Origin of the sequence: Marinobacter oulmenensis, from assembly GCF_014201735.1 — a bacterium.
GTDB classification, from domain to species: domain Bacteria; phylum Pseudomonadota; class Gammaproteobacteria; order Pseudomonadales; family Oleiphilaceae; genus Marinobacter; species Marinobacter oulmenensis.
This window is the reverse complement of the sequence record NZ_JACHFE010000004.1, coordinates 348,044-404,845: the sequence shown is the minus strand read 5'-3', so window position 1 is coordinate 404,845 and position 56,802 is coordinate 348,044. Positions and strand designations below refer to the sequence as shown.

Annotated in this window: 56 protein-coding genes (2 of these 56 only partly in view); 36 read left to right on the top strand and 20 right to left on the bottom strand. The window is 60.3% G+C overall.

Features of this window, described 5'->3' with window-relative positions; genetic code table 11:
- The 4 genes from HNR38_RS10165 to HNR38_RS10150 all read left to right on the top strand — a co-directional run.
- Positions 1-437 carry the final stretch of a TRAP transporter permease gene (locus HNR38_RS10165; RefSeq protein WP_183703301.1) on the top strand. 1,744 nt of this gene lie to the left of the window's left edge, so only the last 437 of its 2,181 coding nucleotides appear in the window; the start codon falls outside the window, past its left edge; its stop codon occupies positions 435-437.
- 133 nt (positions 438-570) lie between these two features.
- Positions 571-2,382 (top strand): sensor histidine kinase, encoded by a 1,812-nt coding sequence (locus HNR38_RS10160; protein ID WP_183703298.1) that lies wholly within the window; start codon positions 571-573, stop codon positions 2,380-2,382.
- A complete protein-coding gene (locus HNR38_RS10155) occupies positions 2,379-3,731 on the top strand; it encodes a sigma-54-dependent transcriptional regulator (protein ID WP_183703295.1) in 1,353 nt (450 codons plus the stop codon). Before HNR38_RS10160 ends, HNR38_RS10155 begins: the two co-directional genes overlap by 4 nt.
- 109 nt (positions 3,732-3,840) lie before the next feature.
- Complete coding sequence (locus HNR38_RS10150; protein WP_183703291.1) at positions 3,841-5,535, top strand: methyl-accepting chemotaxis protein; 1,695 nt, start codon at positions 3,841-3,843, stop codon at positions 5,533-5,535.
- Positions 5,536-5,598: 63 nt separating this feature from the next.
- Here HNR38_RS10150 and HNR38_RS10145 read toward each other — a convergent pair whose 3' ends face one another.
- The 5 genes from HNR38_RS10145 to HNR38_RS10125 form a co-directional block, all read right to left on the bottom strand.
- The gene (locus HNR38_RS10145; RefSeq protein ID WP_379919152.1) at positions 5,599-6,990 is read right to left on the bottom strand and encodes a PhoH family protein; all 1,392 of its coding nucleotides are present in this window, start codon (positions 6,988-6,990) and stop codon (positions 5,599-5,601) included.
- Between the two features lie 91 nt (positions 6,991-7,081).
- On the bottom strand, positions 7,082-7,333 hold the full coding sequence (gene minE, locus HNR38_RS10140; RefSeq protein WP_183703287.1) for a cell division topological specificity factor MinE: 252 nt from the start codon (positions 7,331-7,333) through the stop codon (positions 7,082-7,084).
- 3 nt (positions 7,334-7,336) lie between these two features.
- Positions 7,337-8,149 (bottom strand): septum site-determining protein MinD, encoded by an 813-nt coding sequence (gene minD, locus HNR38_RS10135; protein ID WP_183703284.1) that lies wholly within the window; start codon positions 8,147-8,149, stop codon positions 7,337-7,339.
- 62 nt (positions 8,150-8,211) lie between these two features.
- Complete coding sequence (gene minC / locus HNR38_RS10130) at positions 8,212-8,955, bottom strand: septum site-determining protein MinC (protein WP_183703281.1); 744 nt, start codon at positions 8,953-8,955, stop codon at positions 8,212-8,214.
- 23 nt (positions 8,956-8,978) lie between these two features.
- On the bottom strand, positions 8,979-9,341 hold the full coding sequence (locus tag HNR38_RS10125; RefSeq protein WP_183703278.1) for a HopJ type III effector protein: 363 nt from the start codon (positions 9,339-9,341) through the stop codon (positions 8,979-8,981).
- 131 nt (positions 9,342-9,472) lie between these two features.
- On the opposite strand from HNR38_RS10125, the gene dinB reads away from it, so the two are divergent.
- On the top strand, positions 9,473-10,537 hold the full coding sequence (gene dinB, locus HNR38_RS10120) for a DNA polymerase IV (protein WP_183703275.1): 1,065 nt from the start codon (positions 9,473-9,475) through the stop codon (positions 10,535-10,537).
- A 7-nt stretch (positions 10,538-10,544) separates the two neighbouring features.
- Here the strand turns inward: dinB and HNR38_RS10115 are convergent, their stop codons facing one another.
- Entirely contained in the window at positions 10,545-11,102 is a 558-nt protein-coding gene (locus HNR38_RS10115) for a phosphatase PAP2 family protein (protein WP_183703259.1), read from the bottom strand.
- Positions 11,068-12,276 (bottom strand): glycosyltransferase family 4 protein, encoded by a 1,209-nt coding sequence (locus HNR38_RS10110; RefSeq protein WP_343068280.1) that lies wholly within the window; start codon positions 12,274-12,276, stop codon positions 11,068-11,070. Before HNR38_RS10110 ends, HNR38_RS10115 begins: the two co-directional genes overlap by 35 nt.
- A gap of 123 nt (positions 12,277-12,399) precedes the next feature.
- On the opposite strand from HNR38_RS10110, the gene HNR38_RS10105 reads away from it, so the two are divergent.
- Genes HNR38_RS10105 through HNR38_RS10095 form a run of 3 tightly spaced genes read left to right on the top strand, consistent with a single transcriptional unit; the run spans position 12,400 to position 16,172 of the window.
- Positions 12,400-13,437 carry an NADP(H)-dependent aldo-keto reductase gene (locus HNR38_RS10105; protein ID WP_183703253.1) on the top strand — a complete coding sequence of 346 codons (1,038 nt, stop codon included), beginning with the start codon at positions 12,400-12,402 and terminating at the stop codon, positions 13,435-13,437.
- Between the two features lie 45 nt (positions 13,438-13,482).
- Positions 13,483-15,696, top strand: coding sequence for an acetyl-CoA hydrolase/transferase C-terminal domain-containing protein (locus HNR38_RS10100; RefSeq protein ID WP_183703250.1), 2,214 nt, complete (start codon positions 13,483-13,485; stop codon positions 15,694-15,696).
- On the top strand, positions 15,696-16,172 hold the full coding sequence (locus HNR38_RS10095; protein ID WP_183703248.1) for an FKBP-type peptidyl-prolyl cis-trans isomerase: 477 nt from the start codon (positions 15,696-15,698) through the stop codon (positions 16,170-16,172). Before HNR38_RS10100 ends, HNR38_RS10095 begins: the two co-directional genes overlap by 1 nt.
- Here HNR38_RS10095 and HNR38_RS10090 read toward each other — a convergent pair.
- Both HNR38_RS10090 and HNR38_RS10085 read right to left on the bottom strand, forming a co-directional pair.
- Positions 16,090-16,974 (bottom strand): lysophospholipid acyltransferase family protein, encoded by an 885-nt coding sequence (locus HNR38_RS10090; protein WP_183703245.1) that lies wholly within the window; start codon positions 16,972-16,974, stop codon positions 16,090-16,092. The genes HNR38_RS10095 and HNR38_RS10090 overlap by 83 nt on opposite strands.
- The gene (locus tag HNR38_RS10085) at positions 16,971-17,726 is read right to left on the bottom strand and encodes a GNAT family N-acetyltransferase (RefSeq protein ID WP_183703242.1); all 756 of its coding nucleotides are present in this window, start codon (positions 17,724-17,726) and stop codon (positions 16,971-16,973) included. The genes HNR38_RS10090 and HNR38_RS10085 overlap by 4 nt, the downstream gene beginning before the upstream one ends.
- 226 nt (positions 17,727-17,952) lie before the next feature.
- Here HNR38_RS10085 and HNR38_RS10080 point away from each other — a divergent pair, with 226 nt between their 5' ends.
- Together HNR38_RS10080 and HNR38_RS10075 are read left to right on the top strand one after the other, a co-directional pair.
- Positions 17,953-18,687, top strand: coding sequence for a response regulator (locus HNR38_RS10080; protein ID WP_183703238.1), 735 nt, complete (start codon positions 17,953-17,955; stop codon positions 18,685-18,687).
- 53 nt (positions 18,688-18,740) lie between these two features.
- On the top strand, positions 18,741-20,306 hold the full coding sequence (locus tag HNR38_RS10075) for an ATP-binding protein (protein WP_183703236.1): 1,566 nt from the start codon (positions 18,741-18,743) through the stop codon (positions 20,304-20,306).
- Positions 20,307-20,338: 32 nt separating this feature from the next.
- On the opposite strand, the gene HNR38_RS10070 is transcribed toward HNR38_RS10075, so the two are convergent.
- Positions 20,339-21,409, bottom strand: coding sequence for an ABC transporter ATP-binding protein (locus tag HNR38_RS10070; RefSeq protein ID WP_183703233.1), 1,071 nt, complete (start codon positions 21,407-21,409; stop codon positions 20,339-20,341).
- 3 nt (positions 21,410-21,412) lie between these two features.
- On the bottom strand, positions 21,413-22,327 hold the full coding sequence (argF, locus tag HNR38_RS10065; RefSeq protein ID WP_183703229.1) for an ornithine carbamoyltransferase: 915 nt from the start codon (positions 22,325-22,327) through the stop codon (positions 21,413-21,415).
- A 203-nt stretch (positions 22,328-22,530) separates the two neighbouring features.
- Between argF and grxD the strand changes: the two genes are divergently transcribed.
- Positions 22,531-22,857, top strand: a complete 327-nt coding sequence (gene grxD, locus HNR38_RS10060; protein ID WP_183703226.1) for a Grx4 family monothiol glutaredoxin — start codon at positions 22,531-22,533, stop codon at positions 22,855-22,857.
- Between the two features lie 56 nt (positions 22,858-22,913).
- Here grxD and HNR38_RS10055 read toward each other — a convergent pair whose 3' ends face one another.
- From HNR38_RS10055 to HNR38_RS10045, 3 genes are all read right to left on the bottom strand, one after another.
- On the bottom strand, positions 22,914-25,124 hold the full coding sequence (locus HNR38_RS10055) for a DUF1631 domain-containing protein (RefSeq protein ID WP_183703223.1): 2,211 nt from the start codon (positions 25,122-25,124) through the stop codon (positions 22,914-22,916).
- A 149-nt stretch (positions 25,125-25,273) separates the two neighbouring features.
- Positions 25,274-26,587, bottom strand: coding sequence for an HlyC/CorC family transporter (locus tag HNR38_RS10050; protein WP_183703220.1), 1,314 nt, complete (start codon positions 26,585-26,587; stop codon positions 25,274-25,276).
- A 79-nt stretch (positions 26,588-26,666) separates the two neighbouring features.
- Positions 26,667-27,473: a cytochrome C assembly family protein gene (locus HNR38_RS10045; RefSeq protein WP_183703216.1), complete on the bottom strand. Its 807-nt coding sequence runs from the start codon at positions 27,471-27,473 to the stop codon at positions 26,667-26,669.
- Between the two features lie 182 nt (positions 27,474-27,655).
- Between HNR38_RS10045 and ffh the strand changes: the two genes are divergently transcribed.
- The 13 genes from ffh to ung all read left to right on the top strand — a co-directional run bounded on the left by ffh (position 27,656) and on the right by ung (position 41,311).
- Positions 27,656-29,053: a signal recognition particle protein gene (gene ffh / locus HNR38_RS10040; protein WP_183703202.1), complete on the top strand. Its 1,398-nt coding sequence runs from the start codon at positions 27,656-27,658 to the stop codon at positions 29,051-29,053.
- A 164-nt stretch (positions 29,054-29,217) separates the two neighbouring features.
- Complete coding sequence (gene rpsP, locus HNR38_RS10035; protein ID WP_183703200.1) at positions 29,218-29,457, top strand: 30S ribosomal protein S16; 240 nt, start codon at positions 29,218-29,220, stop codon at positions 29,455-29,457.
- A 28-nt stretch (positions 29,458-29,485) separates the two neighbouring features.
- Positions 29,486-30,013, top strand: coding sequence for a ribosome maturation factor RimM (rimM, locus tag HNR38_RS10030; RefSeq protein WP_183703198.1), 528 nt, complete (start codon positions 29,486-29,488; stop codon positions 30,011-30,013).
- A gap of 2 nt (positions 30,014-30,015) precedes the next feature.
- On the top strand, positions 30,016-30,762 hold the full coding sequence (gene trmD, locus HNR38_RS10025; RefSeq protein ID WP_183703194.1) for a tRNA (guanosine(37)-N1)-methyltransferase TrmD: 747 nt from the start codon (positions 30,016-30,018) through the stop codon (positions 30,760-30,762).
- A 37-nt stretch (positions 30,763-30,799) separates the two neighbouring features.
- Entirely contained in the window at positions 30,800-31,156 is a 357-nt protein-coding gene (gene rplS / locus HNR38_RS10020; RefSeq protein ID WP_183703191.1) for a 50S ribosomal protein L19, read from the top strand.
- Positions 31,157-31,255: 99 nt separating this feature from the next.
- The gene (xerD, locus tag HNR38_RS10015) at positions 31,256-32,161 is read left to right on the top strand and encodes a site-specific tyrosine recombinase XerD (RefSeq protein ID WP_183703189.1); all 906 of its coding nucleotides are present in this window, start codon (positions 31,256-31,258) and stop codon (positions 32,159-32,161) included.
- 99 nt (positions 32,162-32,260) lie between these two features.
- Entirely contained in the window at positions 32,261-32,995 is a 735-nt protein-coding gene (locus tag HNR38_RS10010; protein WP_183703186.1) for a DsbC family protein, read from the top strand.
- Positions 32,996-33,095: 100 nt separating this feature from the next.
- A complete protein-coding gene (locus tag HNR38_RS10005) occupies positions 33,096-34,397 on the top strand; it encodes a homoserine dehydrogenase (protein WP_183703183.1) in 1,302 nt (433 codons plus the stop codon).
- An 11-nt stretch (positions 34,398-34,408) separates the two neighbouring features.
- Complete coding sequence (thrC, locus tag HNR38_RS10000; RefSeq protein WP_183703180.1) at positions 34,409-35,809, top strand: threonine synthase; 1,401 nt, start codon at positions 34,409-34,411, stop codon at positions 35,807-35,809.
- 4 nt (positions 35,810-35,813) lie between these two features.
- Complete coding sequence (recJ, locus tag HNR38_RS09995; protein WP_183703177.1) at positions 35,814-37,547, top strand: single-stranded-DNA-specific exonuclease RecJ; 1,734 nt, start codon at positions 35,814-35,816, stop codon at positions 37,545-37,547.
- Between the two features lie 279 nt (positions 37,548-37,826).
- Positions 37,827-38,922, top strand: a protein-coding gene (gene prfB / locus HNR38_RS09990; protein ID WP_183703174.1) for a peptide chain release factor 2 whose coding sequence is annotated in 2 segments (ribosomal slippage) — positions 37,827-37,898 and positions 37,900-38,922 — 1,095 coding nt in all. Because the reading frame shifts where the segments join, the coding sequence is not laid out codon by codon here.
- Positions 38,923-38,972: 50 nt separating this feature from the next.
- Positions 38,973-40,511 carry a lysine--tRNA ligase gene (gene lysS / locus HNR38_RS09985; protein ID WP_183703171.1) on the top strand — a complete coding sequence of 513 codons (1,539 nt, stop codon included), beginning with the start codon at positions 38,973-38,975 and terminating at the stop codon, positions 40,509-40,511.
- 65 nt (positions 40,512-40,576) lie between these two features.
- Positions 40,577-41,311 (top strand): uracil-DNA glycosylase, encoded by a 735-nt coding sequence (gene ung, locus HNR38_RS09980; RefSeq protein ID WP_183703168.1) that lies wholly within the window; start codon positions 40,577-40,579, stop codon positions 41,309-41,311.
- An 11-nt stretch (positions 41,312-41,322) separates the two neighbouring features.
- Here ung and HNR38_RS09975 read toward each other — a convergent pair whose 3' ends face one another.
- From HNR38_RS09975 to nadB, 5 genes are all read right to left on the bottom strand, one after another.
- Positions 41,323-42,156, bottom strand: coding sequence for an HDOD domain-containing protein (locus HNR38_RS09975; RefSeq protein WP_183703165.1), 834 nt, complete (start codon positions 42,154-42,156; stop codon positions 41,323-41,325).
- 99 nt (positions 42,157-42,255) lie between these two features.
- Positions 42,256-43,239 carry a CAF17-like 4Fe-4S cluster assembly/insertion protein YgfZ gene (gene ygfZ / locus HNR38_RS09970; RefSeq protein ID WP_183703162.1) on the bottom strand — a complete coding sequence of 328 codons (984 nt, stop codon included), beginning with the start codon at positions 43,237-43,239 and terminating at the stop codon, positions 42,256-42,258.
- Positions 43,240-43,264: 25 nt separating this feature from the next.
- Positions 43,265-43,726, bottom strand: a complete 462-nt coding sequence (locus tag HNR38_RS09965) for a hypothetical protein (RefSeq protein WP_183703159.1) — start codon at positions 43,724-43,726, stop codon at positions 43,265-43,267.
- Entirely contained in the window at positions 43,710-43,985 is a 276-nt protein-coding gene (locus HNR38_RS09960) for an FAD assembly factor SdhE (RefSeq protein WP_183703156.1), read from the bottom strand. The genes HNR38_RS09965 and HNR38_RS09960 overlap by 17 nt, the downstream gene beginning before the upstream one ends.
- A gap of 38 nt (positions 43,986-44,023) precedes the next feature.
- Positions 44,024-45,631: an L-aspartate oxidase gene (nadB, locus tag HNR38_RS09955; RefSeq protein WP_183703138.1), complete on the bottom strand. Its 1,608-nt coding sequence runs from the start codon at positions 45,629-45,631 to the stop codon at positions 44,024-44,026.
- 138 nt (positions 45,632-45,769) lie between these two features.
- On the opposite strand from nadB, the gene rpoE reads away from it, so the two are divergent.
- The 12 genes from rpoE (at position 45,770) to pdxJ (ending at position 56,411) form a co-directional block, all read left to right on the top strand.
- Positions 45,770-46,462 (top strand): RNA polymerase sigma factor RpoE, encoded by a 693-nt coding sequence (gene rpoE, locus HNR38_RS09950; RefSeq protein WP_183703135.1) that lies wholly within the window; start codon positions 45,770-45,772, stop codon positions 46,460-46,462.
- Positions 46,463-46,473: 11 nt separating this feature from the next.
- Positions 46,474-47,043: a sigma-E factor negative regulatory protein gene (locus HNR38_RS09945; protein ID WP_183703132.1), complete on the top strand. Its 570-nt coding sequence runs from the start codon at positions 46,474-46,476 to the stop codon at positions 47,041-47,043.
- A 56-nt stretch (positions 47,044-47,099) separates the two neighbouring features.
- Positions 47,100-48,089 (top strand): MucB/RseB C-terminal domain-containing protein, encoded by a 990-nt coding sequence (locus tag HNR38_RS09940; protein WP_246362583.1) that lies wholly within the window; start codon positions 47,100-47,102, stop codon positions 48,087-48,089.
- Positions 48,086-48,532 carry a SoxR reducing system RseC family protein gene (locus HNR38_RS09935; protein ID WP_183703126.1) on the top strand — a complete coding sequence of 149 codons (447 nt, stop codon included), beginning with the start codon at positions 48,086-48,088 and terminating at the stop codon, positions 48,530-48,532. Before HNR38_RS09940 ends, HNR38_RS09935 begins: the two co-directional genes overlap by 4 nt.
- Before the next feature lie 122 nt (positions 48,533-48,654).
- Positions 48,655-50,088 carry a DegQ family serine endoprotease gene (locus HNR38_RS09930; RefSeq protein ID WP_379919160.1) on the top strand — a complete coding sequence of 478 codons (1,434 nt, stop codon included), beginning with the start codon at positions 48,655-48,657 and terminating at the stop codon, positions 50,086-50,088.
- Between the two features lie 209 nt (positions 50,089-50,297).
- Entirely contained in the window at positions 50,298-52,100 is a 1,803-nt protein-coding gene (gene lepA / locus HNR38_RS09925) for a translation elongation factor 4 (protein ID WP_183703120.1), read from the top strand.
- Positions 52,101-52,115: 15 nt separating this feature from the next.
- On the top strand, positions 52,116-52,919 hold the full coding sequence (gene lepB, locus HNR38_RS09920) for a signal peptidase I (protein WP_183703117.1): 804 nt from the start codon (positions 52,116-52,118) through the stop codon (positions 52,917-52,919).
- A 27-nt stretch (positions 52,920-52,946) separates the two neighbouring features.
- Complete coding sequence (locus HNR38_RS09915; RefSeq protein WP_183703114.1) at positions 52,947-53,330, top strand: DUF4845 domain-containing protein; 384 nt, start codon at positions 52,947-52,949, stop codon at positions 53,328-53,330.
- Positions 53,327-54,013 carry a ribonuclease III gene (gene rnc, locus HNR38_RS09910; protein WP_183703110.1) on the top strand — a complete coding sequence of 229 codons (687 nt, stop codon included), beginning with the start codon at positions 53,327-53,329 and terminating at the stop codon, positions 54,011-54,013. The genes HNR38_RS09915 and rnc overlap by 4 nt, the downstream gene beginning before the upstream one ends.
- 1 nt (position 54,014) lies before the next feature.
- On the top strand, positions 54,015-54,932 hold the full coding sequence (gene era, locus HNR38_RS09905; protein ID WP_183703107.1) for a GTPase Era: 918 nt from the start codon (positions 54,015-54,017) through the stop codon (positions 54,930-54,932).
- A gap of 7 nt (positions 54,933-54,939) precedes the next feature.
- Positions 54,940-55,680 (top strand): DNA repair protein RecO, encoded by a 741-nt coding sequence (gene recO, locus HNR38_RS09900; RefSeq protein WP_183703103.1) that lies wholly within the window; start codon positions 54,940-54,942, stop codon positions 55,678-55,680.
- A complete protein-coding gene (pdxJ, locus tag HNR38_RS09895; RefSeq protein ID WP_183703100.1) occupies positions 55,677-56,411 on the top strand; it encodes a pyridoxine 5'-phosphate synthase in 735 nt (244 codons plus the stop codon). The genes recO and pdxJ overlap by 4 nt, the downstream gene beginning before the upstream one ends.
- Positions 56,412-56,423: 12 nt before the next feature.
- Here the strand turns inward: pdxJ and HNR38_RS09890 are convergent, their stop codons facing one another.
- On the bottom strand, positions 56,424-56,802 hold the 3' portion of the coding sequence (locus HNR38_RS09890) for an ATP-binding protein (protein ID WP_183703098.1). Its footprint extends 2,489 nt past the window's final position; only the last 379 of its 2,868 coding nucleotides appear in the window; its start codon lies beyond the right edge, outside the window; the stop codon is at positions 56,424-56,426.

Below are 56,802 nucleotides of genomic sequence, written 5' to 3'. Positions count from 1 at the left end.
TGACCGCTCACTTCTTTGTGTTCTATTTCGCGGTGGTTTCTGCCATTACACCGCCGGTGGCGCTGGCCTCCTATGCCGCAGCCGGTATCTCGGGCGCCAATGCCATGGCAACCTCGGTGGCATCGTTCCGGATTGGTATTGCGGCCTTCATCGTGCCGTTCATGTTCTTCTACAACAGCGCGCTGCTGATGGAAGCTGGATGGTTCGAGATTGCCCGTGCTCTGGTAACCGCCACTTTCGGTGTCTACCTGCTGTCTGCCGGCGTGATGGGCTGGTTTGCCCGGGCTGCCGGTAACTGGCCGGTACGTCTGCTGCTTATCGTCGCGGCGCTGCTGACCATTGAAGGCGGTATCTGGACGGATCTGGCGGGTATTGGTCTGGCGGTTGCGGCCTGGATGATCCAGCGTAAACGCGCCCCGAGCGTTGCGACCGCCTGACGATCGCAGCGTGGCACGGGTGGCCGGCCTGTTGCAGGCCGGTTGTCCCGTTCCGGGGCCAACGGTAGGCTAGGGACTCTGACCGATACCCGGTCAGAGTCTCCCCCAAGCCTTTTCGCCGGAAGCCTGATGAATGTCCCACCGTATAAACGCAGTACTGGTCCTGATTCCCGTATTGGCACTGTCCTGGGTGCTGGGCGGCTGGTTCGGGTTTCGACAGCTTGAACAGAGCAGTCTGCAGGAAGCTTTCCGTTACCGGCAACTGGTGGCCAACGAACTGAACCGTTACCTGCCGGTGCCAGGGCTGGTTGCTGAACACCCGGTGCTGGCCGGCGCCCTCAGACAGCCAGACGACGAAACCGTGCTGCTGGAAGCCAATCGGCAGATGCAGCGAATGGCGACAATTGTGGGCGGTTCGGACGTGTACCTTATGGACATGTCGGGTATGACCATCGCCGCCAACAATTACGCCCAGCCCGACAGCTTTGTCGGCAACAACTACTCGTTTCGGCCCTACTTCAGGGACGCGGTGGAATCCGGAGGGCCGGTGGCCTATTTCGCGCTGGGTTCACAGTCGATGGAACGGGGGCTGTATTTCTCTCACCCGGTCCGCGACCAGCGGGGCAAGATGCTTGGGGTCGTGGCCGTGAAAGTGCTGGTGCACGAGCTTGAAAGCCAGTGGCACCGGCCGGATGCGGCACGGGAGGCGGAAATGGTGGTGCTTGATGGCGATGGCATTGCCTTTTTAAGCAGTAATCCCGGCTGGCTTTACCGGGACTTCCGTCCGGGGGATTCGAGCCCGGCCCCCGAAACCCGCCAGCGTTACCCGGAGCGCGAGCTGTTGCCGATGGCGCTGGAGACGCTGGGCAGCCCCTGGGTGTTGTCCGAAGGGTCGCAGACTATCCGGCTGGCAGAAGGTGACCAGTCGGCTGATTACCTGAGTGTTGGCACTGAGTTGCCGAGGCTCGACTGGACGTTGCGGGTGCTGGTAAGCACCCAGTCCGTAACCTGGAGCCGGATTGGCTTCCTGTTGATGGGGCTGGCGCTGTACCTGGCCGGTTTTCTGACCTGGCTGTACCTCAGGGAGCGTTATCGGAGGGAGCGGGAGCTGGCCATCCGGGGCGAGCAGTTGGAGCGGCGGGTGGCTCAACGAACCGCCGATCTTAAACGTTCCAATGACCAGTTGCTGGAGGAAATCCAGGAGCGGGAGCGGACCCAGAACGAACTGCGGGAAACCCAGCAGGAGTTGATTCAGGCGGCCAAGCTGGCCGTGCTGGGCCAGATGTCGGCGGGCCTGAACCATGAAATGAATCAGCCGCTGACGGCGATTCAGGGCTATGCCCGCAACAGCCGTAAGTTCCTGCAGCGGGGCGCCAATGACATGGTGGACGCCAACCTCGAGGAGATCATCGGGTTGTGCGACAAAATGGCCGAGATGACCCGGCAGTTCAAGGTGTTTGCCCGCAAGTCCGAAGGGCCGCCCTCGACTGTGGATGTGCGGATGGCGGTGGATGCGGCGCTGAAAATCATCCGGGCCCAGAAGAGCAGTGAGGGCATCGACATCCGCTGGGAGCGCCCGGACCAGCCCGCCATGTGCCATGGTGACCTGAACCGGATTGAGCAGGTGATGGTGAACCTTCTGGCCAATGCGGTGCAGGCGGTTGAAGTCCGGGAAGCGCCGGAGATTACCATCGATCTGAATGCCGAGGGCGACTACTGGCGTTGCCGTATTCGCGATAACGGGCCGGGACTGGCCGGTAATACCGAGCAGATCTTCGAGCCGTTTTTCACCACCAAGTCGGTCAAGCAGGGGCTGGGCCTGGGCCTGTCGATCTCAAGGCAGATTGTTGATGCCCTGGGCGGCACCCTGACCGGACAGAACCGGGAAGACGCCCCGGGCGCGGAATTCGTTCTGAAACTGAAACAGCGGAAGACCACGGAATGACACAGCCTTCAGTAATTTTTGTGGACGATGATCCGGATATCCGACCGGTCATGGAGCAGACCCTGAACCTGGAAAGCCTGCCTGTGGTCTGCTACGAGGATGGCCCATCGTCGCTGAAACAGGTTTCCCCGGAGTTCGACGGCGTGATGCTGTGCGACTACAACATGCCGGGAATGGATGGCCTTGAACTGCTGCAGAAAGTCCGGGCTATCGACGAGGATATCCCGGTGATCCTGCTGACCGGGCAGGGGGACATCAGCACCGCCGTCTCCGCCATGCAGATGGGCGCCTATGATTTCATCGAGAAGCCCTTCGACCACGACGAGCTGATCGAACTGCTGCGACACGCCATGGAGAAACGGCACCTGGCCCTGGAAAACCGGCGGCTGAAGGTACAGTTGCGTCAGTTGGCCCGGCCCGGGCCGAGGATTCTGGGTGATTCCCCGGCCATGCGCCGGGTGATGGCCACCATTGATCCCATTCTGGATATTTCCGCCAACATCCTGCTGCACGGTGATACCGGTTCCGGCAAGGATGCGCTGGCCCGCTATATCCATGAAAACAGCCCGCGCAGCAATCACAACTTCGTGGCCATCAACTGTGGGGCCGTGCCGGAACACCTGATCGAAAGCGAGCTGTTCGGCCACGAGCCGGGTGCTTTCACCGGTGCCGACAAGCGCCGTATCGGCAAGATCGAGCACGCCCACAAAGGTACGCTTTTCCTTGATGAAGTGGAGAGCATGCCCATGCCGTTGCAGGTGAAACTGCTGCGGGTGCTGGAGGAACAGAGAGTCGAGCGCCTGGGCAGCAACGACGTGCTGGACATTGATCTGCGCATCATCGCCGCCACCAAGGCGGATCTGCAGAAGCTGAGCGAAACCGGCGAGTTCCGCTCGGACCTGTATTACCGGCTGAACGTGGTGAAGGTGGACATTCCGTCCCTCAAAGAGCGCAAGGAAGACATTCCCATGCTCTTTCACCACTTTGTGCTGATTGCTGCGGCCCGCTATGACCGGGAAAGCATTCCACTGGACGCCGAGCAGGCCGCCCGTCTGATGGAGCACCCCTGGCCGGGCAACGTGCGGGAGCTGCGAAACCTGGCCGAACGTTACGTACTGTTGGGCCCCAGCGCACTGGAAGAAGCGCGGGCGCCGGGCCGGGAGAACCTGGTGGGCCGGCGCACCCTGTCAGAGATGATGGACGCCTTTGAGCGCTCCGCCATTGTCAGTGCGCTCAATGCCAGCCACGGTAGCATCAAGGACACCATGGTCCAGCTCGGGATTGCCCGCAAGACCCTGTATGACAAGATGAAAAAACACGGCCTCGACAAGTCCGAATTCAAGGATTGAGGCCGTATTCGGCTGGCATTGGTTCGGTGTTTTTCTGTAGGGTTGCTACGCTTTTTCAGAGGGGCCGGACGATTCGGCCCAATACGCCCTGAACAGAAGAACCTAGCCCATGAAAAAACTGACGATCCAGACCCGAGTGCTTCTCCTTGCCCTGGTGCCGGTGATTCTGCTCACGGCACTGCTGACCACCTATAACCTGAATCAGGCCAGCAACATCGGCGACCAGGCCGTGGCCACCTTTTCCCAGGATATGGAGGCCAGCAAACGCCAGGAGTTGCAGAACTATCTGCAACTGGCCAAGAGTTCCATCCAGCACCTTTACGAACAGCCGGGGTCAGCTAACGACCCGGAGGTGCGCGAGCAGGCCTGGGAAATCCTTCGTCAGTTGCGTTTTGATGATTCCGGCAGTGCCGGTTATATCTTTGCCTATGACACCAGTGGCGTGAACGTGATGCACGGGGTCAAGCCGGCTCTGGAGGGGAAGAATCTCTGGGATTTCCAGGACCCCAACGGCAAATACCTGATCCGGGAGCTGGTCGAGGCGGCCCGCAGTGGTGGCGGCTTTGTGGCCTACGGATGGGAACACCCGAAAACCGGCCAGATCGCGCCCAAACTGGGTTATGCCGAACTGTTGCCGGAATGGGGTGTGATGATCGGCACCGGTTTCTGGGTGGACGGTCTGGAGGCCCAGGTGGCCCATATGGAATCCAGTGTCGATCAGTCACTGGGTGGGGCCGTGTTCGGTTCGGTTACCACATCGGTGATTGCCCTGGCGATCATCGTCTTTCTCGCGCTGGTGGTGGTCCGGGGGATTATCCGGCCGCTGAAATCGGCGGTTACTGCTATGAATGGCATCGCCAGTGGCGACGGCGACCTGACCCAGCGGCTGGATGCCTCCAGCCGGGATGAGCTGGGGCATCTGGCCACCGCCTTTAACAGTTTTGCCGATCAGGTTCATGGCCTGGTGGAGCGGGTCCGCGGGTCTGCGGTCACGCTCAAGGAAACGTCCGATGAGCTCAACGCCGTGATGTCCGAAGCCGGGCAGGGGGTGGAACGCCAGAAATCGGAAAGTGACCAGGTGGCCACGGCGATGAACGAAATGACCGCCGCCGCCCAGGAAGTGGCTGGCAACGCCAGCGAGGCATCGGATTCCGCCGGGCACGCCATGGCCCAGGTCAACGATGCCCAGGGTGTGGTGCACCAGGCCATTGAGGTGATTGGTGGCCTGTCGGAGCAGGTTGAACAGGGTGTAGCGGTCATCGAGAAACTGGGCACCGATTCCGGCCAGATCGACCGTGTTCTGGAAGTGATCCGGGAGATTGCCGACCAGACCAACCTGCTGGCGCTCAACGCCGCCATTGAGGCCGCCCGAGCCGGTGAGGCCGGTCGTGGCTTTGCCGTGGTGGCTGATGAGGTGCGTACCCTGGCCAGCCGGACCCAGCAGAGCACCCAGGAAATCCAGCAGACCATCGAGCGGCTGCAGCAGGGGGCGGCCGATGCCGTCAAACTGATCGGAACCATCCGGGAGCAGAGTGAGGCAACTGTTGAGGAAACCCGGCAGGTGAACGACGGTCTGCATCGCATTGCCGAGGCGGTTCACAGCATCACGGATATGAACGCCCAGATTGCCAGTGCGGCGGAGGAACAGACCAGCGTGTCGGACACCATCAACCAGAATGTGCATGAGATTGTAGCTATCTCTGAGCAGACAGCAGACGGTACCCGCCGGGCCGATGAGGCCACCCGCCGGCTTAACGAACTGGCAGGTGAGCTGACCGAGGAAGTGAGCCGGTACCGGGTCTAGTGGCCGGATCAGATACTGGTTGAGAGGAAAGGGGAGCTTGGCTCCCCTTTTTCTTTTCCGGGTTTACAGGTTGGCTTCGGCGAACTCTGCCAGGGCCGAGCGGGGGACGCCCTGAAGGTGGATATGACCGCCATGCCGGAACCCTTTGAAGCGTTCGGTCATGTAGGTCAGCCCGGAACTCAGCGGGCTCAGATAGGGCGTATCGATCTGCGCCAGGTTGCCCAGGCAGATCACCTTGGAGCCGTTGCCGGCGCGGGTGATGATGGTTTTGACCTGGTGCGGGGTCAGGTTCTGGCACTCATCGATAATGATCAGGCTGTGCTGGAAGCTTCGGCCCCGGATGTAGTTCATGGATTTGAAATGCAGGGGCACCTTGCTGAGGATGTAGTCGACGCTGGCGGTCATGTTCTCGTCGTCCTCGTGCAGGGCTTCCAGGTTGTCCACAATGGCGCCCAGCCAGGGTTCCATTTTCTCGGTTTCGGTACCGGGCAGGAACCCGATGTCTTCATCCAGCCCCTGGGTCGAACGGGTCGCGATAATCCGCTTGTAGGCCTTGCTGGCCACCGTCATTTCGATGCAGGCCGCCAGGGCGAGGATGGTCTTGCCGGAACCGGCCGAGCCGGTCAGGTTCACCAGGTGCACGTCCGGGTCCAGCAGCAGGTTCAGCGCCATCGCCTGATAGATATCCCGGGGCAGCAGCCCCCAGACTTCCTGATCCATCAGGTCATGCTGGTGCAGGTCCTTGATTACCATCTGGTTTTCGCCAATGTCCACGACCTGGCCGATAAAGCCCTGTTCGTCGATCACGAACTCATTGATGTTGAGCTTGGCCAGCTCGCCTTCCCGGCGCAGCAGGTGTTCGGTCACCCCCTCACGCTGCACCGTTTCCACTTTCTCGATGTTGTCCCAGAAGGAGTTGGGGAACTCCCGGTAGCCTTTGGGCAGCAGGTCGATGTCGTCCAGCAACTGGTCGTTGTGGTAGTCCTGCGCCTCGACACCAAAGCCCCGGGCTTTCAGGCGCATGTTGATGTCCTTGCTCACCAGGATAATGTCCCGGGACTTGTTGCGCTCCTGAAGCGCCGCCAGCGTATTGATGATCTTGTTGTCATTCAGGTGCTGGGGCAGGGCATGATTACCGTTGTATTCGGTGGTCATGATGATCGACAGGGTACCCAGGGGTTCTGCCTTGGGGCCGCGGAGAATGGGCACGCCACGCTCGATATCGGCCGGTGGGGCGTCGCCCAGGAGCTTGTCGATGTTGCGAATGGCCTGCCGGCAGTCCGCCGCCACGGCCTGTTTGCCGGATTTCAGGTTGTCGAGTTCTTCAAGGACGGTCATCGGGATGATGACTTCGTGTTCTTCAAAATTCAGGAGGGCGTTGGGGTCGTGGATCAGGACGTTGGTGTCGAGGACATACATCTTGTGGGGAGTTTGAGCTTGCTGTGCTCTGGGCATAGGGGGCGTTACCTCTTTCCCTGCGGTCTGTTGGTAAAAGCTTAGCCGTTCCGTGGCCGCTCGTCATCCATGTCAGCCCGATAATATCGGGCTATTTTTCCGGCAGTGTTACATTCAACTCCAGTACCGAACAGCTGTCATTGCGGTCCACTTCCACCTGTACCATGTCGTCACTGATCTGGACGTACTTGCGGATCACCTCCAGCAGTTCCTGCTGAAGCTGTGGCAGGTAGTCCGGCTGGGCGCGCTGACCGCGCTCATGGGCCACGATGATCTGCAGGCGCTCCTTGGCAACGCTGGCACTGGGGGTTTTCTTGCTACGGAAGTAATCGAGGAAACTCATTCCTTAGCCTCCCTTGAACATCCGTGAGAAGAAGCCTTTCTTCTGCGCGTTGAGGAAGCGGTGTTCCCGGTCTTCTCCGAGCAGGCGGGCAACCGCATCGTCGTAGGCCTGGCCGGCATCGCTCTGTTCTTCCAGTATCACTGGCATGCCCTGGTTGGAGGCGTTGAGTACCACCTGGCTTTCGGGAATCACGCCCAGCAGGGGGATGGCGAGTATTTCCTCCACGTCCTGCACCGACAGCATTTCGCCTCTCTCAACCCGTTGGGGGTTGTAGCGACTGAGCAGCAGATGTTCCTTAACCGGGTCCAGCCCGTTCTCAGCGCGCCGGGACTTGCTCTGCAGGATGCCCAGAATGCGGTCGGAGTCGCGCACCGAGGAAACTTCGGGATTGGTCACCACGATAGCCTCATCGGCATGATAGAGGGCCATCAGGGCGCCGTGTTCGATACCCGCCGGGGAATCGCAGACGATGTAGTCGAAGGTTTCGGCCAGTTGGTTGATCACCTTCTCGACGCCTTCCGGGGTCAGGGCTTCTTTTTCCCGGGTCTGGGAGGCCGGCAGGATGAACAGGGTATCGACCCGCTTGTCCTTGATCAGGGCCTGGTTCAGTGTGGCTTCGCCCTGGATGACGTTGACGAAGTCGTACACCACCCGGCGTTCGCAGTTCATGATCAGGTCCAGGTTACGCAGGCCCACGTCGAAATCGATAACGACGGTTTTATGCCCGCGTTTGGCCAGGCCGGTACTGATCGAGGCGCTGGTGGTGGTTTTGCCAACGCCGCCTTTTCCTGAGGTAACGACTATGATTCTAGCCAAAATTCGCTTCCTGTTTCGCAGTGGATTCGTCGTGTCTTCGGATGTTGCTGGCTGTCACAACATCAGGCCTTGTCCAGTGGCGTTACCACCAGCAGGTCGTCCTTGAGCTGGATCTGCACGGCGCCTTTCCAGCCACTGTCCTGAAGATCTTCGGAGATTTTATAGTGTCCGGCAATGGACACAAGCTCTGCTTCCAGCGACTGGCAGAAAATACGGGCATTTTCACTGCCATTGACCCCCGCCAGTGCCCGGCCCCGCAGCGGGCCGTATACGTGAATGTTGCCGGCCGCCAGGATCTCGGCCCCGGCCTGCACCGGCGCAAGCACCACCAGATCGCCATCCGGCGCGTGGATCTGCTGGCCGGAGCGGACTGGTTGGGTCACATAACGGGCCTCCGGGGGCTGGTTGCCTGTAGACACCTCAGTTTCTGGCGCAGGCTCCTCTGGCTGAGCGTTCTCGCTCTGGTCCCTCTGGCTGCCAGCGGGAAGGATGGCCAGGGATGCCCCCCGGGCCAGTCGGCGCTGATCATCGGTACGCGCCCGGACGCCGATGACGTGGATATTGTGGCGGCGGCAGGTACCGATGAGCTTGAAAAAATCGAGTTCGCTGTCCAGACCCTCGTATTTATCGAGGCTGACGATCAGGGGAATGTCCTTGAAGAAGCCTGGCGCCTGGCTGATTTTCTCCCGCAGGTTGGCTTCAAATTCGTCGTTGTCAAAGTAGTAAAGCTCAAGTGCCGTCAGCGACACGCTGGCACTTTTCAACTGGAAACTCTGTTTGATCCCGGTAGTGGCGGTATCGCTCATGGATCGGTGTCTTCCCTGGTGTGTTACTGGGTGATGGTTGTTTTGGGCCGCAGTGGCTGGTCGTCAAACCGGATGCCAGACCAGCCGGTGGTGATGAACTGGCGTATATTGCCATGGCTGTCACCGGCGGGCTCATCCAGCACCTGCTGATAGTGCTGGGCGAACAGGCTCAGGGTATCCGCCTCGCTCAGGTTGCAGTACTGACCCAGGGCAAAGACCCGGCAGGAACCGGCATTTTCGCCCGCTTCGTTGTACAGCGGGCCATTGGCAAAGGACGTCGGCTGGACGTCAAAATGCTGCTCGACAAGCGCAAGGGTATCATCGAAATCCGCATGGCCGGCCCGGAGAGACGCCAGGTGAATTCGCACCGCCTCATTGATGTTCATTGGTCAGGATCCTGTCAGTGCCGGAAGCCGTTGCCTGGCCGCTCCAGCGTGGGAACTCCTGACATTCTCGGCATGTTGGCATAAGATACAAGGCTGTATGAATGTACATATTTTAATGTGAGTGGGTGCGGATGTCCCAGCGCAAGGTAATCCATGTTGACTGCGACTGCTTTTACGCCGCCGTGGAGATGCGGGACGACCCGTCATTGCGGGAGGTGCCGCTGGCCGTCGGAGGCACAGAAGGTCGCGGCGTGGTCAGTACCTGTAACTACCGTGCCCGGGCGTTTGGCGTGCGTTCCGCCATGCCGGGCAGTGAGGCGCGTCGCCTGTGCCCGGGGTTGGTGACGGTGCCGGTGGACATGAACCGCTACCGGCAGGTGTCCCGGCAGGTTATGGACATCCTGCGGGATCTGACGGACCTGGTGGAACCGTTGTCCCTGGATGAGGCCTTTCTGGATGTTTCCGACATCACCGACTTCCGGGGCAGTGCCACGCTGATGGCCCGGCACCTGCGTGAACGGGTGCGGGAGGAGGTGGGCATTACCATCTCCGCCGGCGTTGCCCCCAACAAGTTCCTGGCCAAGATTGCCAGCGACTGGCAGAAACCGGACGGGCTGTTCGTGATCACGCCGGACGAGGTGCCGGCCTTTGTGAATGCCCTGCCTGTTGAGAAGCTGTTCGGTGTGGGCCAGGTGACCGCTGGCAAGTTGCACGACCTGGGCGTAAAGACCTGTGGCGACATGAAGGCACTCGGGGCGCCGGCGCTGGTGGAACGTTTCGGCAAGCAGGGCTACCGGCTGTTCGAAATGGCCCATGGTCGGGACGAGCGGCCGGTGGTGGTCTCGCGGGTGGCGAAATCGGTCAGTGTCGAGCGGACCTTCTCCCAGGACCTGCCAGACAAGTCTGCCTGTGAAGCAGTGATGCCGGCGCTGGTGAGTGATCTGAGCCGCCGCCTGTCCCGCAAGGGCCAGCACAAACCCATCCACAAGCTGTTTGTGAAAATCCGCTACAGCGATTTTTCCACCCATACCCTGGAGCGGGTCCGGGATTCGTTTGACGCCCCTGGCGCCGAGGATTACCAGCCCCTGCTGGACGACCTGATCACCCAGGAGGCGCGGCCGGTCCGGTTGCTGGGTGTGGGTGTGCGCTTTCGCAATGATGAGGCGCCGGTCACCCAGTTACGGCTGTTCGACTGATTTTCAGTTACGCCAGCCCGCTGGACAGCAATGACATCGAAAGCCAGCCCATGGTGCTGCCGATGATGGCGCCGGCAGCCACGTCTGAAGGGTAGTGCAGCCCCAGTACCACCCGCGAGGCCACCACTGAAAGTGTGAATGGCAGGACAGCCCAGGCCATTGCTGGCAGGCCGATAAACAGCATGGTCTGAAAGCAACTGGCATGGAGCGTATGGCCGGAGGGGAAGCTGTAACGGTCCAGCGGTGGCGTGGCACAGTCGATGGCCGGGAAGGAAATGAACGGGCGCTCCCGTATCAGCCAGCGCTTCAGGGTTTTGTAGGTCAGGGTGCAGGTCAGCCCGGTGAAGGTCATCAACAGGGCCAGGGCATAGCCCACGGCGGGGGCCAGTATTGGCAACAGCAGGATCAATCCGTACCAGAACCAGCCGTCCCCCAGCCGACTCACCACCCGGAAATAACCCAGCACCGGCCGGAACCTTACGGCCCGGTTGAGGGCCTGGCAGAAGGCCAGTTCCCGCTGGTCTGCCCGCTCAAAAAAGCGAGACGCTCTGTTTGTTGATGCCATGATGTCGAGCCTTTGCAGGGGTGTTGAAGACCAGTTGTTCGAACACTTCGATCTGGCTGTCCCAGGTCTGGTCCAGGGCGTCCAGCCGGGCCTGGCTTCGGACACGGTTCAGTAGCGAGGGCTGGTCGGCCAGCCGGATGGCGTGAGTGATAAAGGCCTCGTCGTCATCCACCGCGGCCTTGACGCCGTTCTCGTCGTGCCGGAGGTGTTCACCGGCGGCTGCGTCATCAAACGCCACGGTGCCCAGTCCGCTGGCCATGGCTTCCATGACCACGTTGCCGAAAGTGTCGGTTTTACTGGGGAACAGGAAGATATCCCCGGAGGCATAGTGGCGGGCCAGGGCTTCGCCTTTCTGAACGCCGCAGAAGTGGTATTCCGGGTGTCTTTCCTGCAGTTGCCGGCGCAGAGGGCCATCACCCACGAGCACGAAGCGGGCACCCGGGTGGAGACCGCGAATGCGCTCGAAGCAGGCCACCGCCAGCTGGATGTTCTTTTCCGCCGCCAGGCGCCCCACATACAGCACCGCCCTGTCATCCGGGCCCAGCCCCCAGTGTTCACGCAGTGAGGTATCCCTGCGCTGCGGGCAGAAGCGGCGGCAGTCGACACCGCGGCTCCAGAGCCGGGTGTTGGTGATACCCATGGCCCGTGTGGCCGTCTGCATCTGCAGGGTAGGAACCAGGGTCAGGTCGGTCCGGTTATGAAACCAGCGGCCATAGCTTCTGAGTATGCGCTCGAACATGCCCAGCCCGTAATACCCCGAGTAGCTGTGAAAGTTGGTATGAAAGCCGGAGAAAACCGGAAGGTTCAGCCGCTTCGCCGCCAGAGTTGCAGCCACACCCAGAGGCCCCTGGGTAGCGACATAGACCGCGTCCGGTCGGCGGTTTCGCCATTGGCGGACCAGGCGGCCAGGACGGACAAGGCCAAAGCGGAGTTCGCTGTAGCCCGGCAGGGGCAGGCCGGTGACAACCTGGTGGGGAATGCTGCTGGCGGCCTCGGCCTGTCCTCGCTCCCCGCGTTGCCGTGGCCGGATCACGGAGACCTGGTGGCCGCGCGCGACCAGCCCCTCGCAGAGATGCTGGAGGGTGTTGGCAACACCATTGATTTCCGGCGGAAATGTCTCGGAAACAATGCTAATGTGTTGGCGACGCCGTTCGTTATGCGGGGCTGTGGTCACGCTGGGTCCTGAAGCTTTCTGTGTCATGCCCTCACTATGGGAAAGGGCCGTGACAGAGCCACGACAGCTTCATGACATTGCGATGACAGCTGCCGGCATTCGCTTTCAACTCGAGGAGATCGCATGCAGACCCGGAAACTGGGAACCACCGATATCGATGTCAGCCTGATCTGCCTGGGCACCATGACCTGGGGCGAGCAGAACACCGAGCAGGAAGCCTTCGAACAACTGGACTACGCCACCGGTGCGGGTATCAACTTCATTGATGTCGCCGAAATGTATCCGGTACCGCCGCGGGCGGAGACCCAGGGCCAGACCGAGGCCTGTCTGGGCAACTGGCTGGCCCGCCGCGGGCGCCGGGACGATCTGGTGCTTGCCAGCAAGGTGGCCGGCCCGGGCAATGGTCTGAGTTACCTGCGGGGCGGGCCGCGACTGACCCGCGATCATATCCGTCAGGCCTGTGAGGACAGCCTTCGCCGCCTGCAGACCGATTACATCGATCTGTATCAGGTGCATTGGCCCGACCGCAGCGCGAACTTTTTCGGCAAGCTGGGCTATCGCAAGAACCCGGACGAGACCATGACGCCCATTGAGGAAACCCTGGAAGCCCTGGATGGTCTTGTAAAGGAAGGCAAAATCCGCCACGTCGGCATTTCCAATGAAACCCCCTGGGGAACGGCCGAGTACCTGCGGCTGTCACGGGAAAAGGGCTGGCCGAGAGTGGCCTCCATCCAGAACCCCTACAACCTGCTTAACCGTTCCTTTGAGGCCGGGTTGGCCGAGTTTGCCCATCGCGAGAGTACTGGCCTGCTGGCCTACTCCCCGCTGGCGTTCGGCATGCTCACTGGCAAGTACCTCGGGGGCAAATGGCCCGAGAAAGCCCGCCTGACCCTCTATGAGCGCTTCAGCCGCTACACCACCGAACGCGCCATGGAAGCCACCCGCGCCTATGCCGATCTGGCCCATCAGCATGGCCTGACGCCGACCCAGCTGTCCCTGGCCTGGGTGAACAGCCGGGAGTTCGTGACCAGCAACATCATCGGCGCCACCAGCATGGAACAACTCCGGGAGAACGTCGGTTCGGCGGAGATTACCCTGAGTCAGGGCCTGATCGATGCCGTGGAGGCCATCCACGCGGAATTTACCTATCCCTGCCCGTAAAGGGCCGCCCGGGGACTGGCATCAACAACGGTTCAGGAGCCAGGAATGGCAAAGAGCACTGACAAACGCCGGGACAACCCGGAAGATTGTGTCGATCGGGTGATAGAGCGGGTCGGCAAGAACATCACTCTTGGCCTGCCGCTGGGTCTGGGCAAGCCCATCCGCTTTGTGAATGCGCTGTATCAACGGGCCTGCCAGGACCCCGAGATCCAGTTGCATATCGTCACGGCGCTGTCCCTGTTGGCGCCGGAAGGGTCGTCTTCCCTGGAGAAACGGTTCATGGCGCCGTTTGCCCGCCGTCTTTACGGCAACATCCCGGAGCTGGCCTATGCCCGGGATGTCAGCCGTAACCGGCTGCCGGATAACGTCACGGTCTCGGAGTTTTTCTTCAAGGCGGGCAGCTATCTGAATAACGAGAGTCAGCAACGGCATTACGTCTGCACCAACTATACCCATGCCGTGCGTGACCTGCTGGCCATCGGGGTGAATGTTGTGGGCCAGATGGTGTCGCCGGGCGAGAACCATGGTTGTCCGGGGCAGGTGAGCCTGAGCTGCAACCCGGACCTGTCACTGGACATATTCCCGCTGCTGCGGGAAAAGGAAGCCCGGGGCACGCCCGTGGCGCTGATGGCGGAAATGAACGCCAGCCTGCCCTGGCTGGGGAATCATGCTGTCATTGCCGAAGACGACTTTGATGTGGTTCTGTCGGACCCGGCCTCGGACTACCCGCTGTTTTCCGCTCCGCAAATGTCGGTCAGCCCGGCCGACCACCTGATCGGCTTTTACGCCAGCGCCCTGCTTCGCGACGGCGGTACCCTGCAGGTGGGTATTGGCTCGCTCGGTGTTGGCCTGGTTCAGAGTACCATTCTCCGTCATCACCGGAATCCCCTCTGGCGGGCTTTGTACGATCACCTGCAAGTGGCTGAACAGTTTCCTGTGGCGGCCGAATGCGGAGGCACCGAGCCTTTTGAGGTTGGCCTTTATGGCTGCAGCGAAATGATGGTGGACGGTTTCCTGTACCTGATGCAGGAAGGCATCCTGACCCGCGAAGTCTTCGGGGACGCCGGCCTCCAGCGGCTGGTCAATGAAGGCCGTCTGACGACCGAACCGAGCCTGGAGATGCTGGATGTGCTGGTCGGGGAGGGGCTGATCGACCCGGTGTTGCGCAACCGGGATGTGCTCTGGCTGCTGGAACACGGGATCCTCCGCCAGGGTGCGGCGCTCGAACAGGACGGACTCCGGCTGGCAGACGGCGACGGGGTATCGCCGGATATCACCGACCCCCGGACCCGCAAGGCCCTGACAGAAGGCGGGCTCGGTGAGCGGTTGTCCGGTGGCTGCGTCATGCATGGCGGCTTCTACGTGGGGCCGGAACGATTCTACCAGGCGTTGCGTGACCTGCCGGAAGAACAGCGCCGGAAAATCTGCATGACCAGCGTGGGCTTTATCAACCAGCTATACGATCACGCCTACGGTGACCAGAAACTCAAGGTCGCCCAGCGGGCCCATGGCCGTTTTATCAATACCGCCATGATGTACACCCTCGGTGGTGCAGCTGTGTCCGATGGCCTGGACGACGGCCGTGTGGTCAGCGGTGTGGGCGGGCAGTACAACTTTGTGGCCATGGCCCATGAACTGCCGGGTGCGCGATCAATCCTGGCACTGAGGGCCACGCGGCAGTCCGGTGACAACACCGAATCCAACATCGTGTTCAATTATGGCCACTGCACCATTCCCCGCCATCTACGGGACATTGTCATTACCGAATATGGCATTGCGGACCTCCGAGGGCAGCCTGACGAAGAGGTCTATCTGCGCCTGATCCGGATTGCCGATTCGCGTTTTCAGGAGGAACTGCTGGCCCGGGCGCAGAAGGCGGGCAAGGTCAGCCGGGATTTCTGTCTGCCGGCTCACTGGCGAAACAACACGCCGGAGGCGGTGCGCAAGGCTCTGGCGATCGTCGATGATCCGGACGCTTTCCCGGCTTTCCCGTTCGGCCGGGATTTTACCGACGAGGAACTGACGTTGGGGAAAGCCCTTAAGGGGCTGGCCGCCGCATCGGCCACCCGCCGTGGTAAACTCTCGCTTCTCTGGCAGGCCCTGCGGGCGAAAGACGAGGATGAGCGTTATACCGCCCTGCTTGAACGTATGGGGCTGCGCAATCCGCGTGGGCTCCGTGACCGGCTTGATCGCAAGCTGGTAATCCACGGTCTGCAAACACTCGAATCCCGGAAAGCAACAGGAAACCAGACACACTGATGCAAACCGATACCGAATCCCCGAAACCTGAAGTCTTCACCGTCCACTACGTGCTCAAGAACCGTATTGGCGAACTGGTGGATACCTCCGAGGGCAGCGAACCCCTGCATTTCCTTTATGGCAGCCCCGAAATTATCGAGGGCATCCAGAAAGCGGTTATCGACCGCAAGGTGGGCGATTGCCTGGAAGTGACCGTGCCGCCGGAAATGGCCTATGGCGAATACCGTGAAGAACTGGTGCGCAAGGTGCCCCGGTCGCTGTTTGAGGGCGTGGAAAAACTGGAGGTGGGAATGAAATTCCAGACCAACTCCGGTGACGAGGCCCAGGTCGTTCAGGTTGTCGGGATTGACGGCAACCTGGTGAAAGTGGATGCCAACCATCCGCTGGCCGGCTTCACCCTGTATTTCGACCTTGAGATTGTCGGACGCCGGGATGCGACGGAAGATGAGATAACCCAGGGCCGTCCGCTGTTCTGATCCGTGGCTTTACCGGTGGGTCATAGCGGCCGGCATGAATGTCGGCCAGGCCCCGGCTGATTACCTGCTGCACCTGTTGGGTCAGTTCCGCTGCGGTCTGGCCGGGCTCGGCCAGCACCGGCTCGTGGTAAACAATCTCGATCCGGGTGGGGGCCTTTTTCAGCAGGCGCCAGAGGTGGCCCTGGAAGGTGTCATCGCCGATGAAGGGAGCCAGTGCGTCTGAGCGCAGGTCCCGCCGGTAGCCGATGGTGACCGGTTGGATCGGGACACCTGCCGCCCCGGCAGTGCTCATCAGCAGACCATGCATGGGCAGTACGGCGATGCCGCTGCTGGTGGTGCCCTCCGGGAAAATCACAATCGATTCGCCCTGCTCAAGCCGGTGGATGATGTTCTCCCGAACGGCCCTGGCCTGGCGCGCGCCCCGCTGGATAAACAGGGTGCCGCCCTGGCGTGCCAGCCAGCCAATGACCGGCCACCTGGCCACCTCCGATTTGGACAGAAAACGCAGAGGCTGAATGCTGCCCAGGGCCGGGATGTCGATCCAGCTGATGTGATTGGCGATGAACAGGGCATTGCCGCCATCGGACAGTTGACCATGTACCGTTATCTGCCAGCCCATGGCCCGGCCGACCAGCCGGAAGCTGCGGCAGGCCCAGATGTCCCGCTCGACTGGCTGAGACCGGAACAGGTCAACCAGTCGCAGGGCCACTGCCAGCATACAGGTCACAAGAAGCCCTGCCAGGAAAAGTGCCAGTCGGGCGGCGGCCCGTGCCAGCTCAGTCAGCGCCCTGAGCGCGTTCATGACCGATCCCGCAGGAAGTGCCGGCTGTAGCGGGCGGTCAGGCGATCCACCTCAAGCAGCACCAGCAGGTCGGCACAGCGGAACTCCGGGTCCCAGCAGGGTTCACCGCACACCTTGGCGCCCAGGCGCATGTAGGCTCGGATCAGCGGCGGGATGCTCTCGTCCTTATCGGTCTCGGGGAACGCCAGGTGGGGCAGGGCCCGTTTGGGAGTGACCCGGAACTCCGGTTGTGACAGGTGGCTTCTCTGTAGCTGGCGGGCGATGCGCCAGGCCCGTGAGCCGCCATCCGCCATGGAAATGCTGGCGCAGCCGATCAGGTAACTGACGTTGCGTTCGGCCAGGTAACCTGCCAGTGCGTTCCAGAGCAGGGATATGGTACCGCCGTTACGGTAATCCGGGTGCACACAGGTACGGCCCAGTTCGGCCACAATGCCGGGCAGTTTGTCCAGGGCGCTGAGATCGAACTCACCGGTGGAGTAGAAGCCGCCCACGGCGTTGCGGTTGTCCTGATGCAGGATGCGGGTGGTGGCGACCAGCGCCCCAGTATCGGCGTCGGTGACGGTCAGGTGGTCGCAGACGGTATCGAATGCATCGGCATCGATGCCCGGCTCAGCGGCGCCCAGGTCGCTGCCGTATTCCTCGGAGAAGACCCGGTAGCGCAGTCGCTGCGCGTTCCGGATCTGATTCGGGCAGCGGGTCAGTCCGGTGATGAGGTTTCTTCCCTTACGAGGTTGTGCAGTCTGTGCGGTCATGGCTTGGCCTCTTGTTCGTTTACAGGACCAAGGCTATGAACCGGGTATGACAGAGGGGTGACCGGGTGGTGACAGGTCGGTGACAGCTGGATTGGTATTCACCGGCCGTAACCGGGCGACACTTTCCTGCATATTTCGGAACACCATGTATAATTGCCGTTACTTAACGTTGCATGTATGGTCAACGGACACCCGGCACAACGAATACGGACGATAAACACCAGAGATGGATGGCGTGGAACAAACAAGCGAAAGTTGGCGAATCCTGATCGTGGAGGATGATGAGCGTCTGGCGGACCTCACCCGCGAATACCTTGAAAGCAATGACCTGACGGTCGCCCTGGAAACCCATGGCGGTTCGGCCGTGGAGCGCATCCGGAACGAACAGCCGGACCTGGTGGTGCTCGACCTCATGTTGCCGGGTGAGGACGGCCTGTCCATCTGCCGTCGTGTCCGGCCATTTTACGATGGCCCGATCATCATGCTGACCGCCCGGACTGACGATCTGGATCAGGTGCTGGGTCTGGAAATGGGGGCGGATGATTATATCTGCAAGCCGGTTCAGCCCAGGGTGCTACTGGCCCGGATCCGGGCCCTGCTCCGGCGTCTCAAACCGGCTGTAGTGGAACCGGCGCCTGCCGCCGAGGAGGAGCCGGTACGCCTTCAGTTCAGTGATCTGGTGGTGGACCGTGCGATGCGCGAAGCCTGGCTGGAAGATGCAAGCATTGATCTCACCAGTGCCGAGTTTGACCTGTTATGGCTTCTGGCCAGCAATGCCGGTCGCGTGCTCAGCCGGGAGGAAATCTTCACGGCACTGCGCGGTATTGAGTATGACGGCCAGGATCGCTCCATTGATGTCCGGGTGTCCCGGATCCGGCCGAAAATCGGCGATGATCCCATTCACCCGCGCCGGATCAAGACGGTCCGCAGCAAGGGGTACCTTTTCGTCAGGGAAGCCTGACGTTTCCGTCCGGGCCGCTCCGGCCCGGGTGGCTGGCAACCGGGGTTGGGCCCATGTCCCTGAAGTTCTTCCTGAAAATATACGTGCGCCTGGCCCTGATCGGAGTCACGGTGGTGCTGGTGTGCTGGGCTCTGTTTGCGGGTATCAACTCCGCCCGGGAAAAAATCTGGCATGAACAGGCAGCCGCGCCGCTGATGCGATGGCTGGCCTCGGACCCGGAGCCGCTGGCCCGTTATCACTGGATGCGCTCCCTCTTTGGCCTGAGTGTCAGGTCACCTTCCCAGCTCGATCTTTCGCCGGTGATGCTCGAGCGGCTGGACTATGGCCAGGTTGTTGGCGAGACGGCTGTTGCCGGTTACCGGTATCACGCGCTGGCAAATGACGGTCATGTGGTCAGCCTCCATCTGGATCAGCCATACCGGGATATTGCCCGGGCCTCTGCCCTGATCGTCCGCTGGCACCTCGACAATACTTCAGGTCACGCTCGTCTGGCGATTGCCTCGGATATCGGCAGAGCGCTGAACCTTCAACTGGTTGCCATCCAGAACCCGGGGCAGTTGCCCGATCAGGCCATTCTGGACAGTCTGGGGGACCAGCCCCTGGTGATTTTTGGTGACCGCCGGCAGGCCCGTGTGCTGCTGCGGCTGGCGGATGGAGAGCTATGGATGCTGACCCCACCGGAGGCCTTTGATCCCTGGGGCTGGCCGATTCTGCTGATGCTGGTCATTGTTCTGGGAGGCGTCCTGGCGCTGGGGCTCTATATGGGGCTGCAGCAGATTGATACCCACATGCGCAGGGTGGAGTCGGTGGCTATCCGCATTCGCCGGGGGGAGATGGGGGCCCGGGTGGATTCCGACGATGGCTCCCCGGTCTCGCGGCTGGCGGCATCCTTCAACAGCATGGCCGAACACATCCAGCGGCTGGTGGAGGTACAGCGGGAGATGATCCACGCGGTTTCCCATGAGCTGCGCACCCCTGTTGCCCGCATCCGTTTCGGGGTGCAGATGGTGGAGTCGGCGTCCTCGCCCGAGGCGCTGGAGAAACAACTGCGTGGTATCGATGGTGATATTCAGGAGCTGGATGAACTGATCGATGAGATCCTGACCTACGCCCGGCTGGAGCAGGGAGGGCCGGTGTTCAGCCTGCAGGAATCATCGGTACCCGATATCGTCGCTCAGGTGGTTTCGGAGCAGGGGCTGATTCGTGAGGGTGTACGGATCGAAACCCGGATTGATGACTGCCCGGAAGCCCCGGCGATGGCGGATATGGAACCTCGTTATATCCACCGGGCCTTGCAGAACCTGGTGGGAAATGCGGCCCGTCATGCCTCCGGGCGGGTGATTGTGCGCTGCCACCTGGATGAGGAGAACTGCCGGATTGATGTCGAGGACGACGGGCCGGGCATTCCGGAGAAAGACTGGGAGCGGGTATTCACCGCGTTTGCCCGACTGGACGACAGTCGCACCCGGCAATCCGGCGGTTATGGCCTGGGCCTGTCCATTGTCCGCCGGATTCTCTACTGGCATGGCGGCCAGGCTTTCGTCAGTCGTAGCAATGAGCTGGGCGGGGCGCGGTTCAGCCTGGTCTGGCCAAGGCACAGCCTCGGGGGCGCGGACTGAGTCACCAGAGCCCCGGGGCCGGGAAGGTTGATTCAGGCTGTGCGTTCGAACGCAATGAGGTGATCCGCGTCCACCCGCACCGGCACCTGTTCGCCCACATGGAAGTCCAGGTGGCTACGGAAAAGGGCCTCGAACTCGGTATCTTCAGAGCAGCGGAACCGGTAAAGCGTGGACGTGCCGGCAAAGGTTTTTTCGACCACCCGGGGCCTGAGCTGTGACTGTTCATCAAACACGATGTCGTCCGGGCGGATCAGTATGTCCACCAGCGTACCCGGTTGCCAGTTATAGGCGCGGTTGCCATGAATCGTGCCCAGCTCTGACTCGATGGTGTCCGGCCCCAGAGCTGTACCAGGGATAAAGCTCCCTTGCCCCACAAAACTGGCCACAAACCGGTTCGAGGGTTCGTGATAGAGGTTGTAGGGGACATCCCACTGCTGGACCTGACCATCTTTCAGTACGGCGACTTGATCGCACATGGCGAAGGCTTCCTGCTGGTCGTGGGTTACCAGGATGGCGCTGATGCCCAGGGTCTTGAGGATGTCCCGTACGTCGAGACTCAGGCGCCGACGCAGATCCGTATCCAGATTTGAGAAGGGCTCATCCAGCAGGATCAGAGTCGGCTCCGGTGCCAGGGCCCGAGCCAGTGCGACCCGCTGCTGCTGACCACCTGACAGCTGATGGGGGTAACTGTCAGCAAGATCCTGCAGATGCACCAGGTTAAGCAGTTCAGTGACCTTCTGGCGTCTTTCCGGTTTGCTGAGGTTTTTGAGGCCAAAGCCCACATTCTCGGCAATGGTCATGTGGGGAAACAGCGCGTAATCCTGAAAGACCATGCCGATCCGGCGTTTCTCCGGCGCCAGCGAGCGACCAGGCAGGCTGATCGCCTGACCCTGCAACCGGATTTCCCCCTGGCTCAGTGGCAGGAAACCCGCCAGAGCCCGAAGGATCGTACTCTTGCCGCAGCCGCTGGGCCCCAGAAGACAGCCGATATCCCCCTGACTCAGGGCCAGGTTGATGTCCCGGACCACGGAGTCACCGCCGTAACCACAGGAGAGATTATTGACTTCCAGCAGCCAGTCAGTGGAGGGCGTCGTCGCGGCCATGACTCAGTCCAGACGGTTGAGAATGAGGAATTCGAGCAGTGCTTTCTGGGCGTGCAGGCGGTTTTCTGCTTCATGCCACACCACGGAACCGGGATGCTCCATCATGTCTGTGGAAATTTCCTCACCACGGTGAGCCGGCAGGCAGTGCATGAACAGGGCGTCCGGATCGGCCTGGGCCATAAGAGCCGGGTTGATCTGGTAGTCCCTGAAGGCTTTCTCCCTGGCCCGCTGCTCGTCTTCCTGCCCCATGGAAGCCCAGACATCCGTGACCAGCAGGTTGGCGCCTGTGGCGGCTTCCTGCGGGGAGCGGAACAGGGTGACCCGGTCATCATGGCGCTCAAGCAGTGCCTGATCCGGCTCATAACCTTCCGGGCAGGCGACATTCAGGTGAAAATCGAACTGGCTTGCGGCATTGATGTAGGAATGGCACATATTGTTACCATCGCCAACCCAGGTCACCGTGGCGCCCCGGATACTGCCCCGGTGTTCCCGGTAGGTCTGCATGTCGGCCAGCAACTGACAGGGATGGAAATCGTCTGTCAGGGCGTTGATCACCGGCTTGCTGGAGGCAGCGGCGAAACGGTCTACGGTATCGTGAGCAAAGGTGCGGATCATGACGGCATCGACCATGCTCGATATCACAATGGCCGAATCCTCGATGGGTTCACCCCGCCCCAGTTGGGTGTCCCGGGGGGAGAGGAACATGGCTGAGCCGCCGAGTTGGGTCATGCCGGCTTCAAAGGAGACACGGGTCCGGGTTGAGGACTTTTCAAAGACCATGGCCAGAACCCGGTTTTTCAGGGAATCGCGGGTGTTACCGGCGTGCCAGTCCTTGCGGAGTTTGGAGGCATGGTCCAGCAGATCTTCGAGTTCGCTGGTACTCATGTCGTTCAGTGTCAGAAAGTGTCGTACTGCCATGAAAGGCCCCTTCAGGAAAACGCCGCAACGGTTGAAAATGAAAGGGGATCAAGTCTAGCCCGTCAACCTTGTGAAGACAACGCCACAGGGGAGGGATGTCCGGAGTCAAGTTCAGTGGTTTGGTTCGGGGTGAAACGGACGTGTACAATAACTGGCAAGAGCCGTCCGCGGCGTTCGCGATATTTATTCAGAGGTGCATGTTCATGGACATCAATGAAACCATCAAGAGCCAGCTTGAAGAGAACCCGATCATCCTCTACATGAAGGGTTCTCCGCAGGCTCCCCAGTGTGGCTTCTCGGCCCGCACAGTGCAGGCGCTGATGGCCTGTGGCGAGCGCTTTGCGTTCGTTAACATTCTGGACAATCAGGAACTGCGCGAGGCGCTGAAAGTCTACTCCAGTTGGCCAACCTATCCGCAGCTGTACATTAATGGTGAGCTGGTCGGTGGCTGCGACATCATTATGGAGATGTCAGAGAGTGGCGAGTTGGCCACCATGGTGAAAGAAGCGGCAAAGCAGGCTGAAGCCTGATTTGACCGTCGGCCGCGCGGGAACCCTTCGCGCGGCCCGATTTGGCCCCACCCGGTTCAGGCGCTGTGGGCCCGTAGGTTACCCACCACAGCGTTCAGCGCTCGGTCAATCAAGGCCCCCTGTTCCAGTAGCGTCAGGCGGCCTTTTCGCATTTCGTGGGCCAGTTCGGTCCGTGTTTTCTCGATAACCTTCAGCCCCATACGGTTCACGAAAACGAAGCAGTCCGCTTCCCGGATAATGGCTGACAGCTTGCAGCGGAAGCTTGTTCCGTTGACCAGCCGGAATTCCACCCAGTCGCCAGTGTTCAGCCTGTCAATCTGGCTCATGAATTCCGCAATGGCTGCGTCGTCATCGCCATTCGGTTCAGTGGTAGGCTCTGTTTCGGGCCCTGGAGGCTCGGCTCTGGTCTCGTCTCGGGGTTGTATGGCTGACCGTGTGCGGAAGGCTCCAGCCAGCTCATGCTTGAGAGAGGCCATGACCTCGTCCAGACGGTTGGCGTTATAGGAGACTTCTTTCAGGCCTGCGCGAAGGGTTTTCAGCAGTCCGGGCACAACCCGCACCCACTGGTCCCGTTCCTCGTCGTCTTCGTGAGGGTGGAGGCACCATATCAGATCATCGACGACCTTCACGGTTTCAGTCCAGCGGTGGTCGGCATCATTACGCAGATAGGCCAGGAACATGACCCGACTCCAGCCGTTCATCAGTATGTCCTGAACGGATTCCGGTAGTTGGTAAGGTGCCGTTTTTTCCTGGAGTATGCTGTCGACCTCCTCCTGGGCCTTGCGGGACTTGATGCGGCCCCGTTCAGACTCACGGGTTCGCTGTTCCACCAGGGATGCCTTGCGATTCTCCCGCTCCAGGTACTGTTCAAACTCGCGATTAAGGGTTTCGAACAGTTCAATGTCGCCGTCAAACTCGTTCAGTATCCGGTGCACGATGTTATGGATCTGGTTGTAGAGTTTGTCCCGGGCCTTTTCGTCGCTGCTGCTCCAGCCGATGCCGGCCCTGGCCAGGGAGTTGAGCAGCTTGCGTGCCGGGTGGCCGGAGCGGCTGAAAAAGCTCTTGTCCTTGATGACCACTTTCAGAACCGGGATCTGCAACCGGCTGATCAGAACCTGTACCGGCGCCGACAGGTTGTAGTCATCCAGAATGAATTCGAACAGCATGGAGACCAGGTTGATCAGGTCCTCGTCTTTCTCCTCGAGGGCGGGGCTGGTATTGCCCGATCCGGTCTGTTGTTGTGCCAGCAACTGCCGGACCAGCTGTTCCAGGTCCAGGGTGATGGGTTCGCCCTCGCTCAGGTCGCCGGACTCCGGGAGTGAATGCCTGGCATTCAGTGCGGTGATCACCGAGGCCAGTTCCTGGCTGTTTACCACCCGCACAGACGGATCCTGATGGCGGGAGGCCCGGCCGTTGTTGGCTCTCTGGTGGGCCAGAATCTGCTGGATCTGTTCAAAAAGGGCGCTGTCTTCTGCTGCGGTTTCGGCGCGCTGCCCCGGGCTGACGGTGGTCGTGCCACGGCCTGTTTCCGACGGTGTCGCCTGTGGCTTGCTGACACTCTGTTGACCGGTTTTACCCTGGTAACGGAAATTGGGAACGATGCCGGCCTGGGTCAGAATGCGGTTGGCTTCATCCAGTAACATGCCCAGATTGGAGACCACATACCGGTCAAACTGTTTGAGAACGATCAGTCGCTCCCGGATCTGGATGTCGAGAGACTGGATCGCCTCGCTGAAAGCCCGGCAAAGATGCTCCGGTGCCATGGGATTGACCGGCGCGGTATCAGAGGCGTCCGGATAGACAGCGCTGAATCGGGCCTGCAGTTGGATTAAAGGTCCCTGGAAATGGGCGTTGGCCTTGGTGATCATGGCATTCAGCGCTACCTGCTCTTCCAGATCGTCGTTGTCCAACAGCGAAAGGCTGTCCGGGCTGGCGGTTCTGGTGGCTGTTTCCTGATTGAGATTACCCGTCGCCGGTGGTTTGACAAATAGACGGGAGGTAGCGGTCTGGAACTGGCGCTCGATACCCTTGCGCTTGATGCGGATCTCCCGCATGGCCTCAAAGTACCGGTTCTGCTCGTTGTTGCTGCGGGCGTTATTGGCCAGCTCAAAGAGCGAATCGTCCACGGCGTCAAAAGCACCCTGCAACAGATCACCCAGGCTCGCGATCACGGTATCGCGAATCCGAACGACCTCCTGCGGCACATTCCGGCCATCGGCGGCTTCCCTGTGCTCGCTAAGGTAATGTATGCCGGACTGTTTGTTCATGGCCGACTCCTGTTTACGCCTCAACCGGATACATGACCGAGCCTGCTGCTGTTAATGCTGTTCTGATTATTGATCAAATTTAGCGCATTTCATCTGGAATTGACACTGCAATTGGCAAACCTGAGACAGGGTTCCTGTCGACAGGCTGATCAATCCCGGTTTTCGGTTTCCGTGGCCTGTGCCGCCTCGGGTCTCGGGGGGCGGAGGTGGATTCTGGGGTGGACAATAGCCGCCTTGACCACGTTGTCCTTAATCTGAAGAACTTCGATGCGGTGATCGCCGACTTTCAGGCAGACGTTGGTGTCCGGAATGTTCTCTAGTGTCTCGGTGATCAGGCCGTTGAGGGTTTTGGGGCCGTCGGTGGGCAGCTTCCAGCCGAGAGTTTTGTTGATGGTGCGCACCGCAGCACCACCGTCGATGATGTAGGTGTCGTCATCCTGGGGAATGATGTCCGGCGAGGTGGCAGCGTAGTCCGTGGTGAACTCACCGACGATTTCTTCAAGAATGTCTTCCAGTGTCGCCAGGCCCAGGACATCGCCGTATTCATCCACCACAATGCCAAAGCGGCGCTTGCCCTTCTGGAAATTCAGCAACTGGGTGTTCAGGGCCGTGCTTTCCGGTATGAAGTAGGGTTCCTGGCAGAGCTGGATGATCATTTCCTTGGTGACTTCCTCTTCGCGCAGCAGGCGAGCAATGCTGCGCAGATGAAGCAGGCCCTCAATGTTGTTGATGTCGCCCCGGAACACCGGCAGGCGCGTGTGCTGGCTGCTGCGCAGCTGCCGCAGGATGGTGTCGGTATCGTCGTCCAGATCGATCCCGATGACGTCGTTACGGGGAACCATGATGTCGTTCACTGTCACTTTTTCCAGATCCAGGATGCCCACCAGCATGTCCTTGTGGCGTGCCGGGATCAGGGCGCCGGCTTCGTTGACCACGGTGCGCAGTTCTTCCCGGCTCAGGTGGTCTTCTGCCGCCTGGGAGGAGGAAATGCCGAGCAGGCGCAGTATCGCGGAGGTGAACAGGTTGACGGACCAGACCAGCGGATAGAGCAGTTTCAGCAATGGCCCGAGCACGTAGCTGGCAGGAAAGGCAATCTTTTCCGGGAACAGGGCTGCCAGGGTTTTGGGGGTCACTTCCGCGAAGATCAGGATGACAATGGTCAGCAGGATCGTGGCGATGGCGATTCCGGCATCACCCCAGACCCGGATGGCGATAACCGTGGCGATCGAGGAGGCCAGGATGTTGACGAAGTTATTGCCGATCAGGATGACACCAATGAGCTGATCGGTCCGGTTAAGCAGTCCCTGTGCCCGGCGCGCGCCTCGGTGCCCGGTCTTCGCCATGTGTTTCAGGCGGTACCGGTTGAGCGACATCATGCCGGTTTCGGAGCTTGAGAAAAAGGCTGATAGGGCAATCAGGGCGACGAGCAGAATGAACAGCGCGGTCAGCGATGTTTCGTTCAAAAGAGGTGTCCTTTTATGGCGGTCGACTCAGGAAAATAGGGTTTCGGGACGAGGACTGTCAAGTGGCTGGCGCGGGGCGTCAGCCGCCCCGGTGAAACACCAGTTCCAGGACGAACTTGCTGCCGTAGTAGGCGATCATCAGCAGCAGGCAGCCGGCGAGAGTCCAGCGGCTTGCGGTCACGCCGCGCCAGCCTTTGGTGTAGCGGCCAACCAGCAGGGCCACGAAAACCACCAGGGACAACAGGGAGAATACGGTTTTGTGGGCCAGATCCTGGGCAAACAGGTCATGGATGAACAGGGCACCGGTGACAATGGCCAGTACCAGCAACACGACACCGGCCCAGAGCATCTCGAACAGCAGCGACTCCATGGTTTGCAGGGGCGGAAGGTTGCGCACAAGGGGGCTGTTGTAATTGTGTTTCAGCTGGCGGTTCTGCAGGTTCAGCAGAATGGCCTGGATGGCGGCGAGGGTGAACAGGCTGTAGGCCGTTACTGACAGAGCGATGTGTGACAGCACACCATAGCTCTGGTCTGGCACGAGCCTGGAGGGTGTGTGTGTGGTCAGCGCCATGACGATGGTGATCGCCGCGATCGGGTAACCGGCCAGGAACAGGCTGCCAACCGGTTTAGTGAGATTCAGTCCCAGAAGCAGGAAGACCACTAGCCAGGAGATCAGTACCGAGCTCTTGAAAAAGCTGAGGTCAAAGCCGCCGTGAAGGTGGACTGTCTGGGCGATGAGCAGGCCATGGGCGATCAATGCCAGAACGCCGATCAGGGTGGTGATGGCCAGGTTGGTATGCACCCGCCCCCGGAAATGCAAAGCCTGCAGTGCCGTGCCGACGCTGTACAGGAAAAGAGCAGTAACCGCGAGAATCAGCGTTCCCATGACGTCCTTTTTTGTGGCTGAAAAATGAAAGCAGGTACGCGTCTGATCAGATTTGAACCGATCGGTCGTTTCAGAGGCTCCTTAGTCTGGTTATAATGTCGCGATTATGCAACAGGAATCAAGCGGCCCGGTTGGCCTTCTTGACCTGTATGAACAATTTCTCCGGGGTACGGAAGAGCACTATGTTTGAAAATCTCCAGGATCGGTTATCCGGCAGTTTGCGCAAGATTTCCGGTCAGGCGCGACTGACCGACGACAATATCAAGGACACGCTGCGTGAAGTGCGCATGGCGTTGCTTGAGGCCGACGTCGCGTTGCCGGTGGTCAAGGATTTCATTGCGGGTGTTCGTAAGCGGGCCATCGGTCAGGAAGTCCAGCGCAGCCTTACGCCGGGCCAGGTCTTCGTCAAGGTTGTCCAGCAGGAGCTGGAGCGGGTCATGGGGGATGGCAGCGAAGCCCTCAACCTGGCGACCCGTCCGCCTGCCGTGATCATGATGGCGGGTCTGCAGGGCGCCGGTAAAACCACGACGGTTGCCAAGCTGTCCCGTTACCTTAAAGAGCGTGAGAAGAAATCGGTGATGGTGGTGAGTGCGGACGTCTATCGTCCGGCGGCCATCAAACAGTTGGAAACCCTGGCCGGTGAAGTGGAGGCGGAATTCTTCCCCAGCACCACCGAGCAGGACCCGGTCGATATCGCCAATGGCGCCATTGAGGCTGCCCGTCGAAAACACGTGGACGTGGTGATTCTCGATACCGCCGGTCGTCTGCATGTCGATGAGGACATGATGGGAGAGATCGGTCGCCTGCACAAAGCGGTGAACCCGGTCGAAACCCTGTTTGTGGTTGATGCGATGACCGGTCAGGATGCGGCCAATACCGCCAAGGCGTTCAATGATGCCCTGGCCCTGACCGGTGTGGTTCTGACCAAGACCGATGGTGATGCCCGTGGCGGTGCGGCACTGTCTGTGCGTCATATTACCGGCAAGCCGATCAAGTTCCTGGGTATTGGTGAGAAAACCGATGCCCTGGAGCCCTTCCATCCGGATCGGGTCGCCTCCCGCATTCTGGGCATGGGCGATGTGCTCTCCCTTATAGAGGAAGCGGAACGCAAGCTGGACCACAAGAAGGCCCAGAAGCTGACCAAGAAGATCAAGAAGGGCAAAGGCTTTGATCTCGAGGATTTCCGCGACCAGTTGCAGCAGATGAAGAAAATGGGTGGTATCGGGGGCATGCTCGACAAACTGCCCGGTGGTATGGGGCAGATGGCCCAGGCGGCCCAGCAGCAGGTCAACGACAAGTCCATCGGGCGGATGGAAGCCATTATCTGCTCCATGACGCCCAAGGAGCGCCGTTATCCGGACTCCATCAATAATTCCCGCAAGCGCCGGATCGCCACCGGCTCGGGCACCCAGATTCAGGATGTGAACCGTCTGCTCAAGCAGCACAAGCAGATGTCCAAGATGATGAAGAAGATGGGCAAGAAGGGTGGCATGGCCAACATGATGCGCGGCATGGGTGGCATGATGCCGCCGGGCGGCGGCGGTGGAGGCGGTGGCATGCCACCGTTTGGGCGTATGTAAAAAGCCTTATGCGGAAAATGGGGAACCTGCGCGTTTCCCTGTTTTCATTGGGGCTTTTTTGGCATAGAATAGCGCCCCTTTCGAGTATGGGTCTTCCCGTAAGCCGCATTTCAGGTGCCGGGAATCGTACAAAGTTTGCACAACAGAACAGGATATTGGTCGAAATGGTAACAATCCGTTTGGCTCGTGGTGGCTCCAAGAAGCGCCCGTTCTACCATCTGACAGTCGCTGACAGCCGTAACGCCCGTAACGGTCGTTTCATCGAGCGTGTCGGTTTCTTCAACCCGATTGCCCGCGGCCAGGAAGAGCGCCTGCGTGTTGACCGTGATCGCGTCAACTTCTGGCTGGAGCAGGGTGCACAGACATCCGAGCGTGTTGCGCAGCTGCTGAAGACGGCTGAGTAATCGCATTCAGTAACCGGGGTTTGCAGGCATGACACAGCATTCGCAGGAAACTGTGATCGGCCAGGTTACCTCGGTGTTTGGGGTCAAGGGATGGCTCAAGGTCTATTCCTATACCGATCCCAGAGAGGGAATACTGAACTACCGTCACTGGACGCTGGTTCTGGACGGCAAGCGTATTCCCGCAAAGCTTGAAGATGGTCGCCGCCAGGGGCAGGGGATCGTCATCAAGCTTAAAGGTGTAGATGATCGTGATCAGGCTCGTGCCTATGGCGGCGCGGAAATCCGGGTTGCCACTGAGGCGTTGCCGGAGCTGCCCGAAGGGGAGTTTTACTGGCATCAGCTCGAGGGTCTCGAGGTGGTCACGGTTGAAGGTGAGAATCTGGGAAAGGTTCATCACCTGATGGAAACAGGTTCCAATGACGTTCTGGTGGTCCGGGCAGCAACCGGGTCCGTTGACCAGCGTGAGCGTCTGATTCCGTATCTGCCGGATCAGGTGGTGAAGGAAGTGGATCTCCAGTCCTCCCGCATGGTGGTTGACTGGGATCCGGAGTTCTGACCGTGTGGATAGGCGCAGTCAGTCTGTTTCCGGACATGTTTTCGGCAGTGACGGATTATGGCATTACCGGGCGAGCGGTTCGTGAAGGTCTTCTGACTTTCCAGAGCTGGAATCCCCGGGAATTTACCCACGACCGTCACCGTACCGTGGATGACCGGCCTTATGGCGGCGGCCCCGGCATGCTGATGAAGATTCAGCCGCTGAGGGATGCCATTCATGCGGCCCGGGCATCGGCACCCGGCAAGGCCTGTGTGGTCTATCTGTCGCCACAGGGCGAAAAACTGGATCAGTCCGTGGTTGAATCTCTGGCCACTGAACAACAGCTGATTCTGGTTGCCGGTCGTTATGAAGGTGTTGATGAGCGCCTGATAGCGGCGGAAGTCGACCGGGAAGTGTCGCTGGGGGATTTTGTCCTGTCCGGCGGCGAACTGGCGGCCATGGCCGTAATTGATGCGGTTACACGCCTCATCCCCGGAGCGCTGGGTCATGCGCAGTCAGCGGAGCAGGATTCCTTTGCTGACGGTTTGCTGGATTGTCCGCACTACACCCGGCCCGAAGTATACGAAGGTCAGGCGGTGCCGGAGGTTCTCTTGGGCGGTCACCATGAACAGATCCGGCGTTGGCGATTGAAGGAATCGTTGAGGCGAACCCGGGAGCGACGCCCCGACCTGCTGGAACAGCGGGAATTGTCGGAGGAAGAGCGTCGGCTTCTGGAAGAAATTATGAATGAACCGGGTGCCACTGAGTGATCAGGGCATTGATAGATTGGGTATCAGGAGCATTACGATGAGCGGCAAGAACAACATCATCAGTCAACTTGAAGCAGAACAGATGACCAAGGAAATCCCTGCGTTCGCGCCGGGCGACACCGTGGTCGTACAGGTTCGTGTTACCGAGGGCAACCGTGAGCGTCTGCAGGCGTTCGAAGGTGTGGTCATCGGCAAGCGCAACCGTGGCATGAACTCTTCCTTCACCGTTCGTAAGGTGTCTTACGGCGTGGGTGTTGAGCGTACTTTCCAGACCTACTCCAAGCTGATCGACAGCATCAGCGTGAAGCGTCGTGGCGATGTGCGTCAGGCCAAGCTTTACTATCTGCGTGATCTGTCTGGCAAGGCAGCCCGCATCAAGGAAAAGCTCAACTGATTCGGACCTGTTCCGGAGCAGTACCAGAAAAAGCAGCCTCAAGGGGCTGCTTTTTTTGTGTTCTAATGGCGGCGGATAGTCTCAACAGGAGAGCCGGTTTTGCCCAGGGCTGAGGATGAACAGCTGATTACCCGATTTGCCGACGCCATCTGGCTGGAAGACGGTCTGGGCGAGCAGACACGCAAGGCGTACGCCAGTGACCTGTTGCGTCTGTCGGCATGGCTTGAGGCCCGCCCGGGGGCGCCGTCGCTGGCGGGTGCGACCCGTACAGATCTGCTCGCCTGGATGTCGGATAGCCTGGCGGCCGGCCTCAAGACCAGTACGGCCGCGCGCCGGTTATCCGGGGTTCGCCGGTTTTACCGCTTTCTGAAGCGGGAGGGGCTGATCTCTGAAGACCCGACCCTGCGCATTGAGGGCCCCCGCCTGCCCCGACACCTGCCGGACTCGTTGAGTGAGGAAGATGTTGAAACCCTTCTGGCCGAGCCCGACACTGCCGAGCCTCTGGAGCTCCGGGACCGCGCCATGCTTGAGATCCTGTACGGCTGCGGCCTCCGGGTCTCCGAGCTGACCGGGCTGACCGTGGATCAGGTGAACCTTCGCCAGGGCGTTGTGAGAATCCGGGGCAAGGGCGGAAAAGACCGTCTGGTCCCTCTGGGCGAGGAGGCCGTCGACTGGCTGGTGACCTACATGCGGGACGCGCGTGGCGAGTTGCTACGTGGCCGGACGAGTGACGCGCTCTTCCCGGGCAACCGCGGCACCGCCATGACTCGCCAGGCGTTCTGGTACCGTATCAAACAGTATTCAGTGCGGGCCGGCATCCGCAAGCACCTGTCTCCTCATACCCTGCGTCATGCCTTTGCCACGCATCTGCTCAACCATGGCGCTGACCTTCGGGTGGTTCAGATGCTGTTGGGGCATTCGGACCTGTCGACAACCCAGATCTATACCCATGTGGCCCGCCAGAGACTGCAGGATCTGCATCTGGCTCATCACCCGAGAGGGTGAGGCCGATGAACTTTATCGGCTGTACGGTGTCGCAGCTATCGGCTTGGTCAGTAGCCGGGCAATGAAAAATCCATTGAAGACCAAAGGTATCAATCACTCATGAAGCTCAACATCTCAGCATTCATCGCGGCGCTGATCCTGGCGTTCACTGCGGTTACCCCGGCCCTGGCTGATGAGGCTCAGGACCAGATCGCCCGCAAGATCAGTGAGGCGGTTCCGGGCCTTAATGTGACCTCGGTTGAAGAGTCCGAAGCGGCTGGACTCTACAGGGTTCAGAGCAGTGCCGGTGAAACCTTCTATAGCACTGCCGATGGCCAGTATGTGCTGACCGGCGATATGCTCAAAATCACCAGTCAGGGTGTGGTTAATGTCAGCGAGCAGGCCCGGGCCGATGCCCGGCTGGCGAAAATGGAGGCATTTGGTACCGAGGGTGTGATCCGCTTTCCGGCGGCTGGTGAAGAGAAGGCTGTGATCAGTGTGTTCACCGATATCGATTGCCCATACTGTCGCAAGCTTCATGAAGAGGTGCCGCAACTGAACGATTTCGGTATCACGGTGAACTACTATGCTTTCCCGCGCTCCGGTCCCGGGACTGCCTCTTGGGCCAAGTATGAGTCGGTCTGGTGCAGCGACGACCCGCAGTCCGCCATGACCGCCGCCAAAAGCGGCGAACGTCCGCCCCAGGCTTCCTGCGACAACCCGGTGGAGGCGCAATACCGTCTGGGTCAGGAGGTTGGCGTGACCGGCACGCCAGCCATCGTACTGGAAGATGGCAACATGGTGCGGGGCTATGTGCCGGCCCGGAACCTGGCCCAGGGACTTGGGTTGCTCTGAGCTGCGACTCCCGAAGGTCTTATTCACAGCGCCCTGAATCGGTATACTATGCGCCCTTGTTGTAATCCATTAGCACCCCATCGGGATCAGAGGTGAGAGTTTGAAAGACGTTAATGTCGGAATTTGCGGACTGGGAACCGTTGGCGGCGGTACATTCAACGTTCTGACTCGCAACGCCGCGCTTATTGCGGGTCGCGCTGGCTGCAACATCCGGATTGCCCGGGTCGCCAGTCGTCGCAATCGTGACGACCTCGAGCTGGGCGACATTCCGTTCAGTACCGACATTTTTGATGTGGTCCAGGATCCCGATGTGGATGTTGTGGTCGAACTGATCGGCGGGTACGACACAGCCAAAGAACTGGTCATGTCCGCCATTCGCCACGGCAAGCACGTGGTCACTGCCAACAAGGCGCTGATCGCCGTGCACGGTAACGAGATATTCGACGCGGCTGAAAAGGCGGGGGTCGTGGTGGCCTATGAAGCCGGTGTTGCCGGCGGCATTCCGGTGATCAAGGCCGTACGCGAAGGCCTGGCCGCGAATCGCATCGACACCGTCGCCGGCATCATCAATGGCACCGGCAATTTCATCCTGACGGAAATGCGTGCCGGTCGAGAATTCTCCGAGGTGCTCAAGGAAGCCCAGGATCTGGGCTATGCCGAGGCGGACCCGACGTTTGATGTGGAAGGCATCGACGCTGCCCACAAGCTGACCATCCTGGCGTCCTCCGGAATTGGTGTGCCCCTGCAGTTCGAAAAAGCCTACACCGAAGGTATTGCCGGTGTAACGCCCTATGACATTGCCCATGCCGAGCAACTGGGTTATCGGGTGAAGCACCTGGGGATCGCACGTCGGCGAGAGGAAGGCATCGAGCTGCGCGTGCACCCGACCCTGGTTCCCAAGGCCCACCTGATCGCCCAGGTGGACGGCGTGCTTAATGCGGTCATGGTGGACGGGGATGCGGTCGGCCAGACTATGTACTACGGCCCGGGCGCCGGTGATGAGGCGACCGCCTCTGCCGTTATTGCCGATATTGTTGATGTGGCCCGTGCGGTGGCCACCGCAAGCGACCAGCGGGTTCCGTACCTGGGGTTCCGTCCCGAAGCCATGGAGGACCTGCCGGTGCTGTCCATGGAGGATATCCAGTCGGCTTACTATCTGCGCATCCAGGCCCTGGATCGCCCGGGCGTACTGGCCAAGATTGCCTCTATCCTCAGTGAGCATGGCATCAATATCGAGTCGATCATGCAGAAGGAATCGGAGTTCAAGGACGGCCGTATTCCGGTCATCATCCTGACCCACACCGTACAGGAGCGCCAGATGAACCTGGCCATTGCCGACATGGAGTCCCTGGGTGACATCGATGGCAAAGTGATCCGCATCCGCGCTGAAAACTTCAACTGACAGGTACGCACGTGAGATACATCAGTACACGGGGCCAGGCCCCGGCCCTGGGTTTTGAAGATGTCCTGCTGACCGGTCTGGCCAGCGACGGCGGGCTGTATGTGCCCGAGTCCCTGCCGCACTTCAGCCTGGAAGAAATCCGTAGCTGGCGCGGGCTGTCCTACGCCGAGCTGGCGTTCAACGTCATGTACCCGTTTGTCGAAGAGGCGATTTCCGAAGCCGATTTCCGCCAGATGCTGGAAGAAACCTACGGCGTCTTCGCTCACAAGGCGGTTGCGCCGCTGGTACAGCTGGACACCAACGAATGGGTGATGGAGCTGTTCCGTGGCCCGACACTGGCGTTCAAGGATTTTGCCCTGCAGTTACTCGGCCGCCTGCTCGATTACGTGCTGGAAAAGCGCAAGCAGCATGTGGTGATTATGGGAGCCACGTCCGGTGATACCGGCTCGGCCGCCATCGAAGGCTGCCGTCGTTGCGAACACGTGGATATCTTCATCCTGCATCCGTACCAGCGCGTGTCGGAAGTGCAGCGCCGGCAGATGACTACCGTGCCGGGCGACAACATCCACAACATCGCGGTAAAGGGCAACTTTGATGATTGCCAGCGCATGGTCAAGGAAAGCTTTGGCGACCAGAGCTTCCTGGGCGGCAAGACACAGCTGGCAGCGGTGAATTCCATCAACTGGGCCCGGATCATGGCCCAGATTGTCTACTACTTCCAGGCGTCCCTGTCCCTGGGCGGCCCGGACAGAAGCATGGCGTTCTCCGTGCCTACCGGTAACTTCGGCGATATTTTCGCCGGTTATCTGGCGAAAAAGATGGGGCTGCCCATCAGCCAGTTGGTGATCGCCACCAACAAGAATGACATCCTGCACCGCTTCATGAGTGGCAACAAGTACGAGCAGCACCAGCTCGAGCACACCCTGTCGCCGAGCATGGATATCATGGTCTCCAGCAATTTTGAGCGGCTGCTGTTCGACCTGCACGGCCGTGACGGTGCGGCGGTGAAAGAACTGCTGGAAAGTGCCAGCAAAGGCCCGGTCAGTATTGCCGACTACCGCTGGAAGAATGCCCGCAAGCTGTTCGACAGCGAAGCCGTGGACGACAAGGGCACCTGCGACACCATTCGCGAAGTGTTCGAGGCGAACGAATACCTGCTGGACCCGCATACCGCCATCGGCGTGCGTGCTGCCCGCAACTGTCGTCGCGACGCTTCGGTGCCCATGATCACCCTGGGCACGGCGCACCCGGCCAAGTTCCCGGATGCTGTCGCTGAGTCCGGTGTCAGTGTGAAGCCGGAGCTGCCCGTTCACATGGCCGACCTGTTCGATCGGGAAGAACGTTATACCGTTCTGGACAACAACCTTTCCGAGGTTCAGGGCTTCATGGCCAAACACTGGAAGAACGCCTGACGGCATGACGCCAAAGAAGATCCTGCGCCGCCCCCAGCCGCCCGAACAAGGTGGCTGGGGACAAAACCTGCCCCCCATTCTTCGCCGTCTGTACGCTGCGCGTGGCGTACACTCTGACGAGCAGCTGCAATATACCCTGAAATACTTGGCATCCCCCATGGAATTGCGGGGTATCGATCGTGCGGTGGAGCTGCTTGCCGAGGCGATAGAGCGGAAACAGCGGGTGATGGTGCTGGGCGATTTTGACGCCGACGGGGCAACCAGCACCGCCGTGGCCATGCTGGGGCTTTCCATGTTCGGCATTGAGTCCATCGATTTCCGGGTTCCCAGCCGGTTTGCCGATGGCTACGGCCTGACGCCGGGCATCATCCAGCGACTGGAGGCAGAAGGCGAGCTGCCGGACCTGCTGGTCACCGTCGATAACGGCATCTCCGCCATTGATGGTGTGCGTGCGGCCCGGGAGTTGGGGATAAAAGTGGTTATTACCGATCACCATCTGGCCGGTGATGAACTGCCGGATGCCGATGCCATCGTGAACCCGAATCAGCCCGGCTGCCCGTTCCTGAGCAAGAACGCGGCCGGTGTGGGCGTGATGTTCTACGTGCTCACCGCCCTGCGCAAATACCTGCGCGACAACAACCGCCTGCCCACCCCCGAACCCAATCTGGGCAACCTGCTGGACCTGGTGGCCCTGGGCACGGTCGCGGACGTGGTGCCGCTGGACCACAACAACCGCATCTTCGTGGAGCAGGGCATCCGCCGCATCCGCAAGGGCGAAGCCCGCCCCGGCATCCTGGCGTTGCTGGAAGTCGCTGGCCGCGACTACACCGAAATCAGCGCCACCGACCTGGGGTTTGTGGTGGGCCCGCGCCTGAACGCCGCTGGCCGGCTGGACGACATGAGCATCGGCATTGCTTGCCTGCTCGCGGACAGCCGCGATGAAGCCCAGCGTCTGGCCCGTGAGCTGGATAACTTTAACCGGGAACGGCGCAGCATCGAAAAGGAAATGAAAACCCAGGCCCAGGATCTTCTGGCGTCCATGTCGCTGGATCTGGAAGGGTTGCCCTGGGGATTGGCCCTGTTCGACGACGACTGGCACCAAGGTGTGATTGGTATTCTCGCCGCCCGTATCCGGGAACAGACCCATCGGCCTACGATCGCTTTCGCCCCGGACGACGACGGCGAACACCTCAAAGGTTCCGCCCGCTCCATCCCCGGCCTGCACATCCGCGATGCGCTTGCCGCCGTGGATGCGAGACACCCGGGCCTGATGAAGAAATTCGGCGGCCACGCCATGGCCGCCGGCATGAGCATTGCCCGGGCGGATCTGGAGCGTTTCAGTAATGCCTTCGACCAGGCCGTGCGCGACACCCTGCAAGCCGAAGACCTGGAAGCGGCCATCACCACCGACGGTCCCCTGGCGCCGGATGAACTCAACCTCGACACCGCCTACCTGCTCAAACGCGCCGGACCCTGGGGGCAGCATTTCCCCGAGCCGGTGTTCGACGGCAACTTCCGTGTGGTCAGCCAGCGCATCGTGGGTGAAAACCACCTGAAACTGGTGCTGCAGCCTTTCGAAGGGGGCGGCATCATCGACGGCATCGCCTTTAATACCGGGCCGGAAGTGCCGGACTTTACCCTCACTGGCGCACGGGTGGTGTACAAGCCGGATGCGAATACCTTCCGTGGTCGGACCAATCTGCAGTTGCTGGTGGATTATCTGGAGCCGCTGGACTGAAGCATTTTGGACTCCCCGAACAGAATCGGGGCGCAGGGTGAGGATGAGCTTTCCGGGAGTGTCGAAAACAGGGATGTTTTCGTCAAGCCTACACGGACGTATTCACGGCGTCTCCCGGAAAGCTCATCCTCATTCTGTGCCTGCACCCAAGTCAGCAGTACTCAAAACGAACCAGGTGCGCCAACTCCCTACCAGCTAACAGCTGATTTAACCGCCAAAATCCGGTAGAATCCGCCCCCTGATTTCATCGCATCATTTCCCAACGCGAGAAGAGATTCCATGGAAGTTAATCCCATAGTGACGAAGATTAAAGAGCTTCGCGAGCGCACTGAAGCGCTGAGGGGGTATCTTTGACTACGATCAGCGTAGCGAGAGACTGACCGAAGTCGAACGCGAACTCGAACAGCCCACCGTCTGGGACGACCCGGATCGTGCCCAGGCTCTTGGCAAAGAGCGCTCCGACCTTGAACTGATCGTTGGCACCATCGACAACCTCACCAACGGCCTGGGCGACGCCGAAAGCCTGCTCGAAATGGCCGTGGAAGAGGACGACGCCGGAACGGTCGATGACATCGAGGCTGACCTGGACGCCATGGACAAAGAGCTGGAAAAGCTCGAGTTCCGCCGCATGTTCTCCGGCGAAATGGACGCCAACAATGCCTATCTCGATATACAGGCCGGCTCCGGCGGCACCGAAGCCCAGGACTGGGCCAACATGCTGCTGCGTATGTACCTGCGCTGGGCCGAGCGCCGTGGCTTCAAGGCCGAGATCGTCGAACTGCAGGAAGGCGACGTGGCGGGCATCAAGAGTGCCACCATCCACATCCAGGGCGAATACGCCTACGGCTGGCTGCGTACCGAAACCGGTGTGCACCGCCTGGTGCGTAAGTCCCCGTTCGACTCCGGTAACCGTCGGCACACGTCCTTCTCCTCGGTATTTGTCTCCCCGGAAGTGGACGACAGCTTTGAGATCGAGATCAATCCGGCCGATCTGCGCGTGGACGTATACCGTGCCTCCGGCGCCGGTGGTCAGCACGTCAACCGGACCGAATCTGCGGTACGACTGACTCACAACCCGACCGGGATTGTTGTGGCCTGTCAGGCTGGCCGGAGCCAGCACCAGAACAAGGACCAGGCCATGAAACAGCTCAAGGCCAAGCTGTTCGAGCGCGAAATGCAGGAGCGCAACGCCGAGAAGCAGAAGGCCGAAGACGCCAAGGCTGATATCGGCTGGGGCAGCCAGATCCGTTCCTACGTGCTGGACGACAGCCGCATCAAGGATCTGCGCACCAAGGTGGAAACCAGCAACACCCAGACGGTGTTGGATGGCGACATCGACAAGTTTATTGAAGCCAGTCTGAAGATGGCGCTGTAACCGGCGCCTTCAAACCCAATCCGGACAACCGACTTTCCTGGTGAGACTAGATGACTGAACACACCCAGAATGCCGCACAGCACGAGGACAACAAGCTGATTGCCGAGCGTCGCGCCAAGCTGGCGAACCTGCGCGAACAGGGCAATGCGTTTCCCAACGACTTCCGACGTGATGCCACCGCTGCCGAACTGCAGGAGAAATACGGTGACAAGACCAAGGAAGAGCTGGAGTCCATGGGTATCCAGGTGGCCATTGCCGGCCGCATGATGCTCGACCGGAAGGCGTTCAAGGTGGTTCAGGACATGACTGGCCGCATCCAGATTTACGCCTCCAAGGACGTCCAGAAAGACACCAAACACTGGGATCTGGGCGACATTGTTGGCGTTCGGGGCACCTTGTCCAAGTCCGGCAAGGGCGATCTGTATGTGACCATGGATGAGTATGTACTGCTCACCAAGTCGCTGCGCCCGCTGCCGGAGAAGCACAAGGGCCTGACGGATACCGAGGCCCGGTATCGTCACCGGTACGTTGATCTGATGATGAACGAGGACAGCCGTCGCGTCTTTTTTGCCCGTTCCAAAATCATCAACGTGATGCGCCAGTACTTTACCGAGCGGGACTTCATGGAGGTGGAAACCCCCATGCTGCAGGTGATCCCCGGTGGCGCCACCGCCCGCCCGTTTATCACTCACCACAATGCGCTGGACATCGACATGTACCTGCGCATCGCCCCGGAGCTGTTCCTCAAACGCCTGGTGGTGGGTGGTTTTGAGCGGGTGTTCGAGATCAACCGCAACTTCCGTAACGAAGGGCTGTCCACCCGTCATAACCCCGAGTTCACCATGGTCGAGTTCTATCAGGCCTTTGCCGATTACAACGACCTGATGGATCTGACCGAGAACATGCTCCGGCGCATCACGGAAGAGGTCCTGGGTAACCCGACGGTGACCAATACCCGGGTGCTGAAAGACGGCACCGAGGAAACGGTTGAATACGATTTTGGTAAGCCCTTTGAACGTCTGACCGTGGTTGACGCCATCCTGCGTCATAACCCGGAAGTCACCCGGGAGCAGCTGGCGGACAAGGCCCAGGCGACCGACCTGGCCAAACAGCTGGGCATTCAGGTGAAAGACATCTGGGGGCTGGGCAAGATCCAGGTGGAAATCTTTGAGGAAACCGCTGAGCACCGCCTGATGCAGCCGACATTCATCATCGATTACCCGAAGGAAGTGTCGCCTCTGGCGCGCTGCAAGGACAGTGATCCGTTCGTCACCGAGCGTTTCGAACTGTTTGTGGGTGGCCGCGAAATCGCCAATGGCTTCTCCGAGCTGAATGACGCCGAGGATCAGGCCGAACGCTTCCGTGCCCAGGTGGCCGAGAAGGACGCCGGTGACGACGAAGCCATGTTCTACGACGAGGATTACGTGATGGCGCTGGAATACGGCCTGCCGCCGACCGCCGGCGAAGGCATTGGTATCGATCGCCTGGCCATGCTGCTGACCGATTCCCCGTCCATCCGTGACGTGATTCTGTTCCCGGCCATGCGTCCGGAACACAAAGCCGCTCAGGAGTCCTCCGACGACGCCTGATCAGGTTTGGCGGAGCCGGGCGGGGTGCCCGGCTCTTTTCCTTGATCCCACCGGGAGCTGTCGCCATGTCACCAGCCGATGTTCTCGCCAGTCAGCTCAAGCCCGGCCGTGGCTGGGACGATTTTCTCTCCGGAGAGTTCCGGCAGCCTTACATGGAACAACTGGCCCGCTTCCTGGCGGAGGAGGAATCGGCCGGCAAGGTTCTGTTCCCTCCCGGAAACCTCTGTTTCAACGCATTGAACAGCACGCCTCTGGACCAGGTGTCGGTGGTGATTCTCGGACAGGATCCCTACCACGGGCCGGGCCAGGCCCATGGATTGTGCTTCTCGGTAAGGCCGAAAGTGCCCACGCCGCCCTCGCTGGTCAATATTTTCAAGGAAATCGAGAGTGACCTGGGCATCGCCCCGCCGGATCATGGCTGCCTGCAGCCGTGGGCAGAGCAGGGCGTCCTGCTGTTGAACAGCGTCCTGACGGTGGAACAGGGCAATGCCGGCGCCCATCAGGGCAAGGGTTGGGAAACCTTCACCGACAAGGTGATCGAGACGGTCAACCGGGAACGTGAGGATGTCGTGTTTCTGCTCTGGGGGAGCTACGCCCGCAAGAAAGGCCGCCACATCGATCGCAACCGTCATCGGGTGCTGGAAGGCCCTCACCCCTCGCCGCTCTCCGCCTACCGGGGCTTTTTCGGCTGCCGGCATTTCTCCCAGGCGAATCAATGGCTTCAGGAACGGGGGCGTCCACCCGTGAACTGGGCGTTGCCCTCTCTGGCGGAATTGCTCCAGCGCTACAGCAAAAGCTGACCCGGCCCGCTCTACTTGAGCAGGGCCATGGCAGCTTCCATCTGGGCGCTCAGGTCTTCTTCCTCGTTCATGTCGGTGTCCGGGTCCAGCCCCAGGCGGTTGAAAGCGGAAATGGTCTTCCAGTTCATCTCTGTCCACGGATGGTCGGTGCCGGCAACCAGTTGCAGGTTGGCCACCATGACCAGATCCGCGTAGTCCGCTTTCGGAACTTCCCGGGCGAAATTGGCGTATTCCTCGGGCACGTTCTGGAGTTCCCGGGGGAAGTCCCACTTCTGAAGGATCAGGGTGCCGATCCGGGGGTGAATCTCATCGATGACATTATCGAGCATGATGCTGCTGATCTGAATGTCCTGATCCTCCACGTAACGGAGAATGGGGAGTACTCCAATCAGATGGACCAGGCCGGCCAGTGTGGCCTGATCGGCTTTGAGGCCAGTGTAGTGCTGGGCCAGGACGTGACAGATGCCTGCCACTTCTGTGCTGGTCTGCCAGGTGTGACGCAGGCGTTTGTCGATCATGTCCGAGGTGGCCTGGAACATCTGCTCCATGGCCAGGCCCATGGCCAGATTGCTGGTGTAGGCCATGCCCAGGCGGCTGACGGCCATGTTCAGGTTCTCGATGCTCCGGGTGCCCCGGAACAGCGGGCTGTTGCAAACGCGAATGATCCGGGCTGACAGGGCAGTATCGTTGCTGATCACCTTGACCAGATCCATGATGGCGGAGTCTTCCGCCTCGGCGATTTCCCGGACCTTAAGGGCTACTTCCGGCAGGGTGGGGAGCACCAGCTTGTCGTTTTCGATGGCTTCGGTCAGGTCGCTTTTGATGGTGTCGATAATCGTTGCCATGATCAGTCACGTTCCGCTTGTGATGAGTGTGCCTGGCAGAGCGCCATAGGCCCTGATTGTCTTATCTTATAGCAAATTCCCGCCGCTTTGGCTGTCACCTTATGTATCCGATTCCGACGCGTTCTGTTGTTCGGGCACAACGTAGGGCAGCGTTGCCAGCTCGGCAGTGGTGCCCCGGTCATCATCGAGAGTCAGGGGCTGGTTGGCGCTATTGTGTCGCAGTACCGCCAGGATTTCCGCGACCTGATCGTCAGTCATGACCGCATTGACCACTTCCCCCGCGTTTTTGCCATCGGCGAGTACGCGGGTGCCGGGAGCCGGGGCGTCTGTCAGGCCCGAGGCGGTTAACCGGTAAAGGCTTTTCTTGAGCTGGCCAAGGAAGTGCATCCGGGCGACCACTTCCTGTCCGGTGTAGCAGCCCTTCTTGAAATGGATGCCCTGCAGGTGCTGCAGGTTCAGCATCTGCGGCACATAGGCCTCGTGGCCTTGTGGTGTCAGCCAGGGCACGCCGGCCCGGATGCACGCGCCCTGCCACTGCCGCAGGCTGAGTTCCGGGTTTTCTGAGGGGCGCCTGGCAGGGCCCCGGGGGCTCCAGTATTCATAGCGGGCGGTGCCATCGACGGTCGGCTCCAGCAGGATCAGGTAGCCGTCGTCCAGTTCGGCCACGTCCCCGGGATTGCTGAGGGCATCCACCCGTTCGCCAGCCAGCTCCCGTGCGCAGGGCTGTCCCACCAGCCCCAGTATTTCGGCAGACTCTACGGTCTCCATAGTGGTCCCGCGGAACAGCATCAGGTATTTGCGGAGGTGCGTCAGTGTCCGCTCCGCCAGTTCATGGTCCAGATCCATGAGCAGGTCGTCACCGTCGCGGACCATGCGGGTCAGGCAGTAGGTCCGGCCTTTCGGGGTGCAGGCGGCGGCGCGCAGTGAGCGGGTCATCGTAATGTCGTCAACCTGCTGGCTGAACTGGCCCTGAACAAATTTGTCTGTGCCAGGTCCGCTGATCCGTACCAGGGTTCTGTCGGCAAGGACGGCGTAACCCCCAGTGCTGGCGTGACCTGAAGGTTCGTGATCGTGCTGGCTCATAGCAGTCTCCGGTTGGCTGACTTGGTCACTGACAGGTTGGTAACGGGCCGGTTCTGAGCCACACCTTCATCTGTCGAAGAGCGTCCGCTGAGGTGTTGGCCCTGATTGGCCCGATGTCGCTGAGAATGATCGTGGATATCCTTTCTGACATGGTGCCGGGCGGGCGCAGTTTCAAGGCCAGGATGGAGGCGCCAAAGCCGCTGGTCGAGCCGATAGCCACGGGCTGCTGGCGGCCGTCGGAGAACCGGCAATACAGCGTGTCACCGCTGACCGTCAGGCCGGTGACGGCGGTGGGGTGTTGAAGCAGGCCAAGGCGCTGGTAGTCGCGCCAGCCCAGGAACAGTGACACCGGCAGAAAGGGCAGGAGCCAGGGCCACTGAATGATCGCGGTGGCGACAATGAACGCGGTCAGCAGGAGCCAGGGCAGGGCGGCCAGGCCGCCCACCGCGTGCGAGGGAGTAAGTGTCAGGTCAATCCGGCTGGACACGATTGAGGATCATGTCGACCATGCGCTGGAGATCCGGATCTTCCGGCCGGCTGCGTTGCATGAACCATTCAAACATATCGGTGTCTTCGCAGGTCAGCAGCTTGTGGTAACGGGCCTGATCCTCGGCATCCAGATCGCGATAGACCTCCTCAAGGAAGGGCAGGAGCAGCAGGTCCAGTTCCAGCATGCCCCGGCGGCTGTGCCACCAGAGGCGATGGAATTCGGTGTGTTCCTTTTCGGCGTTGCTGTTTTCGGACATAGTCGTTTCCGTTGTTGAAACTGAGTGGGCCCCGCGGGTTACGGGGACTGGGTCCTGTAGGTGGTGGGTACCAGTAAGGTATCCCCCGCATCATGGAGCAGGCCCGGGTGGTCCAGGGTGTAATGCAGTCCCCGGCTTTCCCTGCGCTGCATTGCGGAGCAGATGATGAGGTCGGAAACCGTGACCAGATTGCGCAGCTCTATCAGATCATTGCTGACGCGATAGTTGCTGTAGAACTCACTGATCTCCCGGTGCAGCAGGTCCACCCGGTGTTTGGCACGTTGAAGCCGCTTGGTGGTCCTGACAATGCCGACGTAGTCCCACATGAAGTGACGCAGCTCATCCCAGTTGTGTGAGATCACCACGTCTTCATCGGAATCCCTTACCTGGCTCTCGTCCCAGTCCGGTGCCGATGGCGGCGCGGGGATGTCAGACTCCCGGCGGGTAATGTCTGCTGCTGCGGCCCGGCCATACACCAGGCATTCCAGCAGGGAGTTGCTGGCCATCCGGTTGGCGCCGTGCAGGCCGGTGAAGCCGGCCTCGCCGACCACATAGAGTTGATTGACATCGGTCCTGGCCCGCTCGTCACTGACGATACCGCCACAGGTGTAGTGGGCTGCCGGCACCACCGGAATCGGATCCCGGGTAATATCGATGCCGTATTCAAGACACTTCTCGTAAATGGTCGGGAAGTGGTGCCGGATGAACTCCGTCGGCTTGTGGCTGATGTCCAGGTACAGATGGTCTGCCCCGAGACGTTTCATCTCGTGGTCAATGGCGCGGGCGACAATGTCCCGGGGCGCCAGTTCGGCCCGGTCATCAAAGCGGTCCATGAAGCGGGAACCGTCCGGAAGCGTGAGGATGCCGCCTTCCCCCCGAACCGCCTCGGTGATCAGGAAAGATTTGGCATGTGGGTGGTACAGGCAGGTCGGGTGGAACTGGTTGAATTCCATGTTGGCCACACGACACCCGGCACGCCACGCCATGGCAATGCCATCGCCTGAGGCTCCGTCCGGATTGGTGGTGTAACGGTAGGCCTTTGAGGCGCCGCCGGTGGCAATGACCGTGAACCGGGCCCGGAACAGCTCCACGTGATTGTCGGCGAGGTTCAGTATATAGGCGCCCACACAACGGTTACCCGGCAGTGACAGTTTGCCGTTGGTGATCAGGTCCACTGCGACACGGTTCGGCTTGAGGTCAATATTGGGGCGTGAAGCGGCCTGTTCCGCCAGGGTGGTCGAAACAGCTTTGCCGGTGGCATCCGCGGAATGGATGATCCGGCGCCGGCTGTGCCCGCCTTCACGGGTCAGGTGGTACTGTTCGCTATCGTCTTCGCGGGTGAAATTCACACCGGAATCAATTAGCCAGTCGATGCTTTCCTTGCTGTGCTCCACGGTAAACCGGACAGCGTCTTCATGGCACAGACCGCCGCCGGCGCGCAGGGTGTCCTGGATGTGCTCCTCCACCGAATCCGCGGCATCCAGCACGGCTGCAATGCCCCCCTGTGCCCACAGCGTGGCGCCGGAACTGATGTCGGCCTTGCTGATCACGCAGACGCTCAGGTGTGCCGGCAGGTTGAGTGCGACGGTCAGGCCGGCTGCACCGCTACCGATGATCAGGACGTCGTATTCGTAGGACTGTGGCATTGGGTCTATGTCGCGGGCCATAATGTGGAGGTGTATTGAACTAAACTTTGCGCTTGCTGTCTATTTGGCCTGACGGACCTGCTGGCTGCAATGGCCATTCGGGTGTCCGAGCCCATGAACGAATGCCGGATATTACCGATGACACAAGCGATGCTCACAAAGGCCCGGCCGGTTGCCGGGAAAACGGAATCGAAAGTTGCTTCGTCCATGACGCCTGACACCGACTGGAAACAGGGTGAACCGACCGACAGCCAGACTGACCTGCAACTGGTACGCAAGGTCCGTAATGGTGACCGGGCGGCGTTTGACCTGCTGGTGGTGAAATACCAGTCGCGGGTGGCTTCCATTATCAGCCGCTATGTATATGACAGCCAGGAAGTCATGGATCTGACCCAGGAAACGTTTGTCAAAGCCTTCCGGGCGATTGAGCGGTTTCGCGGTGACAGCGCGTTTTACACCTGGCTGTATCGGATTGCCGTGAATACGGCCAAGAACTTTCTGGAGGCGCGGGGCCGTCGACCACAGGGCAGTGCGGATGTGGCGGACGCCGAGAATTTTGATGATGGCGGGCGGTTGCGGGATGTGGCTTCCCCCGAACGCCTGCTTCAACGCGAGCAGTTGCAGAAGGCGCTGAGTTCCGCTATCGCGGACCTGCCGGAGGAATTACGCTCGGCGTTTCTGCTCCGGGAATACGACGGGCTGAGCTACGAAGATATTGCCCGGGTTCTGGAGTGTCCGATTGGTACGGTACGGAGCCGGATTTTTCGGGCCCGGGAAGCCATTGACCGGCAGTTGGCCCCGATGATCAATCATTCAGCGACTTACGAGTGAGGTTGCATCCGATGGACGAGCGTCTCAGAGAAACCCTGTCGGCCATGATGGATGATGAGGCGGACGAACTGTCGGTTCGGCGTCTGTTATCCCAGGCCGACCAGGATGGGGTGCGGAGCCAGTGGCGGCGCTGGCAGGAAATCCGTGATCTGATGCACGACAATCATGGCCCTGCGGCGGGTATGGACATTGCCGGTGCGGTACGGGAACGGTTGGATAGCCAGAGAGGCGTGCAGCCTCAGCCTGCTGCCAGCACCGGCCGGGATGTGAAAGCCGTGAGCTGGCACTGGCCGGTGGCTGCCATGGTGACCCTGGCCCTGGTGATTGGTTTTGGTGCTGGTACCGGCTGGGATGCCCGCAACTCACAGCCACTGGCAACCTCCACCGTGCCCGCTGGGGCGCAACAGAATGCTGCCCTGCTACCCACCGGGACTGATGAGCTGGCACTTCAGGGGCTCGATGAAGAGCAGCGCCGGCAGATGCGCCAGTTTCTGCTGGAACATGCCCAGCATAACAGTGTGGGTGTCGGGCGTGGGTCGGTTGGTTATGCCCGGCTGGTAAGCGCGTCCGATGGCTACTGAGGGACTGAGGTAAGGTTATGGGGTTAGCGGGTAGATTGCCGCTGCGGGCGCTGCTGATGTCACTTCTGCTTCTGGTGCCAGCCGCCGTGCTGGCAGACTCCGGAAATAGCAGCGGGGGGCAAGAGCCGCGTTCAGCCTCTGAGTGGCTGGAGCAGCTTGGCCCTGCTCTGAACATGACCTCCTACCGTGGCGTTTTTGTCTATTCCCGCGGAGCCCAGGTGCAATCCCTGCGCATTGTTCATCGCTACCGCGAGGGTCGGGTCGAGGAACGGCTGGTGTTGCAGGACGGTGCCGGCGGCGAAATTGTCCGCAAGGGCATGGATGTGGTCTGCGTGCTGCCGGATCAGGGGCGCGTACGGCTGGACGATGTCATTCCATCCGGTCCGTTTGCCGAGGCGTTTTCCACCCAGTTCATGCCCGTCGGCCAGTGGTATCGCCCTGAACGTGTCGGCGAGGACCGCATCGCCGGTTACGATGTGGTAACCATTGCCCTCAGGGCGAGGGACGAAAACCGCTACAGCTACCGGCTCTGGCTTGAGAAAAACACCGGCCTGCTGATCAAGAGCCATGTCACCGACACCGACGGCCGGGTACTTGAGCATTTCCAGTTCACCAGCCTCGATATCACCGATGACATTTCCGATGATGAGCTGAAAGTCCAGACCAGCGGGCGCGAGATTGCCCGCACCCTGGGGCCGAAAGAAGGTGATCATTCCAGTGTTGGCCGGATGAACGGCTGGACCCTGGACTGGCGGCCGGCGGGGTTTGAGCCTGCTGCGGCTCCCCGTTCCGGTAACGGGAAAGCGGTGGCCTTTTCCGACGGACTGGCCGCGTTCTCCGTCTTTGTCGAGCCTGTCGGCCGACTGAAAATGCCAACGGGTGTCTCCAGGGTTGGCGCGACCACCATCTACATGAGGGAGGTGTCAGTCGGGGAGCGGACCTTCCTGATTGCCGTTGTCGGCGAGGTGCCGCCACCGACGGCCCGCAAAGTGGCGGAATCTGTGCAGATTGACAATGAACTGTCGGCTGAGATGCCGGGCTCATGATTACGGAAACCGGCAAGGTCGTGGGCATCAAGGGGGATCAGGCCTGGGTCCAGACGATTCGGACCAGCGCCTGCCAGAGTTGCTCGGCGCGCTCCGGTTGTGGCCAGCGTGCCCTGGCATCCGTATCTGGTGGCCGGGCCAATCAGATTCTGGTCGATAATCCGGTGGGAGCCCGTGTTGGTGACGAGGTGGAGATCGGTATTGATGAGCAGTCACTGCTGCGCGCGTCACTGGCGGTTTATGGTGTGCCCATGGCACTGATGATTGCCGCCACCGTTTGGGGTTATCAGGTCTGGGGCTCAGACCTGGCGGCGATGCTGGGGGCTCTGGGCGGGCTGGCTGGGGGCTTTCTCGCCGTGCGTCGATGGCAGTCCCGTGCAGGCGCCGGATATCAGCCCCGGCTGCTTCGGGTTAGCCGGATTGCTTCTGTTACATGTCTGTAATGCCTACGGTTTTTTAAGTTGAAAATCGCACGTCCTGTCCCCAAAAATCGAGTTGCCAAGTAGTGAATCAGGGGGTTGAAATGCCAAGTACACAGATTGAAGTCGCCCGCATGTCCCGGAGCCTGACGCCCGGCAAACTGTGGGGGATGCTTTTCATGGTGGCGGCTCTGGTGAGCGTTTTCTGGAGTCAGTCACTTGCGGCCCGGGAGCTGCCGGATTTTACCGAGCTGGTGGAGGAGAACTCCAGTGCTGTGGTCAACATCAGTACGACCACCGAGCCCGAGAGCCAGTCGTCCAGCTTTCATGGCCTGCCCTTTGATGAGCGCCAGTTGGAGCAACTGCCACCTTTCCTCCAGGAGTTCTTCCGCGGTCCCCAGTCGCCGTTTGGTGGTTCCCCCCACTCTCAGCAGCCCCGTCGTTCCATGGGCTCCGGGTTCATTGTTTCGGCTGATGGCTATGTGCTGACCAATAACCACGTGGTTGAGGGCGCTGATGAGGTGACCGTTCGCCTGAGTGACCGCCGGGAATTCCAGGCCACCATTGTTGGAACCGATCCGCGCTCTGACATGGCTGTGCTCCGGATTGATGACGCTGAAGACCTGCCCGTGGTCAGCATCGGCCAGTCCCGGGATCTGAAAGTGGGGGAATGGGTGTTCGCGATCGGCTCCCCCTTTGGTTTCGACTACACAGTAACGGCCGGTATCGTCAGTGCCCTGGGGCGTAACCTGCCGTCAGAGAACTACGTACCCTTCATCCAGACCGATGTGGCCATCAACCCGGGTAACTCCGGCGGCCCGCTGTTCAACATGGACGGCGAGGTGATTGGCATCAACTCCCAGATTTATACCCGGTCCGGTGGTTTCATGGGCGTCTCCTTTGCCATCCCCATTGATGATGCCATGAATGTGTTCCGGCAGATTCGTGATGAGGGCAGTGTAGCCCGGGGCTGGCTCGGGGTGCTGATCCAGGAAGTCAATCGTGATCTGGCCGAAACCTTTGGTCTCAAGCGTCCCCGTGGTGCCCTGGTGGCCGAAGTCATGGCCGATTCTCCGGCGGCCGAGGCAGGCCTGAAGTCCGGTGATATTGTCCTGGAGTACAACGGCGACGAGGTGGAGATGTCTTCCGACCTGCCGCCGATGGTTGGTCGCACGCCGATAGGCGAAACGGCGACCCTGACCGTGCTGCGAGAGGGGCGTGAAGTGGATGTGGACGTTACCATTGGTGAGTTGCCGGACGAACGCGCCTCAGCGGAGGAACCGGCATCCGGTGGTCAGGACTCCGGCGCGGGCGCCCTGGGACTGGTGGTTGAGTCCCTGCCGCCGGAAGTGGCGCGCTCAGCCGGCCTTGAAGGCGGTGTCGTGGTGACCGAGGTGGATCGGGGGGCAGCTTATGCTGCTGGCATCCGGCCCAGGGATGTGATCACAGAGATCAATCGCCAGCCTGTGCGTTCGGTCAAGGATTTCCGTGAGGCGGTAGCGGATCTGCCCGAAGATCGGGCGGTTTCCGTGCGCATCGTTCGCCAGGGCCGGGCAAGCTATCTTGTAATGAAGCCCTGATCGTCCCGAAAGATCGGGTGTCCGCTGGATGCCCGGCGCAGGATGGGCCCTCGGGTTGGCGGCAGTTGTCGCCCCGGAGGGCCTTTTTGTATCGAGACCGGGCGGATCGTGGTAATAGCCGTCGCTAACCGGTAAAATCACGCCGTCCCGGACACCAAGCATGGTCTTGCCGGATCCATTTCCCGTCATCAAGTGAGTAATTACTGTCTGTGACTGACCTGAGCCGAATCCGTAACTTTTCCATTATCGCCCATATCGATCATGGCAAATCCACCCTGGCGGACCGATTCATCCAGGTCTGCGGTGGTCTGACCGACCGTGAAATGGCGGATCAGGTGCTGGATTCCATGGACCTGGAAAGGGAACGCGGGATTACCATCAAGGCTCAGAGCGTAACGCTGGATTACAAGGCGCGCGACGGCCAGACCTACAAGCTCAATTTTATCGATACCCCTGGGCACGTGGATTTCTCCTACGAGGTGTCCCGTTCCCTGTACGCCTGTGAGGGCGCACTGCTGGTGGTGGATGCCGGGCAGGGCGTTGAAGCCCAGTCTGTTGCCAACTGCTACACCGCCATTGAACAGGGGCTGGAAGTCGTGCCCGTGCTCAACAAGATGGACCTGCCCCAGGCGGAGCCGGACCGGGTGGCTGCCGAGATTGAGGACATTATCGGGATCGAGGCCACGGACGCGGTGCGTTGCAGTGCCAAAAGCGGTCTGGGTGTTGAGGATGTGCTAGAGGACCTGATCCGTAAGGTGCCGCCCCCCAAGGGTGATCACAACGCCCCTTTGCAGGCGCTGATTATCGATTCCTGGTTCGATAACTATCTGGGCGTGGTGTCGCTGGTGCGGATTACCGAAGGTTGTCTGCGCAAGGGCGACAAGATTGTCATCAAGTCCACCGGCAAGGCCTGGACAGCCGAAAAGGTCGGGATCTTCAATCCCAAGCCCAAGGATACCGCTATTCTGGATACCGGCGATGTCGGGTTTGTCATCGCCGGTATCAAGGACATCAACGGTGCGCCGGTGGGCGACACCATTGTGCACCAGAAATACGCCGAGGAAACCGACCGGATCCCCGGTTTCAAGAAGGTCAAACCCCAGGTTTACGCTGGCATGTTCCCGGTCAATGCCGACGATTACGAAGACTTCCGGGATGCCCTGGAAAAACTGACGCTCAACGACGCCTCGCTGTTCTTCGAGCCGGAAAACTCGGATGCTCTGGGCTTCGGTTTCCGCTGTGGTTTCCTGGGCATGTTGCACATGGAGATCATCCAGGAACGGCTGGAGCGTGAATACGGTATTGACCTGATCACCACTGCGCCCACGGTTATTTACGAGGTGATCACCAATCAGGGCGAAACCCTGGCCGTGGACAACCCCTCAAGGCTGCCGGAGGCCGGCTCCATCGAGGAGATGCGCGAGCCGATTGTTGAAGCCAGCATTCTGGTACCGCAGGAGCACCTGGGCAACGTGATCGCCCTGTGTGAAGAAAAGCGGGGCGTACAGAAAAACATGCACTTCATGTCGACCCAGGTGCAACTGACCTATGAACTGCCCATGGCCGAGGTGGTCATGGACTTCTTTGACCGGATCAAGTCAGCGAGCCGGGGCTTTGCTTCCCTGGACTACCAGTTCCAGCGCTTCCAGACCGCGAACCTGGTGCGCCTGGATGTGCTGATCAATGGCGATCGGGTGGATGCCCTGGCGCTGATCGTGCACAAGGAGCAGGCCCATTACAAAGGCCGTCAGTTGATCGAGAAGATGAAAGAGCTGATTCCCCGGCAGATGTTTGATATTGCCATTCAGGCCGCCATCGGTACCCACGTGGTCGCCCGGGTGACCGTCAAGGCCCTGCGCAAGAACGTAACGGCCAAGTGTTACGGTGGTGATGTCAGCCGGAAGAAGAAACTTCTGCAGAAGCAGAAAGAGGGTAAGAAGCGCATGAAACAGCTGGGGAACGTCGAGGTGCCCCAGGAAGCGTTCCTTGCAGTACTTCAAGTCGACAAATAGAACTAAGGCACCTGGATGGACATTAATTTTCCGCTGGTACTGGTGATCCTCACTCTGGTCACCGGTGTGATCTGGCTGGCCGATGTGCTGTTCCTGAAAAAGCGGCGCATGGCCGCCTCCACCGGAACCCTGGGCGGAGCGGCAGAAACACCGTCCCCGTCGGAAGAGGAAGAACCCAAGGAGCCCTGGCTGATTGATGTCAGTCGGTCCTTTTTTCCGGTGCTGGCGGTGGTACTGGTTCTGCGTTCCTTCCTGGTGGAACCCTTCCAGATCCCATCCGGTTCCATGTTGCCAACGCTGGAAGTGGGTGACTTCATCCTGGTGAACAAGTACGCCTATGGCGTGCGGCTGCCGGTGGCTGGCACCAAAGTGCTGGAGATTGGTGACCCCGAGCGCGGGGATGTCATGGTCTTCCGTTATCCCGAAGACCGGAGCACCAATTACATCAAGCGGGTGGTCGGGCTGCCGGGCGATCACATCCGCTACCGTAACAAGCACCTGTTCATCAACGGTGACCCGGTACCGCGGAGCTTTGTTGCCCGTTTGCCGCCGGTTGAGCGGTGGCGTGAACAGCTCGGCAGTGTCGAGCATGATATTTACCATACCATGGGCCGGATGACTGGTGCCGGCGAAGGTGAATGGGTGGTACCGGAAGGGCATTACTTCGTGATGGGCGACAACCGGGACAACAGCAACGACAGCCGCTTCTGGGGCACGGTTCCGGATGAACTTGTGGTAGGCAAGGCCTTTGCGATCTGGATGCACTGGAAATCGCTGACCACTCTGCCATCTTTTGAGCGAGTGGGCAGTATTGACTGATTCTGTTTGTTCCGGAGTGACGCTGTCATGAATAGCTACACATGTTTGGGTGCCAGGCAGCAGGGCGGCGCCTCCTCGGTGATGATTATCGCACTGTTCTTCGGTGCTTTGCTGATGTTCGCGGTCAAACTGGGGCCGGCTTACATCGACGACCTGACTATCCAGGAGGCCCTGGAGAGCCTGGATGGCACCGATGGCCTCTCCATGATGGGGCCGGCCCAGGTGCGGGGCCTGATTAACAAACGTCTGAGCGTCAATAACGTCCGCGGCTTTGATGCCAAGAACATTTCCGTCGAGAAAGACGAGGATGTGGTGGTGATCAAAGTGGATTATGAGGTTCGAAACAGTCTAGTGGCCAACGTGGATACCGTTGTCCACTTCCAGCATGAGTATGAGTTGAAGGGCAAGTGAGTTCACATCCGGATCTAGAACAGCTTCAGCGCCGCATTGGTTATCAGTTCAGCGAGCCCGAGCGGCTGCTGCTGGCGCTGACCCACCGCAGTTATGGCAATCAGAACAACGAACGTCTGGAGTTTCTTGGTGACTCCATCGTTAACATGGTGATCGCCGAGCACCTCTACCACCATTTTGAGAAGGCCCGTGAAGGGCAGTTGAGCCGGCTGCGGGCGCGCATGGTTAAAGGCGTGACCCTGGCCGAGATCGGCCGGGAGTTCGAACTGGGCCAGTACCTGAGGCTGGGCTCCGGTGAACTCAAAAGCGGCGGCTTCCGTCGGGAGTCGATACTGGCGGATGCGGTGGAGTCCATTATTGGCGCCATCTACCTGGACAGCGACTTCGATACCTGCCGGCAGCAGGTCCTGCGCTGGTTCGAGCAGCGTCTGGCCGGGCTCGATATTCAGGACACCCAGAAAGATCCCAAAACCCGCCTGCAGGAATACCTGCAGTCCCGGCAATTCCCGCTGCCCCGGTACGATGTGATTTCGGTGGACGGCGAGGCCCATAACCAGACGTTCCATGTGTCCTGTGCACTGCCTTCGCTGGACCGTCGAACCACCGGTACCGGAAGCAGTCGCCGTATTGCTGAGCAGCAGGCGGCCCGCAATGCACTCCGGGAACTGGGCGTGGAGACCTGACATGAACGATGTAACGGCCCCCGAAAACCCTGACAGCCGCTGTGGTTTTGTCGCCATTGTCGGACGCCCCAACGTGGGCAAGTCCACTCTGCTGAACCATATCCTGGGTCAGAAACTCAGCATTACCTCCCGCAAGCCCCAGACCACCCGCCATCAGGTGCTCGGTATCAAGACCGAGGATGCGGTACAGGCCATCTACGTGGATACGCCGGGGATGCATGAGGAAGAGCCCCGCGCATTGAACCGCTACATGAACCGGGCGGCGTCCTCGGCGCTGGTTGACGTGGATGTCGTGGTGTTTGTGGTGGACCAGCTGGCCTGGACCGAAGCGGACCAGTTGGTGCTGGACAAGCTCAAGCGCCTGACCTGCCCGGTCATTCTGGCGGTTAACAAAGTGGACAAGCTGGACAATCGGGATCTGCTGTTGCCGCACCTGCAGGCACTGGCGGAAAAACGTGAGTTTGCCGAAATTATTCCCCTGTCAGCGCTCAAGGAAAATAACCTGGCGCCGCTGGAGGAAGCGGTGGGCCGCTATCTGCCCCAGAGTGTGCACTTCTACCCGGACGACCAGATCACCGATCGCAGTGAGCGTTTCATGGCGTCGGAAATGGTCCGGGAAAAAATCACCCGGCAACTGGGCGCCGAGCTGCCGTATTCGGTGGCCGTGGAAATTGAGGAATTCAAACACCAGGGGACCACGCTGCATATTTCTGCGTTGATCCTGGTGGAGCGTGAGGGCCAGAAGAAAATCCTGATTGGCGACAAGGGCGAGCGTATGCGTCGGATTGGCCAGGAAGCCCGCGCCGATATGGAGCGCATGTTTGACTGCAAAGTCATGCTGCGACTCTGGGTCAAGGTCAAGCGTGGCTGGGCCGACAGTGACCGGGCGCTGAAGAGCCTGGGCATGAACGATTTCTGAGGCCTCCATGAAGGGAGCGGTGCAGCAGGAGCCCGCCTATGTGATCCATCGCCAGCCCTGGCGAGAGACCTCCCTGCTGGTGGACCTGTTCAGTCTGAATCACGGTCGGGTGTCGCTGATTGCAAGAGGCGCCAGCCGGGCACGAAGCCCTCTGAAGGCACAACTGCAGCCATTCCAGCCGCTGATGGTGGACTGGACCGGGCGCAGTGACCTGAAAACCCTGATTCAGGTCGAAGGCCGCCACGCCCCGCCGCTGGGCCAGACGAAAGCACTCTACAGTGGTCTCTATATCAACGAACTGCTGCTGCGGGTCCTGCCCGCCGCGGACCCTCATCAGACGCTGTTTGCCGCCTACATTGAAACCCTGCAGTCGCTGTCGTCCCTGCCGCCGGGTGCTGACATCGAGCCCGTACTCCGGACCTTCGAGTGTGATTTTGCCGCTGCGCTGGGCTACGATTTTGCCTGGGATCTGGCCACGGACACCGGGTTGCGCGTGGAGGCCGGCAACGAGTATGGCTACGATCCGGGGCAGGGCATTGTCTCGGCCGATGAGCCGGGGGCACTGGTGCGCCGCCTGCCAGGCAGTGCGCTGCTTGCCCTGGCGGAAGGGGATTTCCGCAGCGACGATCCACGCCGGACCGCCAAGCGGGTGATGCGGGTGTTGGTGGACTTCCTGCTCCAGGGCAAGCCGCTGCACAGTCGCCGTCTTTTCAGTCAATTTGTTTCATCATCAGGGAGAACCCCATGAAGTCCAGAGTCCTGCTGGGTGTCAATATTGATCATGTCGCCACACTGCGTCAGGCCCGGGGGACCCGGTATCCGGACCCGGTTCAGGCGGCACTGGTGGCCGAGGAAGCGGGTGCGGACGGGATTACCATTCATCCCCGAGAAGACCGCCGCCATATCCAGGACCGCGACGTCCTGCTGCTCAAGGAAACCCTGCAGACGCGGATGAATCTGGAAATGGCCGTTACCGAGGATATGCTGGCGTTTGCCGAACAGGTGAGCCCGGCGTGTGCATGCCTGGTGCCGGAGAAGCGGGAAGAGCTGACCACGGAGGGCGGTCTGGACGTTGCCGGCCAGGAAGCCCGGGTATCTGCTGCCTGTGAACGGCTGGCACGGATCGGTTGTGAAGTCTCTTTGTTTATCGATCCTGATCCGAAACAGATTGATGCGGCTGTCCGTTGTGGCGCGCCGGTTGTGGAACTTCATACCGGGGAGTATGCGGAGGCCGTCGACGCCCCGGCGCGGGAAGCGTCTTTCCGTATTCTGGAGGAAGCGGTGGCCTATGCCCGGGGGCAGGGCCTGATCGTCAATGCCGGCCACGGACTTCACTACCACAACACGGAGCGGGTGGCGGCACTTCCGGGGATTAACGAGCTCAATATCGGTCACGCCATCATCGCGCGGGCCGTGTTTACCGGCCTGAAGGAAGCGGTCCGGGATATGCGGGCGATACTTGACCGGGCCCGGAGTTAACGGCGCCCGGACCTAGTCGGCGGTCGCCTGGCTGTGAGCCCGGAACAGGGATTGCCAGTCGGTTCGCTCACTCCATACCTGCAGCCGTTCCATGGCGGCCAGTAACTGGTCCTTGAGTTCTGTCTGGCCGTCGCCCTGGCGTTTCAGGGCCGTTTCCAGTTGCTGGGTGGCGGTGCGCAACTCCGGAACGCCGCAGTAACGGGTGGCACCGTGCAGCTTGTGCACACACTCGAGCAGGTTGCTGATGTCGTTACTGCTCCAGAGTAACTGAATCCTCTCCATGTCGGGCTGTAGCTGCTCCAGCAGCATGCTGAACAGTTCTTCTGCCAGGTCCGGCTTGCCGCCGGCCAGCCGGATACCCTCATCAATACTGACACAATCCTCCTGCATG

What these genes read in the sequence shown, in the direction of transcription:
- HNR38_RS10090 (WP_183703245.1), bottom strand. Translation starts at nt 16,974, where the DNA reads ATGAACGCGCTCAGGGCGCTGACTGAGCTGGCACGGGCCGCCGCCCGA.
- argF (WP_183703229.1), bottom strand. Translation starts at nt 22,327, where the DNA reads ATGGCAGTACGACACTTTCTGACACTGAACGACATGAGTACCAGCGAA.
- HNR38_RS09915 (WP_183703114.1), top strand. Translation starts at nt 52,947, where the DNA reads ATGAATAGCTACACATGTTTGGGTGCCAGGCAGCAGGGCGGCGCCTCC.
- rimM (WP_183703198.1), top strand. Translation starts at nt 29,486, where the DNA reads ATGACACAGCATTCGCAGGAAACTGTGATCGGCCAGGTTACCTCGGTG.
- rpoE (WP_183703135.1), top strand. Translation starts at nt 45,770, where the DNA reads ATGACACAAGCGATGCTCACAAAGGCCCGGCCGGTTGCCGGGAAAACG.
- HNR38_RS10080 (WP_183703238.1), top strand. Translation starts at nt 17,953, where the DNA reads ATGGATGGCGTGGAACAAACAAGCGAAAGTTGGCGAATCCTGATCGTG.
- era (WP_183703107.1), top strand. Translation starts at nt 54,015, where the DNA reads ATGAACGATGTAACGGCCCCCGAAAACCCTGACAGCCGCTGTGGTTTT.
- ffh (WP_183703202.1), top strand. Translation starts at nt 27,656, where the DNA reads ATGTTTGAAAATCTCCAGGATCGGTTATCCGGCAGTTTGCGCAAGATT.
- rplS (WP_183703191.1), top strand. Translation starts at nt 30,800, where the DNA reads ATGAGCGGCAAGAACAACATCATCAGTCAACTTGAAGCAGAACAGATG.
- ygfZ (WP_183703162.1), bottom strand. Translation starts at nt 43,239, where the DNA reads ATGAGCCAGCACGATCACGAACCTTCAGGTCACGCCAGCACTGGGGGT.
- HNR38_RS10150 (WP_183703291.1), top strand. Translation starts at nt 3,841, where the DNA reads ATGAAAAAACTGACGATCCAGACCCGAGTGCTTCTCCTTGCCCTGGTG.
- grxD (WP_183703226.1), top strand. Translation starts at nt 22,531, where the DNA reads ATGGACATCAATGAAACCATCAAGAGCCAGCTTGAAGAGAACCCGATC.
- recJ (WP_183703177.1), top strand. Translation starts at nt 35,814, where the DNA reads ATGACGCCAAAGAAGATCCTGCGCCGCCCCCAGCCGCCCGAACAAGGT.
- HNR38_RS10055 (WP_183703223.1), bottom strand. Translation starts at nt 25,124, where the DNA reads ATGAACAAACAGTCCGGCATACATTACCTTAGCGAGCACAGGGAAGCC.
- HNR38_RS10115 (WP_183703259.1), bottom strand. Translation starts at nt 11,102, where the DNA reads ATGGCATCAACAAACAGAGCGTCTCGCTTTTTTGAGCGGGCAGACCAG.
- HNR38_RS10100 (WP_183703250.1), top strand. Translation starts at nt 13,483, where the DNA reads ATGGCAAAGAGCACTGACAAACGCCGGGACAACCCGGAAGATTGTGTC.
- HNR38_RS10160 (WP_183703298.1), top strand. Translation starts at nt 571, where the DNA reads ATGTCCCACCGTATAAACGCAGTACTGGTCCTGATTCCCGTATTGGCA.
- HNR38_RS10105 (WP_183703253.1), top strand. Translation starts at nt 12,400, where the DNA reads ATGCAGACCCGGAAACTGGGAACCACCGATATCGATGTCAGCCTGATC.
- ung (WP_183703168.1), top strand. Translation starts at nt 40,577, where the DNA reads ATGTCACCAGCCGATGTTCTCGCCAGTCAGCTCAAGCCCGGCCGTGGC.
- HNR38_RS10085 (WP_183703242.1), bottom strand. Translation starts at nt 17,726, where the DNA reads ATGACCGCACAGACTGCACAACCTCGTAAGGGAAGAAACCTCATCACC.
- lysS (WP_183703171.1), top strand. Translation starts at nt 38,973, where the DNA reads ATGACTGAACACACCCAGAATGCCGCACAGCACGAGGACAACAAGCTG.
- minC (WP_183703281.1), bottom strand. Translation starts at nt 8,955, where the DNA reads ATGAGCGATACCGCCACTACCGGGATCAAACAGAGTTTCCAGTTGAAA.
- pdxJ (WP_183703100.1), top strand. Translation starts at nt 55,677, where the DNA reads ATGAAGTCCAGAGTCCTGCTGGGTGTCAATATTGATCATGTCGCCACA.
- HNR38_RS09945 (WP_183703132.1), top strand. Translation starts at nt 46,474, where the DNA reads ATGGACGAGCGTCTCAGAGAAACCCTGTCGGCCATGATGGATGATGAG.
- HNR38_RS09935 (WP_183703126.1), top strand. Translation starts at nt 48,086, where the DNA reads ATGATTACGGAAACCGGCAAGGTCGTGGGCATCAAGGGGGATCAGGCC.
- recO (WP_183703103.1), top strand. Translation starts at nt 54,940, where the DNA reads ATGAAGGGAGCGGTGCAGCAGGAGCCCGCCTATGTGATCCATCGCCAG.
- lepB (WP_183703117.1), top strand. Translation starts at nt 52,116, where the DNA reads ATGGACATTAATTTTCCGCTGGTACTGGTGATCCTCACTCTGGTCACC.
- HNR38_RS10145 (WP_379919152.1), bottom strand. Translation starts at nt 6,990, where the DNA reads ATGCCCAGAGCACAGCAAGCTCAAACTCCCCACAAGATGTATGTCCTC.
- HNR38_RS10125 (WP_183703278.1), bottom strand. Translation starts at nt 9,341, where the DNA reads ATGAACATCAATGAGGCGGTGCGAATTCACCTGGCGTCTCTCCGGGCC.
- HNR38_RS09975 (WP_183703165.1), bottom strand. Translation starts at nt 42,156, where the DNA reads ATGGCAACGATTATCGACACCATCAAAAGCGACCTGACCGAAGCCATC.
- rpsP (WP_183703200.1), top strand. Translation starts at nt 29,218, where the DNA reads ATGGTAACAATCCGTTTGGCTCGTGGTGGCTCCAAGAAGCGCCCGTTC.
- HNR38_RS10045 (WP_183703216.1), bottom strand. Translation starts at nt 27,473, where the DNA reads ATGGGAACGCTGATTCTCGCGGTTACTGCTCTTTTCCTGTACAGCGTC.
- HNR38_RS10010 (WP_183703186.1), top strand. Translation starts at nt 32,261, where the DNA reads ATGAAGCTCAACATCTCAGCATTCATCGCGGCGCTGATCCTGGCGTTC.
- nadB (WP_183703138.1), bottom strand. Translation starts at nt 45,631, where the DNA reads ATGCCACAGTCCTACGAATACGACGTCCTGATCATCGGTAGCGGTGCA.
- dinB (WP_183703275.1), top strand. Translation starts at nt 9,473, where the DNA reads ATGTCCCAGCGCAAGGTAATCCATGTTGACTGCGACTGCTTTTACGCC.
- minE (WP_183703287.1), bottom strand. Translation starts at nt 7,333, where the DNA reads ATGAGTTTCCTCGATTACTTCCGTAGCAAGAAAACCCCCAGTGCCAGC.
- HNR38_RS10095 (WP_183703248.1), top strand. Translation starts at nt 15,696, where the DNA reads ATGCAAACCGATACCGAATCCCCGAAACCTGAAGTCTTCACCGTCCAC.
- HNR38_RS09960 (WP_183703156.1), bottom strand. Translation starts at nt 43,985, where the DNA reads ATGTCCGAAAACAGCAACGCCGAAAAGGAACACACCGAATTCCATCGC.
- HNR38_RS10155 (WP_183703295.1), top strand. Translation starts at nt 2,379, where the DNA reads ATGACACAGCCTTCAGTAATTTTTGTGGACGATGATCCGGATATCCGA.
- HNR38_RS10070 (WP_183703233.1), bottom strand. Translation starts at nt 21,409, where the DNA reads ATGGCCGCGACGACGCCCTCCACTGACTGGCTGCTGGAAGTCAATAAT.
- HNR38_RS09940 (WP_246362583.1), top strand. Translation starts at nt 47,100, where the DNA reads ATGTCACTTCTGCTTCTGGTGCCAGCCGCCGTGCTGGCAGACTCCGGA.
- HNR38_RS10075 (WP_183703236.1), top strand. Translation starts at nt 18,741, where the DNA reads ATGTCCCTGAAGTTCTTCCTGAAAATATACGTGCGCCTGGCCCTGATC.